The sequence below is a fragment of the Kitasatospora sp. NPDC006697 genome (genome assembly GCF_042869935.1).
Taxonomy (GTDB): Bacteria; Actinomycetota; Actinomycetes; order Streptomycetales; family Streptomycetaceae; genus Kitasatospora.
The window spans coordinates 111,964-154,289 of record NZ_JBIAGU010000022.1 but is presented as its reverse complement, the minus strand read 5'-3'; the positions used below and the strand labels follow the sequence as shown (position 1 = coordinate 154,289).

The window sequence follows — 42,326 nt, the reverse complement described above, 5'->3', positions numbered from 1 at the left end:
CGCGCCGGCCGCGCCGCGGGGGGGGGGCCCCCCGCCGCCCCCCCCCCCCCCCCCCCCCCCCCCCCCCCCCCCCCCCCCCCCCCCCCCCCCCCCCCCCCCCCCCCCCCGCTTCTCTATCCGGTGGCTGGTGCAGGGTTCGAACCTGCGTAGCTTGCGCGACAGATTTACAGTCTGCTCCCTTTGGCCGCTCGGGCAACCAGCCAGGATGTTTGCCTCCCGGGGCCCTGCCCCGTTCGACTGGGTAAACGATACCTGATGACGGGGGGTGCTCCGCCACTCGATTGGTCACGTGATGATCAAGGGGGCTGGTGGGGCGGCGCTGGATAGGCTGGGGGGCTGTGAAGGCCCCGCGCCGGCGGGGACAAGGCGCCGAGTCTGCAAGGAGACACAGGACAGATGGCCGACTCCAGTTTCGACATCGTCTCGAAGGTCGAGAGGATGGAGGTCGACAACGCGATCAACCAGACCTCCCGCGAGATCGCGACCCGCTACGACTTCAAGAACGTCGGGGCCACCATCGGCTGGACGGGCGACAAGATCGAGATGAAGGCGGACGGCGAGGAGCGGGTGAAGGCCATCCTCGACGTGCTGCAGGGCAAGCTGGTGGCGCGGAAGATCTCGCTCAAGGCGCTGGAGGCGGGCGAGCCCCAGCTGTCCGGCAAGGAGTACAAGATCTTCGCCACCATCAAGGAGGGCATCTCCCAGGAGAACGCCAAGAAGATCTCGAAGATCATCCGCGATGAGGGCCCCAAGGGTGTGAAGGCCCAGATCCAGGGCGAGGAGCTGCGCGTCTCCTCGAAGAGCCGGGACGACCTGCAGGCCGTGCAGGCCCTGCTCAAGGGCAAGGACCTCGACTTCGCGGTGCAGTACGTCAACTACCGCTGAGTCGGATGGGCGGGCGCGTCGGGGTGATCCCCGGCGCGCCCGCCCGTTTTGGTCGTGGCGCGATCGGTTTGGGTCGTGACCGGAGGTTTACGTTCCAGTCGAGGGCGGATTCCGAGGCGGCCGAGGGATCGGTATCGAAGGATGCGGTCCAGGGACGCCAAGCGCCGAGCCATGGAACGCCGAAGCCGCTGCTCAGCCGCAGCGAGGGACGCCACGCAGCGCCCACCGGGCGGATACGGACGGTCCGCGCCGCACCGCCCGCGGCGGGGCGCCACGCCCGGCGGGCGAACGCATGCTGGGAGTTTTCTGTGGACCTCTGGTGCAGGGTCCGCCGGGAGTGAGCGGGCTGCGGGCCACCGGGAAGTAGCTGTTGGGCGGAAGCGGGCCGACGGGCTCAGTAATTCTTAAAAATCGAGCACTAGGTTGACCCGGCTTGCCCCACCAGACAACGAAGGGGACGCCACCGGTGACCAGCCTGCTCCACTCCGTACGCGCCACCACCGACCACCCGCGCACCGCAGCCAGACCGCGGGGCCGGCTCGTGGCGGCGCTCCGCATGGGCCGGCACCTGCGCTGGCTGGCCTGGCCGACGTACTTCCTGCTGCTCTGGCACTTCACCGACGAGTACGGGCTGCCGTACGCCAACGATCTGGTGTTCTGCTGGCTGATGGGAGCGCTGGCGGCGGCCTGCCTGCACAGCGGGAGCTGGTTCGGCTGGCTGCGGGTGCTGCGCGACTGGGTGCCCGTGATGGCGGCGGTCTGGGCGTACTCGCTGCTGCGCGGGTACGGCGCGCACACGCCCTGGGCGGTGCACTGGGCGCCGCAGCTCGCCTTCGACAAGGCGGCCGGCTTCGGCCAGGTCTGGACCGTCCGGCTGCAGCACTGGCTCTACACCCCGGGCCACCCGCACTGGTACGACTACCTGTGCACGGTGGTCTACATGTCGCACTTCTTCGCGGTCTTCGTCGTCATGGCCGTGCTCTGGAAGCGGCGGCACGACCGGTTCACCCGGCTGGTGGCGCTCTACTTCGCGCTGACCATAGCCGCGTTCGCCACCTACCTGCTCTACCCGGCCGACCCGCCGTGGCTGACCGCGCAGAACGGGCACCTTCCGCAGCTCACCCGGGTGGTCTCCGACGTGCTGACCAACTCCGGGATGCCGCGAGCCGGTTCGATCTTCGAGAACGGCAGCCGGTTCGACAACGACGTGGCCGCGATGCCCTCGCTGCACGCCTCCTACCCGATGCTGCTGGCGCTCTTCTTCTGGCCGACGGCGGGCCGGCGGACCCGGGTGCTGTTGGCGCTCTATCCGCTGGCGATGGCCTTCACCCTGGTCTACGGCGCCGAGCACTTCGTGATCGACATCCTGATGGGCTGGCTCTACACGGCCGCCGTCTACTTCGGGGTGACCCGGCTGCTGGAGCGCCGGGCCGAGCGCCGGGCGGGGCGCCGGGCGACGGGGGTGGCGCGGCTGCGGCCGCTGACGGAGTAGCAGACTGGGGCCCGTGACCACTCCCGCGCGCCCCACGGCGGCCCAGCTGGCCGCCGCCCAGGACACCACCATCCCCGACGTGACCGGCCCCGGACTGCGGGTGCTGTTCTGCGGGATCAACCCGGGCCTGTGGTCCGGCGCCACCGGGCACCACTTCGCCCGGCCCGGCAACCGGTTCTGGCCGGCCCTGCACCGCTCCGGCTTCACCGACCGGCAGCTGGCCCCGCACGAGCAGGACCTGCTGCCGGGGCTGGGCCTGGGCATCACCAACGTGGTCGCCCGGGCCTCGGCCAAGGCGGACGAGCTGACCCGCGAGGAGCTGCTGGCCGGCGCGGCCGCGCTGCGCGAACGGGTGGCCAGGCTGCGGCCGCGGGCCCTGGCGGTGCTGGGGATCGGCGCCTACCGGGCCGGCTTCGGGCGGCCCAAGGCGGTGATCGGGCGGCAACCGGAGCCGCTGGGCGGCACCGAGGTCTGGGTGCTGCCGAACCCGAGCGGGCTGAACGCGCACTACTCGCTGGACGCGCTGGCCGACCGGTTCCGCGAACTGCGACTGGCCACCGAGGACTGACGCCCCGTCACTCCGCCTGCGGACGCGGCCCGGTGTACGTCGCCCGGGCCCGCATCCGCAGCGGCTCCTCGCCGTACTCCTCGACGGCGTGGGCCAGCCAGCCGGGCGTGCGGGCCACCGCGAAGACGACCTCGCCGGCGTCGGCCGGCAGCCCGGCGGTGTGCGCCAGGGCGGCCAGCGCCAGGTCGACGTTCGGCCGCGCGCCCGGCTGCCCGCCGGCCACCCGGGCCACCTCCTCGACGGCCGCGACCACCCGCTCCCCGCCGTCCAGCCGGCGCACCGCCGCCAGCAGCGCGGCGGCCCGCGGGTCCCCGTCCGGGTAGAGCCGGTGGCCCAGGCCCGGCACCGGCCGCCCGGTGCGCAGGTGCTCGCCGATCACCGGCACCGCCCCGCCGGCCAGTACCTCCCCGAGCATCCGGTGCGCCAGCGAGCTGGCGGCGCCGTGCAGCGGGCCGTCGGTGGCGCCCAGTCCGGCGGAGACCACGGCGTACGGGTGCGCCCGGGCCGAGGCCGCCACCCGGACGGCCACCGTGGAGACCGCCAGCTCGTGGTCGAGCAGCAGCACCAGCGCCCGGTCCAGGCAGGCCACTGACCCGGGGCCGGGCGCGCCGGACGCCAGCCGGCTCCACAGCCGGGCGGCCAGCGTGGCCTCGGGGCCGGGGTCGGGCGCGGTCCGCGGCAGCCCCTCGACCAGCCCGGCGACCAGCCCGGCGCCGGTGGCCAGCACCGCCTGCTCGCGCAGGTCGAAGCGGAGCGGGTCGGTGGCGGCCGCCACCGCGACGGCGACCCGCAGCCGGTCGGGCAGCCGGATGCCGGCGGGCAGCGCCTCGGCCGCGCGGTGCAGTGCGACGGCGGCCTCCGGCGGCAGCCGGAACCGCGCGCCGGGGTCGGTGCCGATCCCCCACAACCAGCCGACGGCGGCCTCGAAGCCGTACCGCTCGGCGAGCGCGACCGCGTCCCGCCCGCGGTAGTGCAGCCGGCCGCCCTCGATCAGGGTCAGCCCGGTGCGCACCTCGACCGGGTCGCCGGCCGCCGGGCGGGCGGCCGGGCGGCGGCCGCGGCGGGCGAGCTCGGCCACCTCCCGGGCGTCGAAGGTGCTGCCCTTGCCGTCCGGCGCGCGCTCGCTGCTGAGCTGGCCACGGCTGGCGTAGGCGTAGACCGTCTCGACCTTGACGCCCAGTCGGTCGGCGACCTGCTGGGTGGTCAGTCGCCCGGGGCGCTCCTCGGCCATGGGACGAGTCCTCTCGATCGCGTCGGGTGGATGCTGGCGCCAGTATTACACATTGATTTCAATCAACGTTGACAATATGGATCAATGCTCGGAGAGTTGCCCCGAGAGCACGGACGAACACCTGACCGGAGCGCCCACGAGGTGCTTCCCGAGACGGCCTCCCGAGAGGAACCACCGCCATGACCACCACCGAGATCGAGGTCCCGCGCGGCCTCAAGGGCGTCGTCGTCACCGAGACCGCGCTGAGCGACGTCCGCGGGCTGGAGGGCTTCTACCACTACCGCCAGTACTCGGCGATCGAGCTGGCCGAGCGCCGCAGCCTGGAGGACGTGTGGCACCTGATGCTGCTCGGCGAACTGCCGGACGCCGCCGCCCGCGCCGCCTTCCTGGCCCGCACCGCCCCGCTGCGCCGGCTGCCCGACGCGCTGCGCGCCGCGCTGCCCGCGCTGGCCGCCGGCACCGCCAAGGGCGGCCCGCTGGCCGCGCTCGGCGCCGCGCTCACCGTGGCCGCCGCCGACCGCGGCATCCGGCCGCTCTACGACACCGCGCCGGAGCAGCGGATCGAGGACGCGCTCTTCGCCACCGCCCTCGTGCCCACCGTGCTGACGGCGCTGCACCGGCTGCAGCACGGCGAGCAGCCGGTGGAGCCGCGCGACGACCTGGGCTACGCCGCCAACTACCTGTGGATGCTCACCGGGGAGGAGCCGGAGCCGGCGAAGGCCCGGGCCGTCGAGCAGTACCTGATCTCCACGGTGGACCACGGCTTCAACGCCTCCACCTTCACCGCCCGGGTGATCGCCTCCACCGGCGCCGACCTGGTGGCCTGCCTGGTCGGCGGCCTGGGCGCGCTCTCCGGCCCGCTGCACGGCGGCGCGCCGAGCCGGGCGCTGGACACCCTGGACGAGATCGGCACCCCGGACCGGATCGACGGCTGGATCCGGGAGCACGTGCTCTCCGGCGACCGGATCATGGGCTTCGGCCACCCGGTCTACCGCACCGAGGACCCGCGCTCGCGGATGCTGCGCGGGGTGGCCGAGTCCTTCGGCGGCGAGCTGGTGGACTTCGCCGTCGCCGTGGAGTCCCGGGTGGTGTCGCTGCTGGCCGAGCTGAAGCCGGGCCGCGAGCTGCACACCAACGTCGAGTTCTACGCCGGCGTGGTGATGCACCTGTGCGGCCTGCCGCGGGAGATGTTCACCCCCACCTTCGCGGCGGCCCGGGCGATCGGCTGGAGCGCCAACATCCTGGAGCAGGCGGCCGACTCGAAGATCATCCGTCCGGCCGCCCGCTACACCGGCCCCGCCGCCCCCCAGCCGGTGCCCGCGCCCTGAGGACCGCCAGGACTACCGCCGGCGGGCGAGGCGCTTCTCGACCCTGAGCAGTGCGGGCATCAGCCCGTAGACGACGACCGGGACGACCAGGCCGGTCATCACCAGGGTGCGCACCGCCACCGGCAGGTGTCCGAGGTAGGGGCCGAGCAGCAGGAAGGCCGCGGTGATCGTCGGGTAGACGGCGACCCAGGTGAGCAGCGCCCGGCGGTGCACGGACGGGGCTGCGGCAACGGTGGTGGCGGCGGCGGTGGTGGTCTCGAGCGTGGTCATGGCGCAGTCCTCCCGATGGCGAGCGGCTGGAGCCTCAGATCTCCAACCCGACGGTTGGATTCTGGCAGATGGCCGCGACAAAGTCCAACCGTTTGTTTGGGGATTCGGCTATCCTTGGCCCATGGCCTGGGACACCGCACGCACGCAGCAGCTCCTCCTCGACGCCGCGGTCGAGGAGTTCGCCGAATTCGGCCCCGACGGCGCCCGGATCGCCCGGATCGCCACCCGGGCGGGCGTGAACAAGGAGCGGATCTACCAGTACTTCGGCAACAAGGAGCAGTTGTTCGCCGCGGTGCTCACCTCGGAGCTGGGCAAGCTGGCGGCAGCCGTGCCGCTGGCCCCGGCACCCGGCGAGCGGCTGGACCTGGGCGACTACGCCGGCCGGGTCTTCGACTACCACTCGGCCAATCCGCACTTCTCCCGCCTGCTGGCCTGGGAGGGCCTGCAGTGCGGCAGCGGCTCCGAGGAGCCGGCCGCCGGCCCCGAGCGCACCGCGCACTACGGCGAGAAGGTCGCGGCCGTCGCCGCCGCCCAGCGGACCGGCGAGGTGGCCGGCGAGGTGGATCCGGCGCGGCTGATGTTCTCGGTGATCAGCCTGGTGAACGCGTGGTTCACCCTCCCGCAGATGGCCCGGCTGCTGCTGGCCGGCGCCACCGACCCGCGCCCGGCCGCCGACCGCGAGGCAGTGGTCACCCTGGTCGGCCGCCTGACCGCTCCCGCCTGACGGCCCCCTCAGCCCTCGGGGGAACGCAGAAGCGGCCCCGGGGTGACCCCGGGGCCGCTCACTCGCAGCCGACTCCGCTCAGCGCCCGCCGAACCGCTCGTCGGTGGAAACCACCTCGCGGCCCAGAGGCATCAGCGAGATCGGGATCATCTTCAGGTTCGCCCACCCGAACGGGATGCCGATGATCGACACGAAGAGCGGGATGCTGGTCGCGATGTGCGCCAGCGCCAGCCACCAGCCGGCGAAGACGAACCAGATCACATTTCCGACGCAGGAGGCCGCCCCGGCGTCCGGCCGCTCCACCGTGGTCCGCCCGAACGGCCAGAGCACGTAGCCGGCGATCCGGAACGACGCGATACCAAATGGGATCGTGACGATGAGGACGCAGCAGATGATTCCGGCGATCAGGTATCCGAGGGCCATCCAGATGCCGCAGAAGATCAGCCAGAGCACGTTGAGGACGAATCCGATCACCTTCATGCTTTCAGCCTGCCACGGTCCGGCCCCGGTGACCCGGTGCTCGCCGAAGTGTCAGTGCGGGGCCAGGTCGGGGACCCGGCAGCCGGTGCGGGTGATCAGGCGCCTGATCGCGCGGGCCTCGCGGTCCTCCAGCGCGGACCTGAAGGCGCCCGTCACCGGCAGGAACTGCGGGACGCCCAGCTCGGCGAGTTCGACCACGCCGGCCAGGGTCGGCAGCGGTTCGAGGCGGCGGTGGCCGAGGGCACCCGGATGGGTTCGCCGCCGTCCTCCCGGCGGGCCGCTGCCCCGCCAGGAGGGGGGCGCCGAGCTGATCGCCCAGCGCCTGACGAACGGCGAGACCGCGCACCGCCTGGTCATCTCGACCCGGACCGCCCAGGCCCATGTCGCGCGCATCCTGATCACACTGGCCGCCGGCTCCCGGACCCAGGTGGCCCTGTGGGCCGTCGGGCACCGGGAGCCGGAAGGCGGGCCCTAAGCCTGATCGAAGGTCAGCCCCCGCAGGGTGCCCGCCTCGTAGGCGGCGACGATGGCGCGGCGCTGGAGCTTGCCGCTGCTGGTGCGCTGCAGCTGGTTGGGGCGCAGGTAGTGGATGTCCCGGGGGTGGACGGTGACGCCGATGCTCTGGGCGAGGTGGTCGGCGATCCGGGCGCGGCTGCCGGGGATGTCGTCGCGGGCCTCGCGGTCCACCTCGGTGAGCACGATGATCCGGCCGTCGGTCAGCTGGGCCACCGCGCTGCGGCCCTCGCGGACGAACGGCAGCCGCTCGACGGCCTGCTCGAAGTCGGCGGCGAACAGGCTCTGCCCGTTGACCTTGATCCGGTCGCTGATCCGGCCGGTGATGAACAGCTCGCCGCCGTTGACGAAGCCGATGTCGCCGGTGGCGTAGTAGCCGTCGGGGCCGGCCAGCGGCTCGCCGCGGTCCAGGTAGCCGTCGGCCAGGCTGCCGCCGGCGAGCTCGATCTCGCCCAGCTCGTCCTCGCCGCAGATCCGGCCGTCCTCGTCGCGCAGCCGCAGGTCGAACTCCGGCAGCACCCGGCCGACCGAGATGGCGGGCAGGCCGGACGGGCCGGTGGCCTCGCGGACGCCGCCGCCGACCTCCCGGGTGGAGACCAGCAGCACCGCCTCGGCCATGCCGTAGCAGGGCATGAAGACGCCCGGGGCCAGGCCGGCCGGGGCCATCAGCTCGACGAAGGCCCGCAGGTTGGGCAGGTTGATCGGCTCGCTGCCGAGGTAGACGGAGCGGATGCCGGAGAGGTCCATGGCGGCCACCTCGTCCGGGTCCAGGTCCTGCATCATCCGCAGCGAGTAGTCGATCGCGAAGTTCGGGATCACCGTGCCGATCGCCCGCTCCCGGGCCATGTGCTCCCACCAGCCGCGGGCGTCGAACAGGAAGCTGACCGGCTCGGCCAGCATCAGGTCGCAGCCGACCGCGAAGCAGGAGAGCATCCCGCCGACCAGGCCCATGTCGTGGTAGAGCGGCAGCCAGCTGCTGACCCGCTCGTGCGGGGCCCGGCCGTCGGCCCTGGTGATCATCTCCAGGTTGGCCCGCAGCCGGTCCTGGCGGACCGGGATGCCCTTGGGGAAGGAGGTGGAGCCGGAGGAGAACTGGACGAAGGCCAGCTCCTCGCCGGCCGGCACCCGCAGCACCACGCCGGGGACCCGGGCGCCGGCCGGCGGCAGCGGCAGGCCGGGGACCGGCGGTTCGGTGGTCGCCAGGCTGGGCGTCATCAGCACCCGGGCGGCGTCGAAGTCCCGCGCGACCTTCTCCAGGAACTCCTGGTAGGGCTCGCGCTGGGTGCTCATGATCATCGGCTTGACCGAGAGCGGCACCGCGCCGATCTCCATCAGCGCCAGGAAGGCGATCACCACCTGGCTGGAGGTCTCGAACGGGAAGACCACCCGGGTGCCCGCCGCCACCCCCTCGGCGCGGAAGAACTCGGCCGCGCCGGCGACCAGTTCGGGGAAGTCCCGGTAGCCGAGGAACTCCGGCTGCTCGCCGAACTTCTCGTACAGGTACAGGCCCCGCTGCTGCGGCGACTGCTGATTGCGCTGGATGAGTTCGAGCACCGCGCCCCTCCGGTCCGTCCGTGTCGTCGTGTTCAGCTCGGGCGCGAGGCCGCGATGAAGTCCTGCAGGGTGGCCAGTGCGCGCTTCTCGGCGTCCAGGAAGGCCACCGTGACCAGGGCGTCCACCGCCAGCTTGTCCGTGCCGGGCAGCAGCACCCGCTGCCGGAACCGGGCCCGGTAGCTGATGCCGTCCTCCTCGAACTCGTCCTCGGCCGGGGATTCCAGCACGGTGGTGACCGCGACCTCGCCGCGCGGGATCTCGGCCCGGTAGTCGATCTCGATCCGGGCGACCACGGCGATCACCGAGTCGCGGGAGAGCAGACCCTGCTGCTCCAGCCAGTGCCAGCGGCCGCTCTCCAGGTACTCCAGGGCGACCGAGTTGTTCACGTGCCCCAGGACGTCGAGGTCGTTGGGACGGACCGGCAGGGTGAGCCGGGTCTCGCCGTAGTGCATGACGGATCCCCCGTGGGAAGGTGCCGGGCGGGCGCCGGGCGCCGCCGCCCCGGCCGAGCTGACCAGGACGGTGGCGGAGGCGAAGCCGCCGCTGTGCGAGATCGAGAGGTGCACGGACAGGTCCTGACGGGCCAGCAGCTCCGCCAGCGCGCCGTGCGCGCGGAACGAGGGCGCGCCGTGGCGGTCGTGGACCAGTTCGGCATCCGTCCAGAACCAGGTCCCGGCCGCACGCGGCAGCGCCTTGAAGAGAGCCTCCTTGGCGGCGAAGGCGCCGGCCAGGCTCTGCGACGGCTGCCGCGCCGAGTCGATCCGGCGCAGCTCCGCCGCGGTGAAGAAGACCCCGGGCTCGCGCAGCCCGGTGGCGGCCTCGACCTCGCGGACCTGCTGGAGGTCGTGGCCCAGTCCGATCATCGGTCCGGCCCGGTCACGAGTCGAAGCCCGGTCACGAGTCGGGGCCCGGTCACGAGTCGAGGAGGTCCATCCACATGTCCTCGACCTCGTCCCGGCTCTTCACCTCGATGCCGGTGATCTTCTTGAGCGCGCTGCAGACCAGCTGCTCCTTCTTCTCCATCATCCCGACCTGGAAGCCGGTCTCCCCGGTCTCCAGGTGGTCCCACCAGTTGACGTGGGTGCCGCGGTCCTCGCGCTGGTCGCGGTTGCTGCCGCCGAGCTCGCCGTCCTCCCGCAGGAAGAGGTGGGCCACCGCGAAGGCGTCCTTGGCGTGGTACTCGCCGCTGTCGATCAGCGCCTTGGCGAAGGCGATGAAGTAGTTGCGGTGCTGGATCTCGTCGGCCGCGACCTGCTTGAAGATCTTCCTCAGGCCCTCGTCCTTGATCGCGTGCTGGCACTCGCCGTAGTTGACGGCGGCGGTGATCTCGGAGATCGCCAGCAGCATCAGGGTGCGCAGCATGTCGTCGTCGGGGAAGACCTGGCGGAACTCGATGAAGGTCTCGTCCGTGATCGGCTCCATTCCGGTGACCTCGGCCAGCCGGTTGAAGACGGTCTCGTGGTGGGCCTCTTCCTCGTTCCAGTACCGGCTCCAGGTACCGCAGGCCTGCATCACCGAGGCGAGCGCCGGGTTGGTCTCCTGCCAGCGGCGGCACTCGGCCTCGGCCTGCCGCTCCAGCCGGTCGGCGCCGGGCTTGGTGGTCAGCTCGGCCCGGCCGGCGTTCCAGACCAGCACCCGGTCCAGCTCGGTGAGGCTCTCCAGGTCGACCGCGGAGAGCATCTCGACGACGCTCCAGCGGCGCGACTCGTGCAGCCGGTGCTGCTCCCAGGTGACGTCCACCAGGGACATCCCGCGCTCGGTCAGCGCGTCCCAGAGGTCGGTCAGGATGGCCGGCTGGCCCTCGCCCGCGAGGGCGGCCGGGCGCTCGGTCTCGGCGATGGTCATGCCGCGGCCTCCTGCTTCTCGAATTCCTCCAGGAATGCCTTCAGCACGATCGAGACCGGCGTGTCCAGCGGGAGGGCGGGCAGCCGGACCCGGACGCCGTACTCCTTGCGCACGGAGTTCGCGGTGCGCGCGAACGCCTCCATCAAGTCGATGCTGTTGGTCATTTGCGGACTGCGGCTGATCACCACCGCCATAGTCACGTCTTCGACGAATACTTGCTCATCAGACAGTCCCGCGAACTCGACGAACTTCTGCCGAATGTAGGACTCCACCCCAGGCGTCACCATGGCGAGAAGCGTACATGCCCACTCTCGCCGCGCCAAGTATCCATTGTCACACGCATCTTGACGGAGCAACCGATTCCAGGCGAGTTCATGGCGAGTTTACTCGAATCCCGGATCCGAGGGGCGTCGCATGTGCTAGTGACTCGCCCGCCACGGCTCCCGGGAAAATATCTGTGAGGAACCCGGCTATTTCGCGGGACGGCCTTCTTCGGTATCCGGTGTCCGGTATTCAGGGAGTGGATGATGCGGCACCACCGCGGCCGGGCAGTGCCACCGAGACCAGAACGGCCACCGCCGCCGCGAAGCAGATCGCCAGCACCCAGGTGTCCCGGGCACCGTGCAGCAGGTTCCGGCCGGCCGAGCTCACGATGGAGACCGCCAGCGCCGTGCCCAGCACCGCGCCGAGCTGCCGGAAGGCGGCGTTGGCGGCGCTCGCGGTGGCCAGCCGCTCCGGCTCCACCCCCGCCATCGCCACGTTGCCGAGCACCGGCCAGACCAGCCCCGCCCCGAGCCCCATCACCGCGGCCCCGGGCAGCCAGTGCGCCAGGAAGTCCGGTGGTCGCCCGCCGCCCCAGGAGAGCAGCAGGGTGCCCGCGCAGTAGACCAGGCAGCCGGCCACCACCGTCACCCGGTCGCCCAGCCGCTCGGCCACCCGGACCGCCGGGCGGGCCACCAGCGCGGTGGCGATCGGCGGCGGGGTGGTGGCCAGGCCCGCGGTGAGCAGGCTCCAGTGCCAGGCGTTGTTCAGGAAGAGGATGTTGTTGAGGATCACCGCGTAGAAGGTGACCGCGAAGAGCATCGAGCCCAGGTTGCCGGCCAGCGCGCTGCGCGAGCGCAGCAGGTCCAGCGCCACCACGGGCGCCGGGTGCTTGGCGCTCAGCCGCAGCACCACCGCGACCAGCAGCGCCCCGGCGGCCAGGCAGCCCACCGTGCGGCCGCTGCTCCAGGCCCAGTCGTGGCCCTTGACCAGGCCGAGCGCCAGCAGGCCCAGCCCGGCGGCCAGCAGCGCCGTGCCCAGCAGGTCGGGGCGCGGTCCGCCGCGGTCGCGCTGCTCGCTCAGCCGGCGGGAGGCCCGGACGGCCAGCGCGCCGATCGGCAGGTTGACCCAGAAGACGGCCCGCCAGCTCCAGTGCTCGGTGAGCAGCCCGCCCAGGCCCGGGCCGATGCCGGCGGCCAGCGCGGCCGCCGCGCCCCAGATGGTGATCGCCACCATCCGCCGGGCCATCGGGAACATCGGCATCAGCAGCGCCAGCGAGGTGGGCACCAGGACGGCCGCGCCGACCGCCTGCACCAGCCGGGCGGCGATCAGCAGCTCCACCGAGCCGGCCGCCCCGCAGACCGCCGAGGCGGCGGTGAAGACCACCAGGCCCAGCACGAAGGAGCGCCGGCAGCCCAGCCGGTCGGCGGCTCGCCCGGCCGGCATCAGCAGCGCGGCGATCACCACGTTGTAGCCGTTCAGCACCCAGGACAGGGTGGGCAGGTCGGAGCCGTGGAACCGGCGCTCGATGCCGGGGAAGGCGACGTTCACGATGGTGCTGTCCAGGAAGGCCATGAAGGCGCCCAGGCAGCAGAGCAGCACCAGCGCCGTCGAGGGGCCGGCGCTCCGCTCGGCCCGGTCCGCGGCCGGGCGCTCGGCGTCGGCGACCGGTAACTCGGCCATCCGCTTCCCTTCACTGAGTGGGCCGCGATCGCGGGATATCCGGAGAAGCCCTCCCCCACCGCCGGCGAACTGTGCGGCGCAGGCGAACCAACCCGCTCCGGCCCGTTTGCCACGGCCGCCGGCCAAGGCAGCTCCGGTGACCCCGTGCGCCCCCTCGGCAGCCGTCAACTCGCCCAACAATGGCTGTGGTTACCCGTGAGTGTCAATGGCACCAGGGGCCCGTTGACGGTGGCGCAGAGTTGCTGCAGGATTGCACCCGGTGCTCGCCGTGCGGGGTGAATCCACCGGCCGTGCGCGAATGGTCCGGGCTGATCCGGCGGGCCCGCCGCTCCGCAGCGCCGTCACTCGTGCAGCGGACATAGGCTGGGCCCTGTCCCACCGCCTGCCCGCCGTCCGGAGGGCCGAATGACCCGCCGCCGCCCCGTGTACCACCCGACCGCGGACGAACTGCTGACCGAGCTCGGCCGGCTCACCGCGCAGGCGCTGGAGCAGGCCGAGCTGCAGCAGGCCCGGGTGGAGCTGGCCGAGGCGCTGCAGCGCGAGCTGCTGCCCTCCGCGCTGCCGCAGCTGCCCGGACTGCGCACCGCCGCCCGGTACGCGCCGGCCCGGCACGGCCTGAGCGTGGGCGGCGACTGGTACGACGGGTTCCCGCTGCCGGACGGCTCGCTCGCCTTCTCGCTCGGCGACGTGCAGGGGCACGACGTGGAGGCGGCCGCCTTCATGGGCCAGGTGCGGGTGGGCCTGCGGGCGGTGGCCACCAGCACGGCCGATCCCGGCGAGGTGCTGAGCCGGGCCAACGAGCTGCTGCTCTCGCTGGACAGCCGGCTCTTCGCCACCTGCAGCTTCCTGCGCTACGACCCGGCCACCAGGGAGCTGGCGCACGCCCGGGCCGGCCACGTGCCGCCGGTCTGGGCCACCGCCGACGGCTGCTGGGGCCACTGCGCGGACGACGGCGGGCTGCCGCTCGGCGTGCTGGCCGGCGAGCGCTACCCGGTCACCCGCCGCCGGCTCTCCGGCACCGGCGCCTTCGTGCTGGTCACCGACGGGGTGATCGAGGGTCCGGCGTTCCCGATCGAGGCCGGCCTGGCGCAGGTGGCGGCCGTGGTGCGGGAGCGGGTCACGGCCGATCCGGGCGAGCTGGCCGGCGAGGTGCTGCGGGTCGCCGACCTGACCGGGCACACCGATGACGCGGCCGTCCTGGTGCTGCGGCACGACGAGTGAGCGGCCGGTGCTGCGTGTCTCCCCCTGGTCGGCGGCCCGGACGTAGTGTGATGGCGGGGTGCCGCCCAACGCAGTGCCGCCAGCCCCCGTACCACCGGCCACCTCCCCGTTCCGGGATCCCCGCCGCCTGGCCGCGACCGCGCTGCGCCTGCTGGCGATCACCGCGGCCTACTACGCCTCCGGCCGACTGGGGCTGTTGGAGCAGTTGGTCATCGGCGGCGCCAAGGTCACCCCGCTCTGGCCGCCCACCGGGGTGGCGCTGACCGGGCTGCTGCTCTTCGGGCTGGGCGTCTGGCCGGCCGTGGCGCTGGGCGCGCTGCTGGTGATCGGCTCGCTCGGGCCGATCCACCTGGCCTCGCTGGGCATCGTCGCGGGCAACACGCTGGCCCCGGTGGCGGCCTGCCTGATACTGCGCCGGGTGGGCTTCCGGGTGGAGCTGGACCGGCTGCGGGACGGGCTGGCGCTGGTCTTCCTGGGCGCGCTGGCCGGGATGCTGATCAGCTCCACCATCGGCACCGCGGTGCTGGCGCTGGACGGATCGCTGCCCTGGGGCGGGTTCTGGTCCACCTGGTCGGCCTGGTGGGCCGGGGACGCGATGGGCGTGCTGGTGATCACCCCGCTGCTGCTGGCGCTGCGCACCATCCGGTTCCCGCTGGAGGCCGGGCCGCTCGACTGGATCGAGCCGGCCCTGCTGCTGCTCGGCACGGTGGCCGTCACCCTGCTGGCCACCTCGACCACGCTGAGCCTGCTCTTCCTGGTCTTCCCGCTGCTGATCTGGGCCGCGCTGCGCTACCAGCTGCTGGGCGCGGCGCCCTGCGCCTTCGTGATCTCGGTGATCAGCGTCGCCGCGGCCACCCACCGGTCCGGGCCGTTCTCCCGGCACGGTGTGGTGGCCGACATGGTGCTGCTGCAGGCGCTGAACGGCTGCGCGGCGCTGACCGGGCTGCTGCTGGCCGCGCTGATCGCCGAGCAGCGCAACACCTACCAGCGGATCGAGCAGGCCTGCGTGCAGCTCAGCGAGGTGGTGGCCCGGCTGGCTCCGGGCCAGGCCGCCACCCGCTGGCTGCCGCCGGACGAGGACGGCCGGCCCTGAGGGTCAGTCCCGGTCGCCGCCGCCGAGCAGGATCGGGTTGGTGAGCGCCGCCATCGGGCCCCAGGGCAGCGCGGCTCCCATGGTGTTGCCCTTGCCGGGGGTGCCGTCGGCCAGCGGGTGGCGGACTTCCGCCCGCACGTAGGTCGCCAGCGAGGCGGTGGTCCGCCAGACCACGGTGCCGGCGCCGCTCGCGGGCAGCGACTCCTGGTGCAGCTGCCCCTCGTCGGTGAGGAACCGGACGGTGCCGTTCGGCACCCCGGCGACGGTCAGGCTGACGTCCACCGGCGCGTCCTGCGCCACCGCCAGCCGCTCGCCGATGCCCGCCCGCCGGCCCTGGCCGGTGGCGCTGAGGTCCAGCTGTACCGCGGCGGACTCGGCCAGCCAGCTGCGGCCGGCCTTCAGCGCGGCGAGCACGGCGTCCCGGGTCAGGTCGTCGGCCAGCACCACGTTGTGCGGCGAGCCGATCACCTGCGGGACGCTGTGCGCGTCGCTGTTGCCCATCGCGGGCAGCCAGGGGCGGCCGGCCCGCAGGTCCTCGGCCAGGTGCGAGTCCCAGGCGTCCACCGCCGACTCGTCGTCATAGGTCCACGGGCCGTTCCACACCTCGACCAGGTCGGCGCCCTGGTAGCCGTACTTCCACTGGCAGGCGACGTAGGGGCAGTAGGGGTGGGCCGGCACCACCAGGCCGCCGGAGTGGTGCACCTGGCGGGCGAAGCCGGGGTAGGCGTTGTCCCGGGCCCGGTAGCGCCAGTCCACCCACTCGCCGGGGTGCAGGCCGAGCGCCAGCCAGTGGCCGTTGCGGGTGGTGACCTCCTCGCCGGTGATGATCAGCAGGTCGGGGCCGGCCAGCGGGCCCCAGACGCCGTGCGAGGCGGAGGTGTTGTGGTCGGTGGTCACCATGAAGTCCAGCCCGGCGGCCCGGGCGCCGGCCGCCACCTCCTCGGGCAGCCGACGGCCGTCCGAGTAGACGGTGTGCAGGTGGCAGTCGCCGCGGTACCAGGCCCGGCCGCGGCCGGCGGCGCGCAGCGGCGGGTACTGCGGGACGAAGGCCGGCAGGTCCTCGCCGAAGGTCAGGGTCACCTCGACCTGGTAGTCCAGCCCCTGCGGGGCGACCTGGTAGGGGCCCAGCACCACGTGCCAGGTGCCCGCGTTCACCGGCCCTGGCAGGTAGCCGGGGGTGGCCTGGTCGGTGCTGATCGCGAAGGAGGTCCGGAAGCCGCCGGACCAGCCGCGGAAGCCCTTGCCGCCCAGGTCGGTGCCGCGCTCGTCGAAGACGCCGATGTCGCAGGAGTTGCCGGGGGTGCCGGCCGGCACGGCGGGCCGGTCGTAGCTGTAGGAGACGGCGATCTCCCGCACACCCCGGGGCACCTCGACCGGCAGGTAGACGAAATCGGCGGCGCCGGTGTCCAGGTGGCCGGTGACGGTCCGCGTGGTGCTGCCGCCGGCCGGGGTGCCGGCCGCGGCGGCGAAGCTCAGCGGCGCCAGGCTCAGTGCCGTGGCCGCGCCGGCCACCAGCCCGGTGCGCAGCAGGGTCCGGCGGTCCGGCTGGGCGTGCTCACAGGTCTCGCTCGCGCACACGGTGGTTCCTCCGCAGCTACTGACGACGGTCGGTCAGAGCTGTGCCTTCCCCCGGTGGTGAACGAACCGGGTGCGGCGGGCGGACGGGACGGGGCCGCCGGGTGAGGGTTCAGCGGGCCGGCTCGATCAGCGCCTCCAGGCCGGCGGCGGCCTTGCTCGGGACGAACTCGGCCACCTCGTACTCGGCCGCGCCCGCCCGTCCGAACGGGTCGCCGGCCAGCACCGCGTCCAGCGCGGCCCGGTCGGCGGCGCGGGCCAGCACCACCCCGCCGGTGCGCGGCACCAGCCGGCCGGATGCCAGCAGGGTGCCGTCGGCGTAGTGCCGCTCCAGCCACTCGACGTGGGCCGGCAGCAGCTCGTCGATGGTCTCGAGCGGAGCGGTGTAGCGGAGGGTGACGACGAACACGGGTTCTCCTGCGGCCTCTCGGAGCGGCTTCAGCGCCCGGCCATCCGCTCCAGCCGGGCGATCCGCTCCCCCATCGGCGGGTGGGTGGAGAAGAGCCGGGCGCCGGTCTCGCCCGGACGGAACGGGCTGGCGATCATCATATGACTGGCCGTCTGGATCTGGGGCTCGGGCGGCAGCGGAAGCCGCTGGGTGCCGGTCTCCAGCTTGCGCAGGGCGCTGGCCAGCGCCAGCGGGTCCCCGGTGATCCGGGCGCCGTCGGCGTCCGCCTGGTACTCGCGGGAGCGGCTGACGGCCAGTTGGATCAGGGTGGCGGCGAGCGGACCCAGGATCATGATGGCGAGCATGCCGAGGAGCCCGGGCCCGTCGTCGTCCTCGTCGCGGCCGAACGGGATCAGCCAGGCGAAGTTCACCAGGAACATGATCACCGAGGCCAGCGCTCCGGCCACCGACGAGATCAGGATGTCGCGGTTGTAGACGTGGCTGAGTTCGTGGCCGATCACCCCGCGCAGCTCGCGCTCGTCCAGCAGCCGCAGGATGCCGTCGGTGCAGCAGACCGCCGCGTTGCGCGGGTTGCGGCCGGTGGCGAAGGCGTTCGGGGCGGGGGTCGGCGAGATGTAGAGCCGGGGCATCGGCTGCCGGGCCGAGGTGGAGAGCTCCCGGACGATCCGGTAGAGCCCGGGCGCCTCGATCTCGCTCACCGGGCGGGCCCGCATCGCCCGCAGCGCCATCTTGTCGCTGTTCCAGTAGGCGTAGCCGTTGGTGGCCAGCGCCACCACCAGTCCGATCAGCAGCCCGGTGCGGCCGAAGAAGCTGCCGATCAGGATGATCAGGGCCGACAGCACGCCGAGTAGGACGGCGGTTCTCAGTCCGTTGTGCTGGCGGTGCACGGCAGCCCCTCCAAGTGGTGCGCGATAGCGGGAGGCCCAGTCGGTTCTCATCCCTCGGTCACCTGGACAACGGAGGGAGTCGGGGCCCTGGTTCCCTTCCTCGCACGTTGGAGCGGGTGGCGCAGCTCAGAACAGCGAGCCGGAGACCACTTGGAGTACCAGCTGCGGGGCCGCCGAGAGCACCACGGCGGCGCTCGCGGCCAGGCCCAGGGTGGCGGCCAGCGGGCCCGGGGCGCGGACCGGCTCACCGGCCGGCTCCCCGGCGGTCTCCTCGGCGGGCTGGAAGAGCAGCGCCGTCCAGCGCAGGTAGTAGGCCAGCGCGATCACCACGTTGACCGCCATGACCACCGCCAGCCAGCCGAGGCCCGCGTCCAGCGCCGCCCGGAAGACCACCACCTTGCCGAACAGGCCCACCACGCCCGGCGGCAGCCCGGCCAGGCAGAGCAGGAAGAAGGCCATCGCCAGGGCCGCCCAGCGGTTGCCGGCGAACAGGCCGCGGTAGTCCGCCAGCCGGTTGGCCGGCCGGCCGCGGCCGACCAGCGCGGCCACCCCGAAGGCGCCCAGGTTGACCAGGCCGTAGATCAGCGCGTAGGCGACGGTGGCGCCCAGCGGGTGGGCGCTGCCCGCGTAGCCCGCGGCGGCCAGCGGCACCAGCAGGTAGCCGGCCTGCGCCACCGAGGACCAGGCCAGCAGCCGGACCGCGCCCTGCGCCGAGTCGGCCCGCTGGCGCAGCGCCGCGGTGTTGCCGGCCGTCATGGTGACCGCCGCCAGCACCGCCAGCAGCAGGCCCCAGGTGTGGCCGTAGGGCTGCAGGCCGATGCTGGTCACCAGCGCCAGCCCGGCGAAGCCGGCCGCCTTGCCGACCACCGAGAGGTAGCCGGCCACCGGCAGCGGCGCGCCCGCGTAGGTGTCCGGCACCCAGAAGTGGAACGGCACGGCCGCCACCTTGAAGGCGAAGCCGACCAGCGCCAGCATCCCGCCCGCCTCGGCCAGCGGCTTCAGCTGCCCGGGCACGCTCTGCAGCCCGTGCGCGATCGCGCTCAGCTGCAGCGAGCCGGTGGCCGCGTAGAGGAAGCCGATGCCGAGCAGCATCACGGCGGTGGCGACCACCGAGGAGAGGAAGAACTTCAGCGCCGCCTCGCCGCCGCGCGCGTCCCGCTTCAGCGCGACCAGCGCGAAGGAGGGCAGCGAGACCACCTCCAGCGCCACCACCAGGGTGGCCAGGTCCCGGGCCGCGGGCAGCAGGGCGGCCCCGGCGGCGCTGCTGAGCAGCAGGAACCAGTACTCGCCGGCCGGCAGCCGGTCGTCCTCGACGGTGGCCAGCGAGAGCAGGGCGGCGATCAGCGCGCCGCCCAGCGCCAGCAGCTGGAAGACCAGCGCGAAGTGGTCCGCGGTGTAGGAGCAGCCGTCCGGCAGGCAGAAGGTGGACCTGGTCCGGCCGGTCAGCGGCAGCAGCGCGGCCAGCGCGCCGAGCAGGCCGAGCGCACTGAGCGGGCCGAGCAGCCGCTTGCGCGCCTCGGGCAGCAGCAGGTCGGCCAGCAGCACCACCAGCGCGGTGCACGCGGTGATCAGCGGCGGGGCGATCGCCGCCCAGTCCACCGACTGGATCAGCGAGCCGGCGTTGGGCACGGCGAGGTTCATCAGGTGAAGACCCATCAGCTGAGCGGACATCGGATCAGCCCACCGCCAGCAGCTGCTTGACCACCGGGTCGGAGAGGGTGAGCAGCAGGGCCGGCCAGAGCCCGGCGACCAGGGTGAGCGCGGCCAGCGGGGTCCAGCTGACCGCCTCGTAGCCGCGCAGTTCGGCGGGCTGGGCCACGGCGGGCTGGGCCGGGTCGCCCATGCAGACCCTGCGCACCACCACCAGCAGGTAGGCGGCGGTCAGCAGGGTGCCCAGGCCGGCCAGCGCCATGTAGGTGAGGAAGGCCGGGCGGGACAGGCCGGCGCCCGGGTGGAAGGCGCCGAACATCGCCAGCAGCTCGCCCCAGAAGCCGGCCAGGCCGGGCAGGCCCAGGCTGGCCACCGCGGCGAAGGCCAGCAGGGCGCCCAGCCGGGGGGCGCGCCCGTAGAGCGCCGCGCCGCCCGAGAAGGTGTCGGCACCGGCAAGGGTGTCCAGGTCCGCCGTCTTGTAACGGTCCTTGAGCGAGCCGACGAGGAAGAAGAGAAGGCCGGTGATCAGACCGTGGGCGATGTTGGCGAAGAGCGCGCCGTTGATGCCCACCGGGGTGAGGGAGGCGATGCCCAGCAGGACGAAGCCCATGTGGCCCACCGAGGAGTAGGCGATCAGGCGCTTGAGGTCGCCGCCGCGCCCCGGGCGGGCCAGCGAGAGGCAGGCCAGCGAGCCGTAGACGATGCCGACGGCGCCCAGCGCCCCCAGGTACGGGGCGAAGGTCGAGGTGCCGTCCGGAACGATCGGGATGAGGACCCGGACCATGCCGTAGGTGCCCATCTTCAGCAGCACACCGGCCAGCAGCACCGAGCCGACCGTCGGCGCCGAGGTGTGGGCGTCCGGCAGCCAGCTGTGCAGCGGCCAGGCGGGGGCCTTGACCGCCAGGCCCAGACCGATCGCCAGCGCGGCGAGCACCTGGGTGGAGTGCGAGAGGCCCTGGCCGTGGGCGGCGGCCAGCGCCGTCATGTCGAAGGTGCCCGCCTTCAGCCCGATCAGCAGGAACCCGAGCAGCATCACCGCGGAGCCGAGCAGCGTGTAGAGGATGAACCGGTTGGCCGAGGCCGTCCGGGCACCGCTGCCCCAGCGCGCGATCAGGAAGTACATCGGGATCAGCACGATCTCGAAGGCCAGAAAGAACAGGAGCAGGTCCAGCACCAGGAAGGTGGCCAGCATGCCCGTCTCGAGCAGCAGGAAGAGCCCGGTGAAGGAGACCGCCGAGGGGGTGCCCTCGCCGGTCGGCCGCCGCTTGGTGGAGTACACCGCGCACAGGAAGGTCAGCAGCGCGGTGAGCACCACCAGCGGCAGCGAGACGCCGTCCACCCCGAGGTGGAAGCGGACGTCGATCGCCGGGATCCAGCGCAGGTCGGTGACGCCCTGCATCCGGCCCGGGTGGGCGTGGTCGAAGGCGGCCGCCAGGGCGACGGCCAGCGCCAGCACCAGGCCGCTGACCACGGCGTTGAAGGTCAGCGCGCGGCGCTCCCGGGTCGCCTCGTCGGGCCCGAAGACGGCGGCCGGGGCCAGCGTGGCGGCGGCGCCCAGCAGCGGCAGCAGCAGGAGCGCGATGAGGAGTGCGGTCATCGGGGACTCCCCGGGTCGGAGGACGAGCGGCGCGGCGCCGGCGCGGTCATGCGCCCACCGCCACGAAGACCGCGATCAGTACCACGGCGGCCAGCAGGGCGCTCAGGTAGGTCTGGGCGTTGCCGGTCTGGCTGCGCCGGACCGCCCAGCCGAGCAGCCGGGCCGCGCCGCCGGAGCCCTGCACGTAGGTCTCCACCACCTCGCGGTCCAGGAACCGGACCAGCTCGGCGGCGGCCACCGTCGGGCGGACGAAGAGCCGGTGGTAGAGCCGGTCCACGAAGAAACCGTGCTGCGCGGCGCGGAACAGCGGGCCCAGCAGCAGCCGGCCCGGGTCGGCGACGGCCGGCGCGGGCTGCGGCCGGGGCGTGCCCAGGCTCTCGGCCGCGGGGGCGACGCCCTGCTCCGGCACCATCTCGGCCCGGGACCGCGCCGTCCGCCAGGCGGCCCAGCAGATCAGCCCGCCGGCCACGGCCAGGCCGGTGCCGACCACGGCGGTGGCGAGCGAGGGGCTGAGCGAGCCGCCGTCCAGCAGCTTGGGCAGCCACTGCGGGCGCACCCCGGCCACGCCGAAGCCGAGCGCCGGCACCGCCAGCACCCAGAGCGGCCAGCGCATCGCGGCGGGCTCGGCGTGCGCGGGGTCGGCCTCGTCCAGCTCCTTGGAGTAGGGCGCGCCGGGCTCGGGGCCGGTGGCGGCCGGGGCGGGAGCCCGGTCCGCCCGGCCGGGGAAGGCGAGCAGCCAGAGCCGGGTGGCGTAGGCGGCGGTGAGCAGCGCGGTCAGCCCGGCGGCGATCAGGACGATCCAGCCGGCCGCGCAGGGCACCGCGTCGGCCGGGCCGACGCCGTTGGTCAGCGCCTCGCCGTTGACGGCGTGCTCGGCGGCGGTGAAGACCGACTCCTTGCTGAAGAAGCCGGCGAACGGCGGCAGGCCGACCAGCGCCGCCAGGCCGATGCCGAGCGTCCAGCGGGCGTCCGGCACCCGGTCGCGCAGCCCGGGCAGCCGGGACATCGCGGAGAGCGAGTTGGTGTGGGCGGCGTGGATCAGCACGCCGGCCGAGAGGAAGAGCAGCGCCTTGAAGGCGCCGTGGCTGACCAGGTGGAAGACGGCGGCCTCGCGGTCGCCGCTGGCCAGCGCGCCGGCCATGTAGCCGAGCTGGCCGACGGTGGAGTAGGCGAGCACCCGCTTGATGTCGTCCTGGGCCAGCGCGCAGAGCGCCGAGCCGATCATGGTGACGGCCGCCAGTACCGCGAGCACCACCAGGGCCGCGCCGGACAGCAGGAAGACCGGCAGCAGCCGGGCCACCAGGTAGATGCCGGCCGCGACCATGGTGGCGGCGTGGATCAGCGCGGAGACCGGGGTCGGGCCGGCCATCGCGTCCGGCAGCCAGGTGTGCAGCGGGAACTGGGCGCTCTTGCCGGCCACGCCGGCCAGCAGCAGCAGGGCGGTCAGCGTCGGGTGCTGCAGCTGCCCGTGCGCGGCCGCGCTCAGCACGCCGGAGATCCGGAAGGTGTGCGCGTCCCCGGCCAGCAGGAAGATGCCGAACAGGAAGGGCACGTCGCCCAGCTTGGTGACCAGGAAGGCCTTGAGCGAGGCGGAGCGGGCGTCCGCGGTCTCCCAGTGGTGCCCGATCAGGAAGTAGGAGCAGAGGCCCATCACCTCCCAGCCGGCCAGCAGCACGATCAGGTCGCCCGAGTAGACCACCAGGAACATCGCGGCGGTGAAGAGCGAGACCAGGGCCGCGTAGGACGGGTAGCGCGGGTCCGCCTTGAGGTAGGCGGTGGAGTAGACCTGCACGCAGGTGGCGACCAGGCCGACCAGCACGGTCAGCACCGAGGTGTAGCCGTCCAGGTGCAGCGCGAGCGAGATGTCCGGGCCGCCGGTCGGGGTCAGCCGGGTGGCCGCGTCCAGGGACCGGCCGGTGCCCAGCTGCAGGGCGGCGACCAGCGCCAGCACCCCGGCCGCCAGCACCGGCAGCACGGCCAGCGGGCGGGTCCAGCCGGGCGCCCGGCGGCCGGTGGCGAAGGTGGCGGCGGCGCCGAGCGCGGGCAGCGCCGGGACGAGCGCGGGGAGAGCGGTGTTCACGAGACGGGCTTCCCCTTCGACACGTCCGACAGGATCGGCCCGGCGCCGTCCGCGGCCCCCGCCTGGGCCGGCACCTCGGCGGCGCGGTCGCCGAGCGCGGTCAGCCGGTCCACGTCGGAGGAGCCCCGGGTGCGGTAGACCAGCAGCACGATGGCCAGGCCCAGGCCGATCTCGGCGGCGGCCACGGTGATGGTGAAGAGGGTGAGCGCCTGCCCGGCGTGCAGCGCGTCGCGCAGCCAGGCGTCGAAGGCGATCAGGTTGAGGTTGACGGCGTTGAGCATCAGCTCGACCGACATCAGCAGCAGCACGGTGTTGCGGCGGGCGAGCACGCCGTAGACGCCGATGGCGAAGAGCAGCGCGGCGAGGACGGCCGGGTAGGCGAGGTGCATCGGGGGTCAGCGCTCCTGCCGGGTCGGGGCCGCGGGCGGCACCTTCGCGGTGCCGGTGCGGGCGGTGCGCAGCCGGCCGGCCCGCGGCTTGGCGCCGCCGCCGGTGCGGGAGATCACGATGGCGCCGACCAGGGCGGCCAGCAGCAGCACCGACAGGGCCTCGAAGGGCAGCACCCAGTAGCGGAAGAGCGAGGCGCCGACGGCCGCGGTGGAGCCGCCGCCCGCGCCCAGGTCGATCCAGGAGGTGCGGAAGGCGTCCGCCACCAGGGTCACCAGGGTGGCCGCGGTGGCCAGCGCCACCCCGAGGGCCACCCAGCGGTTGCCGGAGTCGGCGTCCGGCGAGCGGCCGATCGGCGCCTTGGTGAGCATCAGGCCGAAGAGCACCAGCACCACCACCGAGCCGAGGTAGATCAGCACCTGCACCCAGGCCACGAACTCGGCCGTGAGCAGCAGGAACTCCACGGCCAGGCCGCCGAGCGCGACCACCAGCCAGAGCGCGGCGTGCACCAGCTGGCGGGTGGTCACGGTGAGCACCGCGGCGCCGAGCACGGCCAGGCCGACCAGCACGAAGACGATCTCCACCCCGGTCGGGGAGAGGAAGCCGTGCGGCGCGGGCGCGAGCGGGCCGGCCGCCGCCAGCAGCTGACGGGCGGTCACGAGGCATCACCGGCCGCGGCGGCCGCCTTCTGCGCGGCCTTCTGGGCGGCCGCGATCTCCTTGGGCTCCTCGGCCGCCGGGTCCAGGGCGGGCGGGGCGGGCACCGTCCACATCCACTCGCGCAGCTTCTCGCGCTCGTGGGTCAGCTCGTGGATGTCCGTCTCGGCGTACTCGAACTCGGGCGACCAGAAGAGCGCGTCGAAGGGGCAGACCTCGATGCAGATCCCGCAGTACATGCAGAGCGAGAAGTCGATCGCGAACCGGTCCAGCACGTTGCGGGTGCGGGCCCGGGCGTTCGGGTCGGCCGCCGGCAGGGTCTCCTTGTGCGAGTCGATGTAGATGCACCAGTCCGGGCACTCGCGGGCGCAGAGCATGCAGACCGTGCAGTTCTCCTCCAGCAGGCCGATCACCCCGCGACTGCGCGGCGGCAGCAGCGGCTGGGTGTCCGGGTACTGCGCGGTGACTGTCTTGCGGGTCATCGTCCGCAGGGTGACGGCGAGGCCCTTGGCCAGGCCGGAGCCGGGGAGGTTCACTGGGTGATCGCCACCTTGATGATGCCGGTCAGGGCGAGCTGGAGGAGCGCGAGCGGGATCAGCACGGTCCAGGCGAACTTCATCAGCTGGTCCTCGCGCAGCCGGGGGAAGGTGACCCGGGCCCAGATCACCAGGAAGGCGAGCGCGAAGGTCTTCAGCAGGGTCCAGAGCCAGCCGAGGCTGTCCGGCAGCGGGCCGTGCCAGCCGCCCAGGAAGAGCACCGCCGTCAGCGCGGAGAGCACCAGGATGCCCGCGTACTCGGAGAGCAGGAAGAACGCGAACCGGATGCCGGTGTACTCGGTGTACGCGCCGAAGATGATCTCGGAGTCGGCCACCGGCATGTCGAACGGCGGGCGCTGCAGCTCGGCCAGTCCGGCGGTGAAGAAGACGAAGGCGCCGATCGCCTGCCACGGCACCCACCACCAGTGGAAGGCGGCCATGATGCCGGTCAGCGAGACGGTGCCGGCGGCCATCGCCACCGAGGCCCCGGCGAGCAGCATCGGCAGCTCGTAGGACATCAGCTGGGCGGCCGTGCGCAGGCCGCCGAGCAGCGAGAACTTGTTCGCCGAGGCCCAGCCGGCCATCAGCGAGCCGAGCACCCCGATGCCCATCACGGCGAGCACGAAGAACAGGCCCGCGTCGACGGCCTGGCCGACGAACCCGTGCGGGCCGACCGGGATGGCCAGCAGCACCACCAGGTAGGGCAGCAGCGCCACGGCCGGCGCGAGCTGGAAGACCCTGCGGTCGGCGCCGGCCGGGACCACGTCCTCCTTCTGCGCGAACTTGACGCCGTCGGCGACCAGCTGGGCCCAGCCGTGGAAGCCGCCGGCGTACATCGGGCCGAGCCGGCCCTGCATGTGGGCCATCACCTTGTGCTCGGTCTGGCCGATCACCAGCGGCAGCATCAGGAAGACCACCAGCGCGGCGACGCAGCGCAGCAGCGTGTCGAGCAGGTTCACGCGCCGTCTCCGTCCTCGGTGCTGCCGGGCTTCTCGGGTGCCGGGGCCGGGGGCTCGGCCGGTTCGTCGTAGGCGGGCACGGGCGAGTGCCAGGGCGCGTCCGCGCTCCGGGGCCGCGCCGCCTTGGGTTCGGCGGGCGTCTCGGGAGCGGCGGGGGCCTCGGGAGCAGCGGGCGTCTCGGGAGCGGCGGGCTCGGCAGGCGCGGCGGGAGCCGCCGGGGCCGTCTGGCTGGTCGAGCCCTCGGTGATGCTCCGGTTGCGCCGCGGCCGGTCCGCCCGCACCGGCGGCGCCTCCCCGCCGGCCGCACCGGCGGCCGCGCGCGGGGTCCGGGCCGCGCGGGCCGGGCGTTCGGCGACCGGCGGCAGGGTGCCCTTGAGCGGCCCCCACTCGTTCGGGTCCGGCACGCCGGGCGGCTGCATCTTGCGCCGCGCCGGCCCGTCGCCGTGGTCGCTCTCGCCGGGCTCCTTGGCGCCGGGCCAGGCCTTGGCCACCCGGGCCGCCAGCACGAACTCCTTACGCAGCGGGTGCCCCTCGAAGCCCTCGGGCAGCAGCAGCGGCACCAGGTGCGGGTGGCCGGTGAAGGAGATGCCGAACATCTCGTGCGTCTCCCGCTCGTGCCAGGAGGCCCCGGCGTAGACCCCGGCGGCGGTCGGCAGCTCGGCCGCCGCCCGCGGCACCCGGGTGCGCAGCAGCAGCCGCCGCACCGCGCCGGTCCCGTCCGGCTCGCCGACGGCGGCCAGGTGCGCGCAGACCGCGAAGCCGTCGGCCAGCTCGTCCACCGCGCTGAGCCAGTCGAAGAACCGCAGGCCCAGCCCGTCCCGGACCGCGGTCAGCGCCTCGATCCAGTGCTCGGCGGGCACGTCCACGGTGATCAGCTCATAGGCCCGGGCAGCGCTCGCCCAGGGCCCGATGGCGGCGGCCGCCGCCTCGGGGGTGAAGTCGGTGCTCACTGCGCACCCCCGGGACCGGGCAGCAGCGGCCGGCGCAGCGCGTCGGCGGACGGGCCGCTGTAGCGGGCCTGGAGCGACTCTGTGGCGATCTTCTCTTGGAGCTTGAGGATCCCCTGCAGCAGCGCCTCGGGCCGCGGCGGGCAGCCGGGCACGTAGACGTCGACCGGGATGATCTGGTCCACGCCCTTGGTCACCGAGTAGGAGTCCCAGTAGGGGCCGCCGGAGTTGGAGCAGGCGCCGAAGGAGATCACGTACTTGGGCTCCGGCATCTGCTCGTAGAGCCGCTTGACGGCGGGCGCCATCTTGTCCGTCACGGTGCCCGAAACGATCATCAGATCGGCCTGCCGGGGCCCGGGGGCGAACGGGATCACGCCCATCCGGATGAAGTCGTGCTTGGCCATCGAGGCGGCGATGAACTCGATCGCGCAGCAGGCCAGGCCGAAGTTGAAGCACCAGAGGCTGTAGCGGCGCCCCCAGTTGAGCACCACCTTGACCGGGTCCGGGGCCAGCCGGGAGAGCGGCCCGAGCCGGCGCTGCTCCAGCGCCCCGGGGCCGGGCCGGGCCGGGTCCGGCAGCCCGAGCGGCACCGGTCCCTCCCCGCCGTGGCCGTGGTCGTGGCTGTGGGTCACGTCCATTCCAGAACGCCCTTCTTCCAGGCGTAGAGCAGCCCCACCGCGAGGAAGCCGAGGAAGACGAACATCTCGACCAGGGTCCCCGCACCGAACCCCGCGGCGGCGAAGACCGTCGCCCACGGGAAGAGGTAGATCGCGTCCACCGCGAAGATCACATAGAGGAAGGCATAGACGTAGTAGCGCAGCTGGGTGTGCGCCCAGCCCTCACCGACCGGGTCCACTCCGCACTCGTAGCTGAGCAGCTTCTCCGGCGAGTGGATGACCGGTCGCAGCAGCCGGTTGGCGCTGAACGAGACGGCGACGAAGAGCACGCCGATCACCGCCAGCAGACCGACGGCCGCATAGGCGTCGAAGTAGCCGCTCCCCGACGCGGGGTCGGCCGCGAGGGCAGCGGCCCGGGGCCCCTCCATGCGTTCGCCTCCAGCGGTCTTTACCCGTTCCATAACCTCGGTACGGCGTGAGTCTATGGCCACCGTCCAGCTCCCCCGGTACCCCGCCCGACCCGTAAGACACCCGACGAGACGATCACCACACGAAGAACACGGCGCCTGGTGGGGATAACCCCCGGCTCGGAACGGGCACCGCCCCCCGTGCGCCGACCGCCCCGCTCTTGCCAAGCTTGGCTACCGCAGCGCCCCTTGGACGAACGGACGGAGACGATGGACAGACCGCTCTACGGTGCCCGGATGTGGCGGGAGGTCCGGCACCACCTGCTGAGCCTGCCGATCGGCATCGCCTCCTTCGTCTTCACCGTGGTCACGCTGAGCGTCGGCACCTCGCTCAGCCTCACCGTGATCGGCCTGCCGCTGCTGGCCGCCGGCCTGCGCGGCTGCCGCTCGCTGGGCGGCACCGCCCGCGCCCGGGCCCGCCGCGCCTTCGACGCCCAGGTCGCGGAGCCGCAGCCGGTGGAGGCCGCCCGGCCCGGCCGCTACGGCCGGGTGCTGGCCACCCTGACCGACGGGCTGAGCTGGCGCTCCGCGCTCTACTGCCTGCTGATGCTGCCCTGGGGGATCATCAGCTTCACGGTGACCCTGGTGCTGCTGGTGGTCGGCTGGCCGGTGCTGCCGTTCGTGGTCCGCTGGCTGGGGATGGCGCACCGGATGCTGGTCGAGCTGCTGCTCTGCCCGAGCATCGCCGAGCGCCGGGTGCGCGAGCTGGAGGAGGACCGCGGGGTGGTGGTCGACGCGGCCGCCGCCGACCTGCGCCGGATCGAGCGCGACCTGCACGACGGCGCCCAGGCCCGGCTGGTGGCCCTGGCCATGGACCTGGGCCTGGCCAAGGAGAAGCTGCTGGACACCGAGCTGTCCGCGGAGCAGGCCTCGGCCGCCAAGATGGTGGACGCCGCGCACGGCGAGGTGAAGCTGGCCCTGCAGGAGCTGCGCGACCTGGCCCGCGGCATCCACCCGGCGGTGCTCACCGACCGCGGCCTGGACGCGGCGCTCTCCTCGGTGGCCGCCCGCTGCACGGTGCCCGGCGGGGTGCGGGTCAACGTGGACCTCTCCGGCCCGGACGGCCGGGCCGAGCGCCCGGACTCGGCGGTGGAGGGCATCGCCTACTTCACCGTCAGCGAGCTGCTCACCAACACCTCGAAGCACGCGGGGGCCTCCCGCGCCACGGTGGACGTCTGGCGCTCGGCCGACCGGCTGATGCTCCAGGTCACCGACGACGGCCGGGGCGGGGCGACGGCGCCCGGCGGCGGCTTCCGGCCGGGCGGCGGGCTGGCCGGCCTGGCCGAGCGGGTCGGCTCGGTGGACGGGGTCTTCCTGGTGGAGAGCCCGGAGGGCGGCCCGACCTCGGTGACGGTGGAGCTGCCCTGGCGCACCAGGGCGGCCCGCACCGGCCGCTGACCGGCGCGGGCCGCCCGGCGGGCGGCGGTCCGGCGGCGTGCCCTTGCGCGGTGCGCCGCCGGACCTGTTCAACGGGGGATCAGGAGAGCGTCCCCAGGGTCACCTGCGCGGTGCTGCTCTGGCCGTTGCGGGTGTAGGTGACGGTGGTCTGGCTGCCGGGGGTGAGCCCAGCCAGCGCCGTGGTCAGGTCGGGGAGCGAGGTGACGGCGGTGTCGCCGACCTTGGTGATCACGTCCCCGGCCTGCATCCCGGCCGCGGCGGCCGGCCCGCCCGCCGTGGTGCTGACCACCAGCGCGCCGGCCGGCTTGAAGTCCGCGGTGTAGTAGTTGCGGGCGCTGATCCCGAGCGCGGCGCGGCCGGAGTTGGTGACCTTGCCGTCCTTGATCAGCTGGTCGGCGATGCTGGTGATGGTGGCGCTCGGGATGGCGAAGCCGATGCCGGGCGCGGCGCTGCCGTTCAGCTGCTGGTCCACCGCCGCCAGGGTGTTGATCCCGATCACCTGGCTGGAGAGGTTCACCAGCGCGCCGCCGCTGTTGCCGGGGTTGATCGCGGCCGAGGTCTGCACCATGTTGCCGATGGTGGCGCCGGGCGAGTCGGCGCTCTTCGGCTCGGTGACGGTCCGGGCCAGCCCGGAGACGATGCCCTGGGTGACGCTGCTGGACAGGCCCAGCGGGCTGCCCATGGCCAGCGTGATCTGGCCCAGCTCGACCTTGCCGCTGTCGCCGAAGGCGGCGGGCTTCAGGCCGCCGGGCGGGCTGCTCAGCTTGATCACCGCGAGGTCGGAGTCGGGGTAGCTGCCGACCAGGGTGGCGTCCAGCTGGTTGGTGCTGTTGGCCAGGCTGACCTGGAAGGTGCTGGCGCCGCCGACCACGTGGGCGTTGGTGACGATGTCGCCCTTGGTGTCGTAGATGATCCCGGAGCCGAGCCCGGAGCCGGTGGTGATCTGCACCACCGAGGGCAGCACGTTGCCGATCACCCGCTGGTAGTCGTCCTGGAGGGTGTTGCCGCTGCTGGGCGCGGCGGAGGCGGCGGTCGGGGCGGCGGAGCCGGTGGTCGAGGCCGAGGAGGAGGACTTGCTGCTGCTGGTGCAGCCGCTCAGCGCCAGCGCGGCGCAGAGAAGCACGGCGGCGGCGCCGACGGCCTTGGGTCCGGTGGGCCGGGGTCCGCTGGGGATCGGGCGGGTGTGATCCTTCGAGGGATGCACCTGGCTGCCTCCGGTTCCGTGCATGCGGGCGTGCTGAACCCGGCCCTGGGCCGGGCTTTGTCAGCATTTCACCTTTATGTCCGAATCCACGGCATGGCGCGCCGCCGCGCGCCCGCTCAACGCTGCTCGGGCACCGCCGTCCCGAAGACGGCGTCCAGCGCGTAGACGCAGCGGTCCTTGCTGCTCACGAAGACCCGCCCGTGCGCGGCCACCGGAGAACCCGTCAGCTCGCCCTTGGTGCCCAGCTCCCAGCGCAGCCGGCCGGTGGCCAGGTCCACGGTGTGCAGCGAGTGGTCCCGGCTGCCCAGGTGCACCAGCCCGTCCGCGGCGGCCGGCGCGCCGACCACCTCGCCGCGGGCCGAGTAGCGCCACAGCTCCCGGCCGTCCGCGGTGTCGAAGGCGAAGAGCGTGTCGCCGCTGGCGATCAGCGCCGTCCGCCCGGCCAGCACCACCGGCTCGGCGCCCTGCCGGCTGGCCGTCCGGGCCTGCCAGCGCACCCGCCCGGTGGCCGCGTCCAGCGCGTACAGCGTGCCCAGGTAGTCGGCCACGTAGACGGCCGGGGACGGCGAGTCGTCCAGCACCGGCGGGGTGAAGAGCGAGACCGGCGCGTCGAACCGCCAGTGCTGCGCCCCGCCGGCCGCGTCCAGCGAGTAGACCGCCGTGCCGGCCGTGACCAGCACCCGGCCGCCGCGCACCGCCGGACGGGACGGCACGTCCTCGCCGACCGGGAAGCTCCAGCGCGGCAGCCCGCCCCGGGCGTCCAGGCAGCGCAGCCGCCCGCCGCCGTAGTAGAGCGCCGCGCCGCCGACCAGGGCCGGCCCGGACTGCTGGTTCTCGTAGTCCTGCTGGGCGTCCTCGGTCCGCCACAGCTCCGCGCCGTTGGCGGTGGAACGGGCCTGCACCCCGCCGCCGCGCAGCCCGCAGAGCAGCACCCCGTCGGCCGCGTCCAGCGAGTAGACCCAGCCGTCCAGCGAGGTCCGCCAGCGCTCGGTGCCGTCGGCCACGTCCACGGTGTAGAGGTGCGGCCCGTCCGCCGCGTGCAGCCGCCCGGCGTCGACCGCCACCGCCCAGGCCACGTCCCGGGTCTTGTAGCGGCGCCGGCCGCTGGAGATGTCCAGCGCGTGCACCTCGAAGCTGGAGATGAAGAGCGTGCCGTCGGCCACCAGCGGGGTGCCCCAGACGTCGTTGGACATCCGGAACCGCCACGGGCGCCAGCGCGGCCCGCCGGCCGGCTGGGCCGGGGCGGCCGTGCCGGCGGCGCCCGGCTCGGCCCTGCGGATCCAGTCGGTGCCGGCCGGCACCGGGCCGCTCAGCTGGCCGGTGTCGGCGTGCGCCTGCGGCCCGGGCCCTATCCGCACCGAGGCGCCGGGCAACTGCACCTCGGCGGCGGGGGCGCGGCGGTGGGTGCCCAGCTTGGCGGTGCTGACCTCGGCGACCGACCCGCCCTGCGGCGGCAGCTGACCGGCGCCGGCCGGCCGCGGCTCGCCGCCCTCCGGCCGCAGCGGGGCGGCCCAGGGCTCGCCGGCCGGCGGCCCGGCGTGCGCGCCCACCGGCGCCTGCGCGAGGTAGGGCGCGGGCACGGCCGGCGGGGACTGCGGCAGCGGCGGCGCCTGCCGCACCGGCTCGGACTGCGGCTGGGGGGCCGGGCGGGCGGCGGGCGCGCTGCGCCGGCCGCGCTTGCGCTCGATCAGCTCCAGTGCGGAGGGCGGCAGCCAGTCGCCGCCCTCCTCCCCCGCGTCGTCCCGGGAGAAGAGGTGCGGGGCCAGCTCGGCCTGGATCTGCGCGGGCGTCGGCCGGTGCTCCGGGGCCGGCCGCATGCAGGCCCGCACCAGGTCCACCAGCTCCACCGGCAGCCCGGACAGGTCGGGCTGCTCGCGCAGCAGCTTGAACACCGTCTCCACCGGGTTCCCGCCGCGGAACGGCGCGTGGCCGGTGGCGCAGAAGACCAGCAGCGAGCCGAGCGAGAAGACGTCGCTGGCGCCGGTGACGCTGCGGCTGTCCTTGGCCTGCTCCGGCGACATGTAGGCGGGGGTGCCGACGGCCACGTTGGTCATCGTCAGCCGGGTGTGCGAGACGCCGGCCGCGATGCCGAAGTCGATCACCCGCGGGCCGTCCTCCACCACCAGCACGTTGGAGGGCTTGAGGTCGCGGTGCACCAGCCCGGCCGCGTGGATCGACTGCAGCGCCTCGGCGATCCCGGCGATCAGCCAGCGCACCGCGTCCACCGGCAGCGGGCCGCACTCGTCGACCAGGTCCTCCAGCGAGGGCGCGGGCACGTAGGCGGTGGCCAGCCAGGGCACCCGGGCGTCCGCGTCGGCGTCCACCACGGCCGCGGTGTAGAAGCCGCCGACCGTCTTGGCCGCCGCGATCTCCCGGGCGAAGCGGACCCGGAACAGCTCGTCCTCGGCGAGTTCGCCGCGGACCGTCTTGATCGCGACCCGGCGGCCGGAGGCGGACCGTGCCAGGTACACCAGCCCCATCCCGCCGGCGCCGAGGCGTCCGAGCACCTCGAAGGGCCCGATCCTCCTCGGATCCTGTGCCGTCAGCTGGTCCACTCGGCTGCCACCTCCCCGTCCGCACGCCACCCTCCCCCAGCCTTCGGCCGGGCGGTACCCCCGTGGGGCCGGGACCGATTCTCCAATGCCCCTGCCGTCTGAGCCAATCTCCCCCCGCCGGGGGGGGGGGGGGGGGGGGGGGCCCCCCCCCCCCCCCCCCCCCCCCCCCCCCCGCCCCCCCGCGCCCCCCCCCCCCCCCCCGGCGGCGGGGCGCACCCCGGGGGGGGCGGCAACCTTTTCCCCCCGCCCCCGCCGTTCTGACCAAAACCCCCCCCGGGGGGGGGGGGGGGCGGGGGCCCCCCCCACCGCACCGATCCGGCCACGGCGTCAGCTCGGCCGGATCCGGGCCGAACTGACGGCGGTTCGGCAAGGTCACGGCAATCGAACACCGCGCTACGCAGAGCTACCCGAGTCCCCCTCAGCCCACGCGCCGTCACTCTGTGCCGCCATCAGCACACGGGGGGGCTCCGAATATCCCTATCTCCCGACCGATTAGCACCCCGAGCGGACTAATAGTCGCATCACCGAATCGCGCCATGATCGGTGCGCGGTAAGCTGACGGCATGACAGGACAAGTTCGCACCGTCGACGGTCGCGTCGCCGGGCGACGCGGACAGGAGACGCGGCAGAAGCTGCTCGACTGCCTCCGCGAGATGCTCAGCACGTCGCCGTACCGGGACGTCAAGGTCATCGACGTCGCCCGTATGGCGGGTACCTCCCCCGCGACCTTCTACCAGTACTTCCCCGATGTCGAGGGCGCCGTCCTTGAGATCGCCGAGGAAATGGCCAAGGACTCCGTCGAGCTCAAAGAGCTGATCGACGGAAAGTCCTGGGCGGGAAAGTCCGGCACCACCACCTCCGAAGAACTGGTGGACGGATTCCTCGCCTTCTGGCGCAAGAACGATGCCATTCTGCGAGTGGTCACACTCGGTGCCGCCGAAGGGGACAAGCGGTTCTTCAAGATCCGCATGACCGTCCTCAACTCGGTGGCCAAGCCGCTCACAGATGCCATCAAGGAACTCCAGGCCAAGGGCCAGGCCGACAAGGCGCAGGACGCGGCGGCCACCGCCGGGTCGCTGATCTCGCTGCTCGCCTCGGCGGCCGAGCATCAGAAGGCCTTCACCTCCTGGGGCGTCAAGGTCAAGGACCTGAAGCCCACCCTCGCCCCCCTGGTCTACCTGGGCATCACCGGCAAGAAACCACCCAGGTAGCCCGTCCTACGACCCGCAGTACAACTGAATCGACCAGTACTCGCGCGCGGCCCCGGCCCTCCTGTCCGGTGCAACGACGGGCGGCGGCCGTGTCCTCGGGGGAGGTTCGCCGACGTACCGCAGCGCGCGGGCCAACGCCGACGGCGGTGTGCTGAGCACACCGCCGTCGGTCGTTCCGCGTCCGGGCTCAGGGGCAGCGCACCACCTGGCCGGCGTAGGCCAGACCGCCGCCGAAGCCGAAGAGCAGCACCGGGTCGCCGCTGCTCAGCTCGCCGCGCTCGACCAGCTTGCTGAACGCCAGCGGGATGGACGCCGCGGAGGTGTTGCCCGAGTCCACCACGTCGCGGGCGATCACCGCGTCCGGCGCGCCGAGCTTCCCGGCGATCGCCTCGATGATCCGCAGATTGGCCTGGTGCGCCACGAAGCCCTTGAGCTCGCTCGGGTCGATCCCGGCCCGCTCGCAGGCCTGCCGGGCCAGTGGCGCGATCCGGGTGGTGGCCCACCGGAAGACCGCCTGGCCCTGCTGGGAGATGACCGGCTTCCAGCCGCTGATCACCACCGCGTCCTGCTTCTCCGGCTCGGAGCCCCAGAGCACCGGGCCGATGCCCGGCTCGGCGTCCTCGGGCTGCGCCTCCACCACGGCGGCGCCGGCCCCGTCGGCGAAGATCACCGCGGTCGACCGGTCGGTCCAGTCCAGGGTGTCGCTCATCCGCTCCGCGCCGATCACCAGCGCCCGGGTGGCGGCGCCGGCCCGGATCGCGTGGTCGGCGGTGGCCAGCGCGTAGGAGAAGCCGGAGCAGACCGTGTTGATGTCGTAGGCGGCCGGGGTGGCGATGCCCAGCCGGGCGGCCACCGCGCAGGCGGTGTTCGGGCTGCGCTCCACGGCGGTGCAGGTGGCCACCACCACCAGGTCGATCTCGGCGGCCGTCAGGCCGCTGGCGGCGAGCGCCTTCTGGGCGGCCTCGGTCGCCAGGTCGACCAGCGTCTCGTCCTCGGCGATGTGGCGTTGGCGGATGCCGACCCGACTGCGGATCCACTCGTCGTCGGTGTCCAGCACCATGGCGAGGTCGTCGTTGGTGAGCACTTTCGGCGGCTGGTAGTGGCCGAGCGCTACGATGCGGGAACCGGTCATGGTGCCACTCAAATGGTTACTGGCGAGTCTCTTGAACGCGCCAAGTGACAATGTACGGTCGCAGAGACTGTAGGACACGCACAACAGCCCTTGCACCGCAACGCCACGCCGGGCAAACCCCGAGAATTCTCACGTGGCCAGCGAGGCCGTGTCCCCCATCACGATCACCGGGTGGGCTGCCGGGTCCAGGGTCCGCACCAGGGCCGCCATGTGGTCCTCGGAGACCGAGATGCAGGCGTGGGTCGGGCCGCCGTGGTCCACGTGCAACCAGATCCCGCCGCCCTTCTGCTCGCCCATCGGCTCCCGGGAGTCCAGCGGGGAACTGCCCACCACCCGGTTGTAGTCGATCGCCACCACGTAGTCGAAGGCGCCCGCCAGCGGCTCGCCGTCGAAGCCGTTGCCGGTGGCGACGAAGCCGCGGTCCTGGTGGTACGGCAGCTTGCTGCCCGGGTCGGCATTCAGGCCGCCGGCGTCGCTGAGCGTGAACACCCCGATCGGGCTGCGCAGGTCGCCCACCTGGTGGTCGGCGGTCCAGCCGGAGTAGCCGTTGTGGGCGGGCCAGGTCTCGCCGGGCCGCCAGCGGTTGTCCGGGGTGCGGCTCCACAGCGTCACGGTGGCGTCGGAGCTGTCCTTGCCGCCGCCGGTGGCCAGCACCACCTGGTTGGCGTCGGCCGGGATCTTGGCCAGGAAGCCCGCGCCCAGGCCGGGGATCGCGGCGTAGCTGCCGTCCGCCCGGTCCGAGCGGTCGGCCGCCGGGGTGCCGCTGTGCGCGTCCGAGGGCAGCGGCTGGGCGGGTGCGGCCTGCTGCGGGGTGGCCTGGCCGGTCGGCAGGGTGGACGGCAGCTCGGGCGCGGCCTGCGGCACCCCGGCGGCCCGGCCGTGCGCCGCGAAGGCGCCGCCGGGGCCGAGCGCGAACCACCCGGCGGCCGCGGCCAGCAGCAGCGCCGCGGTGCCGGGCAGCGCCCGCCGCCGGGGCCGCGCCTTGCGGCGCCGGCCCCGGGAGCCGCCCCGCTCCGCCGACGGCGGAGCGCCGGCGCTTCGGCGGTGTGCGGCACGATGGGATCCGGACATGCGCTCGATCCTCCCAAAGGGATAACCGATCGGTAAACCCGGGCCGCCCTAAATCCTGGTGAAGACCCCAGATCCTCTTGAATGAGGCGAGCGGTGCTGGTGAAGGCCGTGCGAGCCGGCCGGCTCAGAGGCGCATCGCCTGCGGAACGTCCCGCCGGCCGAGATCCGGGCCCGGGTACTCGCGAATCACCTCGTACCGGGTGTTCCGCTCGACCGGCCGGAAACCGGCGTCCCGGATCAGGTCCAGCAGGTCCTCGCGGCCCAGCTTGTTCGGCGTGCCGAAGTTGTCCGCGTCATGGGTGATCTTGTACTCCACGACCGAGCCGTCCATGTCGTCCGCGCCGTGGCTGAGCGCCAGCTGCGCGGTGGTGACGCCGTGCATCACCCAGAAGACCTTGACGTGCGGCACGTTGTCGAAGAGCAGCCGGGAGACCGCGAAGGTCTTCAGCGCCTCGGCGCCGGTGGCCATCTCGGTGCGGGCCATCAGCCGGTTGCGGACCACGCCGTCCTTGGAGTCGTGGAAGTCGTGCTGGTAGCGCAGCGGGATGAAGACCTGGAAGCCGCCGGTCTCGTCCTGCAGCTCGCGCAGCCGCAGCACGTGGTCCACCCGGTGCCGGGGCTCCTCGATGTGGCCGTAGAGCATGGTGCACGGGGTCTTCAGCCCCTTCTCGTGCGCCAGCCGGTGGATCCGCGACCAGTCCTCCCAGTGGGTCTCGTGGTCGACGATGTGCTGGCGGACCTCCCAGTCGAAGATCTCCGCGCCGCCGCCGGTCAGCGACTCCAGGCCGGCGTCGATCAGCTCGTCCAGGATCTCACTGGCGCTCAGACCGCTGATCTTCTCGAACCAGTGGATCTCGGTGGCGGTGAAGGCCTTCAGCGAGACGTTCGGCAGCGCCGCCTTCAGCTCCCGCAGCGAGCGCGGGTAGTAGCGCCAGGGCAGCGTCGGGTGCAGGCCGTTGACGATGTGCAGCTCGGTCAGCGACTCGCTCTCCATCGCCTTCGCCAGCCGCACCGCCTCCTCGATCCGCATCGTGTAGGCGTCCTTCTCGCCCGGCTTGCGCTGGAACGAGCAGTAGGCGCAGGAGGCGGAGCAGACGTTGGTCATGTTGAGGTGGCGGTTGACGTTGAAGTGCACCACGTCGCCGTTCTTCCGGGTGCGCACCTCGTGCGCCAGCCCGCCCAGCCAGGCCAGGTCGTCGCTCTCGTAGAGCGCGATCCCGTCCTCGCGGGTCAGCCGCTCACCCGAGTGGACCTTCGCCTCCAGCTCACGCTTCAGCCCTGCGTCCATGCGGTGACCCGCCTCCCTGTCCTTCGATTCCACAGTCCGGACACGAGACTACGCCTAGGCCGCCAGCAGCTCCGCCAGCAGTGCCGGTTCCAGGTTCCCGCCGCTCACCACGGCCGCGAACACCCGGCCGCCGAGCTCCTTCGCCCGGTAGAGGTAGGCGGCCGTGGTGACCGCGCCGGAGGGCTCGGCGACCAGCCGGCCGCGCCGGGCCAGCACCGCCACCGCGTCCCGGATCTCCTGCTCGGAGACCGTCACCACCTCGTCCACGTAGGCCTGGAAGTGCTCGAACGGCAGCACCCCGATCGAGGGCTGGCGCAGTCCGTCCGCGATCGTCCGGTAGGTGTCGGACACCGGCCAGACCACCCGGGTGCCGGCCCGCAGGCTGCCCTGCGCGTCGGCGGCCAGCTCCGGCTCCACCCCGATCACCCGCACCCCGGGGGTGGTCAGCTTGATCGCCGCGGCGGTGCCGCCGATCAGCCCGCCGCCGGAGACCGGCACCAGCACGGTGTCCAGCTGGTCCGGGGCGTCCTCGCCGATCTCCAGCCCGACCGTGCCCTGGCCGGCGATGATGTCCGGGTCGTCGTAGGGCGGCACCCAGACGTAGCCGTGCTCGCGCACCAGCTCGGCCGGCACCTCGTCACGGACCTCCGGGGCGACCATCAGCACCTCGGCGCCGTAGGAGCGGGTGGTGGCCACCTTCACCCCGGGCGAGCCGTCGGGCATCACGATCACCGCCCGGATGCCCAGCAGCCGAGCCGCGTAGGCCACCGCCTGCGCGTGGTTGCCGCTGGACTGGGCCACCACGCCGCGGGCCCGCTCCTCGGGGGTGAGCGCGGCCAGCCGGTTGTAGGCGCCGCGGATCTTGAAGGAACCGGTCGGCTGCAGGCTCTCCGGCTTCAGCCAGAGCCGCCGCCGGCCGTCGTCCGCCCACGGGCAGGGGACCAGCGGGGTGCGCACCGCCACCCCCGCGATCCGCCGCTGTGCCGCCCGCAGCTCCTCCAGCCCGACCAGTGCCATTCGCTACCTCACTCCCCAGCGTCCAAAGGCAGTTCGCTGACCCGGTTCTCCCACTTGGTGGAGAGCACCACGGTGGTCCGGGTGCGGGCCACCCCCTTGGTCCCGGAGAGCCGCTTCACCACCGACTCCAGCCCCTCCACGTCCGGGACCCGGACCTTGAGCATGTACGAGTCGTCACCCGCGATGAACCAGCAGTCCTCGACCTCGCCGAGGTCCTTCAGCCGGTGCGCCACGTCCTCGTGGTCCGCGGCGTCGGTGAGCTGAAGGCCGATCAGCGCCGTGACCCCGAAGCCGAGCGAGGCCGGGTTCACCGTGGCGCGGTAGCCGGTGATCACCCCGGCCTGCTCCAACCGGTTGATCCGGTCCGTGACGCTCGGTCCGGACAGGCCCACCAGACGGCCCAGTTCCGCATAGGAGGCACGCCCGTTCTGGCGCAGTGCCTGGATGAGCTGTCTGTCCACCGTGTCCATGTACCGTCCCGCGTCCTTCCGAGCAGATATCGCAGAGAACATACTCTCCCGGCAACTGCCTTCTTACGCCCCCCGCGCCGCTCGGTCCGCCCCCAGCTCGCCCGCCCAGCGGCGGTAGAGGCGGTGCGGCACCCCGATCGCGTCCAGCACCCGGCCGGCCACGAAGTCCACCAGCTCCTGCGCGGTGGACCCGCCCGCGTAGAAGCCGGGCGAGGCGGGCAGCACCACGGCGCCGGCCGCGTCCAGCTCCACCAGGTGACGCAGCGTCACTCCGTCGAGCGGCGTCTCGCGCAGGCAGACCACCAGCGGGCGGCGCTCCTTCAGGGTCACCGCGGCGGCCCGCTGCAGCAGGTCCTTGCTCAGGCCCAGCGCGATCCCGGCCACCGCGCCGGTGGTGGCGGGCACCACCAGCATCCCCTTGGCCGGGTAGGAGCCGCTGGACGGGCCGGCCGCGAAGTCGCCGGCCGACCAGTAGCGGACGTCCGAGAGGTCCTGCCCGGCGCCGATCCAGGCAGCCAGGTCGGCCCGCCAGTGCGCGTCCCGGAAGGAGATGCCGGTCTCGTCCAGGATGGTCAGCCGGGCCGCCCGGGAGACCACCAGGTCCACCGCCTCCCCCGCCGCCAGCAGCGCCCGCAGCACCGCGGCCGGGTACGGCGTGCCGGAGGCCCCGGAGACCGCGAGCACCCAGGGCCGGCGGATCGTTCCATGTTCGTTCTCCACGCCACCGGACCCTAGACCCTCGGACCCTCGGGCGGCGGCCGCGCGGCGCCCGGCCCCGCTCCCCCGGCCTGCGGACGGACGGCTTCTGCGTCACCCACCCCCGACGGCGGGCGGGTCTTGCGGGAGGATGACCCCGTGACTCCGGTTCTGCACGACCTCACCCATCAGGTCACCACCGGCATGCCCGTCTACCCGGGCGACCCCGAGGTGGTGCTGCGCCCGGTACTGACCACCGGCACCGCCGGGGTCAACCTGCTCGCGGTGCACCTCGGCTCGCAGTCCGGCACCCACCTGGACGCGCCCTACCACGTGGACGTCACCTGGCCCACCCTGGACGGGCTGCCGCTGGAGCGCTTCACCGGGCCCGCCGTGCTGGCCGACCTGCGCGCGCTGCCCGCCCGCAGCGCCGTGACGCCCGAGCAGCTGGCGCCCGCGCTGGCCCGGGTGGTGCCCGGCGCGGTGCTGCTGCTGGCCACCGGTTGGCCCCGCTTCTGGGGCACCGAGCGCTACCTGGCCCACCCCTACCTCACCCCCGCCGCCGCCACCGCGATCGCCGAGGCGGGCGTGCGCACTGTCGGGGTGGACGCGCTCAGCGTCGACCCCACCGCCGACCCGGGCCCGGCCGACCCGGCCGTCGCCGCCCTGCTGGCCGGCCTGGCCGACGAGCACGATCCCGGCCAGGGCGCCCCGGCCGGCCTCCCGGTGCTGGACGCCCACCGGATCCTGCTCGGCGCCGAGGGCGGCGGCGTGATCGCCGAGAACCTCACCGACCTCACCCCGCTGCTGGAGGCCCAGGCGCGGGAGAAGCCGATCACCGTCTCGCTCTTCCCGCTGCGCCTCGCGGCGGCCGACGGCGCCCCGGTCCGGGCGGTGGCCGCGGTCGGCTGAGCCGCCGGGGCCGCCGGGCGGCCTGACGGGCCGTCCGCTGAGGCACCGTCCGATTCCCCACCCTTGGTCTAGACCATCCTCCGGCCCGCCGATAAGCTGACCGGCCATGGCAGAGATCATCGGAGTCGTCGAACGGCTCTGGCGCTACCCCGTGAAGTCCACCGCCGGGGAGCGGCTGAGCGAGGTGACCCTCGATGAGCGCGGCCTGTCCGGCGACCGGCTCTACGCGGTGCGGGACGGCGGCGGCCGGATCGGCTCCGGCAAGAGCACCCGGCGGTTCCGCCGGATGGACGGCCTGCTCCGGCTCGGCTCACGGCTCGGGCACCGGCTGGACCGGCCCGAGCTGCTCGACCCGCTCGGCCGCCCGGTCACCGACCCGACCGCCTTCCTCCGCGCCTACCTGCAGCGCGCCGACGTCGAACTGGCCCGCGAGGACGGCGTCTCGCACTTCGACCAGCAGGCCGTCAGCCTGCTCTCCACCGCCACCCTGGACTGGCTGCGCGAGGCCCTGCCCGAGACCCTGGTGGACGAGCGCCGGTTCCGCCCCAACATCGTGCTGCGCACCCCGCCCGGCACCCGCCCGTTCGTCGAGGACGACTGGCTGGGCCGGGAGGGCTGCTTCGGCTCCGGCGCCCGGCTGCGCTTCACCGGCTCCAGCGAGCGCGGGCTGATGTCCGCCACCGCCCAGCCCGGCCTGCCGCACGCCCCCGAGTTGCTGCGGCTGATCGCCACCGAGCACGGCAACCGGCTGGACGCGCTGGCCGCGGTCGGCGCGCCCGGCCCGCTGCGGGTGGGCGACCGGCTGAAGCTGCTCTGAGCCCCCGTCAGGCGAACCGCAGCCCGCGCAGCACCAGGTCCAGCAGGGCGAAGAGGAAGAGCGAGATCCCGACGAAGCCGTTGATGCTGAAGAACGCCCGGTTCAGCCGGGAGATGTCGTGCGGCTTCACGATCGAGTGCTCGTAGAGGAAGGCCCCCACCACCACGGCCAGCCCGACGTAGAAGGCCGGACCGGCGTGGGTCAGCACCCCGTACCAGGCCAGCAGGCCGGTGGTGACGGCGTGGCAGGCCCGGGCCCCGTGCAGCGCGCCGGCCACCCCGAACCGGGCCGGCACCGAGCGCACCCCCTCCGCCCGGTCGGCGGCCACGTCCTGGCAGGCGTAGATCAGGTCGAAGCCGCCGATCCAGACGCCGACCGCCAGGCCCAGCACCACGGCGTCCCAGGACCAGCTGCCGGTGACCGCCAGCCAGGCCCCGATCGGCCCGATCGCCTGCGCCAGCCCGAGGATCGCCTGCGGGAAGTCGGTGAACCGCTTGCCGTACGGGTAGACCACCATCGGCACCACGGCCACCGGGGCCAGCGCCAGGCAGAGCGGGTTGAGCAGCGCGGCCGCGCCCAGGAAGACCAGCAGCGCCACCGCCGAGCCGGTGTAGGCGGTGCGCAGCGAGACCGCGCCGGT

Annotated in this window: 43 protein-coding genes and 1 tRNA gene (1 of these 44 running past the window's edge); 12 read left to right on the top strand and 32 right to left on the bottom strand. The window is 73.6% G+C overall.

Features of this window, described 5'->3' with window-relative positions:
- Positions 1-121 precede the first annotated feature (121 nt).
- Positions 122-202, bottom strand: a tRNA-Tyr gene (locus ACFYNO_RS27730).
- A gap of 194 nt (positions 203-396) precedes the next feature.
- Here ACFYNO_RS27730 and ACFYNO_RS27725 point away from each other — a divergent pair.
- The 3 genes from ACFYNO_RS27725 (at position 397) to mug (ending at position 2,945) form a co-directional block, all read left to right on the top strand.
- On the top strand, positions 397-885 hold the full coding sequence (locus ACFYNO_RS27725) for a YajQ family cyclic di-GMP-binding protein (protein ID WP_388018102.1): 489 nt from the start codon (positions 397-399) through the stop codon (positions 883-885).
- A gap of 466 nt (positions 886-1,351) precedes the next feature.
- A complete protein-coding gene (locus ACFYNO_RS27720; protein WP_388018099.1) occupies positions 1,352-2,377 on the top strand; it encodes a phosphatase PAP2 family protein in 1,026 nt (341 codons plus the stop codon).
- A gap of 13 nt (positions 2,378-2,390) precedes the next feature.
- Positions 2,391-2,945 carry a G/U mismatch-specific DNA glycosylase gene (gene mug, locus ACFYNO_RS27715; RefSeq protein ID WP_388018096.1) on the top strand — a complete coding sequence of 185 codons (555 nt, stop codon included), beginning with the start codon at positions 2,391-2,393 and terminating at the stop codon, positions 2,943-2,945.
- 7 nt (positions 2,946-2,952) lie between these two features.
- Here mug and ACFYNO_RS27710 read toward each other — a convergent pair whose 3' ends face one another.
- Complete coding sequence (locus ACFYNO_RS27710) at positions 2,953-4,176, bottom strand: citrate synthase (RefSeq protein ID WP_388018093.1); 1,224 nt, start codon at positions 4,174-4,176, stop codon at positions 2,953-2,955.
- Positions 4,177-4,355: 179 nt separating this feature from the next.
- Here ACFYNO_RS27710 and ACFYNO_RS27705 point away from each other — a divergent pair, with 179 nt between their 5' ends.
- Entirely contained in the window at positions 4,356-5,504 is a 1,149-nt protein-coding gene (locus tag ACFYNO_RS27705) for a citrate/2-methylcitrate synthase (protein ID WP_388018090.1), read from the top strand.
- A gap of 12 nt (positions 5,505-5,516) precedes the next feature.
- On the opposite strand, the gene ACFYNO_RS27700 is transcribed toward ACFYNO_RS27705, so the two are convergent.
- On the bottom strand, positions 5,517-5,774 hold the full coding sequence (locus tag ACFYNO_RS27700; RefSeq protein WP_388018087.1) for a hypothetical protein: 258 nt from the start codon (positions 5,772-5,774) through the stop codon (positions 5,517-5,519).
- A gap of 121 nt (positions 5,775-5,895) precedes the next feature.
- Here ACFYNO_RS27700 and ACFYNO_RS27695 point away from each other — a divergent pair, with 121 nt between their 5' ends.
- Positions 5,896-6,498 carry a TetR family transcriptional regulator gene (locus ACFYNO_RS27695; RefSeq protein ID WP_388018084.1) on the top strand — a complete coding sequence of 201 codons (603 nt, stop codon included), beginning with the start codon at positions 5,896-5,898 and terminating at the stop codon, positions 6,496-6,498.
- Positions 6,499-6,576: 78 nt separating this feature from the next.
- On the opposite strand, the gene ACFYNO_RS27690 is transcribed toward ACFYNO_RS27695, so the two are convergent.
- Together ACFYNO_RS27690 and ACFYNO_RS27685 are read right to left on the bottom strand one after the other, a co-directional pair.
- Positions 6,577-6,978 (bottom strand): YccF domain-containing protein, encoded by a 402-nt coding sequence (locus ACFYNO_RS27690; protein WP_388018081.1) that lies wholly within the window; start codon positions 6,976-6,978, stop codon positions 6,577-6,579.
- A 51-nt stretch (positions 6,979-7,029) separates the two neighbouring features.
- Positions 7,030-7,371: a hypothetical protein gene (locus ACFYNO_RS27685; RefSeq protein ID WP_388018139.1), complete on the bottom strand. Its 342-nt coding sequence runs from the start codon at positions 7,369-7,371 to the stop codon at positions 7,030-7,032.
- Between ACFYNO_RS27685 and ACFYNO_RS27680 the strand changes: the two genes are divergently transcribed.
- Positions 7,301-7,453, top strand: coding sequence for a LuxR C-terminal-related transcriptional regulator (locus ACFYNO_RS27680; protein WP_388018136.1), 153 nt, complete (start codon positions 7,301-7,303; stop codon positions 7,451-7,453). The genes ACFYNO_RS27685 and ACFYNO_RS27680 overlap by 71 nt on opposite strands.
- Here the strand turns inward: ACFYNO_RS27680 and ACFYNO_RS27675 are convergent.
- From ACFYNO_RS27675 to ACFYNO_RS27655, 5 genes are all read right to left on the bottom strand, one after another.
- Complete coding sequence (locus tag ACFYNO_RS27675; RefSeq protein ID WP_388018078.1) at positions 7,450-9,045, bottom strand: AMP-binding protein; 1,596 nt, start codon at positions 9,043-9,045, stop codon at positions 7,450-7,452. The two genes, ACFYNO_RS27680 and ACFYNO_RS27675, sit on opposite strands and share 4 nt — an antisense overlap.
- 32 nt (positions 9,046-9,077) lie before the next feature.
- On the bottom strand, positions 9,078-9,908 hold the full coding sequence (locus ACFYNO_RS27670; RefSeq protein WP_388018075.1) for a thioesterase family protein: 831 nt from the start codon (positions 9,906-9,908) through the stop codon (positions 9,078-9,080).
- A gap of 49 nt (positions 9,909-9,957) precedes the next feature.
- Positions 9,958-10,890: a ferritin-like domain-containing protein gene (locus ACFYNO_RS27665; RefSeq protein WP_388018072.1), complete on the bottom strand. Its 933-nt coding sequence runs from the start codon at positions 10,888-10,890 to the stop codon at positions 9,958-9,960.
- On the bottom strand, positions 10,887-11,177 hold the full coding sequence (locus ACFYNO_RS27660) for a hypothetical protein (RefSeq protein WP_388018069.1): 291 nt from the start codon (positions 11,175-11,177) through the stop codon (positions 10,887-10,889). The genes ACFYNO_RS27665 and ACFYNO_RS27660 overlap by 4 nt, the downstream gene beginning before the upstream one ends.
- A gap of 226 nt (positions 11,178-11,403) precedes the next feature.
- Entirely contained in the window at positions 11,404-12,834 is a 1,431-nt protein-coding gene (locus tag ACFYNO_RS27655) for an MFS transporter (protein ID WP_388018066.1), read from the bottom strand.
- Positions 12,835-13,239: 405 nt separating this feature from the next.
- On the opposite strand from ACFYNO_RS27655, the gene ACFYNO_RS27650 reads away from it, so the two are divergent.
- Together ACFYNO_RS27650 and ACFYNO_RS27645 are read left to right on the top strand one after the other, a co-directional pair.
- Positions 13,240-14,055 carry a PP2C family protein-serine/threonine phosphatase gene (locus tag ACFYNO_RS27650; protein WP_388018063.1) on the top strand — a complete coding sequence of 272 codons (816 nt, stop codon included), beginning with the start codon at positions 13,240-13,242 and terminating at the stop codon, positions 14,053-14,055.
- Positions 14,056-14,128: 73 nt separating this feature from the next.
- Entirely contained in the window at positions 14,129-15,148 is a 1,020-nt protein-coding gene (locus ACFYNO_RS27645; RefSeq protein ID WP_388018133.1) for an MASE1 domain-containing protein, read from the top strand.
- Positions 15,149-15,151: 3 nt separating this feature from the next.
- On the opposite strand, the gene ACFYNO_RS27640 is transcribed toward ACFYNO_RS27645, so the two are convergent.
- From ACFYNO_RS27640 to ACFYNO_RS27580, 13 genes are all read right to left on the bottom strand, one after another.
- Positions 15,152-16,639: a CehA/McbA family metallohydrolase gene (locus ACFYNO_RS27640; RefSeq protein ID WP_388018130.1), complete on the bottom strand. Its 1,488-nt coding sequence runs from the start codon at positions 16,637-16,639 to the stop codon at positions 15,152-15,154.
- Positions 16,640-16,835: 196 nt separating this feature from the next.
- Positions 16,836-17,132 (bottom strand): YciI family protein, encoded by a 297-nt coding sequence (locus tag ACFYNO_RS27635; RefSeq protein WP_388018060.1) that lies wholly within the window; start codon positions 17,130-17,132, stop codon positions 16,836-16,838.
- A gap of 29 nt (positions 17,133-17,161) precedes the next feature.
- A complete protein-coding gene (gene htpX / locus ACFYNO_RS27630; protein WP_388018057.1) occupies positions 17,162-18,019 on the bottom strand; it encodes a zinc metalloprotease HtpX in 858 nt (285 codons plus the stop codon).
- 126 nt (positions 18,020-18,145) lie between these two features.
- Positions 18,146-19,675: an NADH-quinone oxidoreductase subunit N gene (locus ACFYNO_RS27625; protein ID WP_388018054.1), complete on the bottom strand. Its 1,530-nt coding sequence runs from the start codon at positions 19,673-19,675 to the stop codon at positions 18,146-18,148.
- Positions 19,676-19,694: 19 nt separating this feature from the next.
- A complete protein-coding gene (locus ACFYNO_RS27620; RefSeq protein ID WP_388018051.1) occupies positions 19,695-21,266 on the bottom strand; it encodes a NuoM family protein in 1,572 nt (523 codons plus the stop codon).
- Positions 21,267-21,312: 46 nt separating this feature from the next.
- On the bottom strand, positions 21,313-23,346 hold the full coding sequence (locus tag ACFYNO_RS27615) for an NADH-quinone oxidoreductase subunit L (protein WP_388018048.1): 2,034 nt from the start codon (positions 23,344-23,346) through the stop codon (positions 21,313-21,315).
- Positions 23,343-23,735: an NADH-quinone oxidoreductase subunit NuoK gene (gene nuoK / locus ACFYNO_RS27610; RefSeq protein ID WP_388018045.1), complete on the bottom strand. Its 393-nt coding sequence runs from the start codon at positions 23,733-23,735 to the stop codon at positions 23,343-23,345. Before nuoK ends, ACFYNO_RS27615 begins: the two co-directional genes overlap by 4 nt.
- 6 nt (positions 23,736-23,741) lie before the next feature.
- Positions 23,742-24,392: an NADH-quinone oxidoreductase subunit J gene (locus ACFYNO_RS27605; RefSeq protein ID WP_388018042.1), complete on the bottom strand. Its 651-nt coding sequence runs from the start codon at positions 24,390-24,392 to the stop codon at positions 23,742-23,744.
- Complete coding sequence (locus ACFYNO_RS27600; protein ID WP_388018127.1) at positions 24,389-24,871, bottom strand: 4Fe-4S binding protein; 483 nt, start codon at positions 24,869-24,871, stop codon at positions 24,389-24,391. The genes ACFYNO_RS27605 and ACFYNO_RS27600 overlap by 4 nt, the downstream gene beginning before the upstream one ends.
- A 50-nt stretch (positions 24,872-24,921) precedes the next feature.
- Complete coding sequence (locus tag ACFYNO_RS27595) at positions 24,922-25,830, bottom strand: NADH-quinone oxidoreductase subunit H (RefSeq protein ID WP_388018124.1); 909 nt, start codon at positions 25,828-25,830, stop codon at positions 24,922-24,924.
- Positions 25,831-25,880: 50 nt separating this feature from the next.
- Positions 25,881-26,834: an NADH-quinone oxidoreductase subunit C gene (locus ACFYNO_RS27590; protein WP_388018039.1), complete on the bottom strand. Its 954-nt coding sequence runs from the start codon at positions 26,832-26,834 to the stop codon at positions 25,881-25,883.
- The gene (locus ACFYNO_RS27585) at positions 26,831-27,469 is read right to left on the bottom strand and encodes an NADH-quinone oxidoreductase subunit B (protein ID WP_388018036.1); all 639 of its coding nucleotides are present in this window, start codon (positions 27,467-27,469) and stop codon (positions 26,831-26,833) included. Before ACFYNO_RS27585 ends, ACFYNO_RS27590 begins: the two co-directional genes overlap by 4 nt.
- Positions 27,460-27,876: an NADH-quinone oxidoreductase subunit A gene (locus ACFYNO_RS27580; RefSeq protein ID WP_388018033.1), complete on the bottom strand. Its 417-nt coding sequence runs from the start codon at positions 27,874-27,876 to the stop codon at positions 27,460-27,462. Before ACFYNO_RS27580 ends, ACFYNO_RS27585 begins: the two co-directional genes overlap by 10 nt.
- A 249-nt stretch (positions 27,877-28,125) precedes the next feature.
- Here ACFYNO_RS27580 and ACFYNO_RS27575 point away from each other — a divergent pair, with 249 nt between their 5' ends.
- Positions 28,126-29,313: a sensor histidine kinase gene (locus tag ACFYNO_RS27575; RefSeq protein ID WP_388018030.1), complete on the top strand. Its 1,188-nt coding sequence runs from the start codon at positions 28,126-28,128 to the stop codon at positions 29,311-29,313.
- A gap of 79 nt (positions 29,314-29,392) precedes the next feature.
- On the opposite strand, the gene ACFYNO_RS27570 is transcribed toward ACFYNO_RS27575, so the two are convergent.
- Entirely contained in the window at positions 29,393-30,541 is a 1,149-nt protein-coding gene (locus ACFYNO_RS27570) for a S1C family serine protease (protein ID WP_388018027.1), read from the bottom strand.
- A gap of 92 nt (positions 30,542-30,633) precedes the next feature.
- Positions 30,634-33,072, bottom strand: a complete 2,439-nt coding sequence (locus ACFYNO_RS27565; RefSeq protein WP_388018024.1) for a PQQ-binding-like beta-propeller repeat protein — start codon at positions 33,070-33,072, stop codon at positions 30,634-30,636.
- A 563-nt stretch (positions 33,073-33,635) separates the two neighbouring features.
- Between ACFYNO_RS27565 and ACFYNO_RS27560 the strand changes: the two genes are divergently transcribed.
- Positions 33,636-34,283 (top strand): TetR family transcriptional regulator, encoded by a 648-nt coding sequence (locus tag ACFYNO_RS27560; protein WP_388018021.1) that lies wholly within the window; start codon positions 33,636-33,638, stop codon positions 34,281-34,283.
- A 187-nt stretch (positions 34,284-34,470) separates the two neighbouring features.
- Here ACFYNO_RS27560 and ACFYNO_RS27555 read toward each other — a convergent pair whose 3' ends face one another.
- The 6 genes from ACFYNO_RS27555 to ACFYNO_RS27530 all read right to left on the bottom strand — a co-directional run bounded on the left by ACFYNO_RS27555 (position 34,471) and on the right by ACFYNO_RS27530 (position 39,981).
- Complete coding sequence (locus tag ACFYNO_RS27555) at positions 34,471-35,415, bottom strand: beta-ketoacyl-ACP synthase III (RefSeq protein WP_388018019.1); 945 nt, start codon at positions 35,413-35,415, stop codon at positions 34,471-34,473.
- A 129-nt stretch (positions 35,416-35,544) separates the two neighbouring features.
- Positions 35,545-36,486, bottom strand: coding sequence for a L,D-transpeptidase family protein (locus tag ACFYNO_RS27550; protein ID WP_388018016.1), 942 nt, complete (start codon positions 36,484-36,486; stop codon positions 35,545-35,547).
- Between the two features lie 124 nt (positions 36,487-36,610).
- Positions 36,611-37,774 (bottom strand): aminofutalosine synthase MqnE, encoded by a 1,164-nt coding sequence (gene mqnE / locus ACFYNO_RS27545; RefSeq protein WP_388018013.1) that lies wholly within the window; start codon positions 37,772-37,774, stop codon positions 36,611-36,613.
- A 54-nt stretch (positions 37,775-37,828) separates the two neighbouring features.
- A complete protein-coding gene (locus tag ACFYNO_RS27540) occupies positions 37,829-38,791 on the bottom strand; it encodes a threonine/serine dehydratase (RefSeq protein WP_388018010.1) in 963 nt (320 codons plus the stop codon).
- Between the two features lie 8 nt (positions 38,792-38,799).
- Positions 38,800-39,261: an Lrp/AsnC family transcriptional regulator gene (locus tag ACFYNO_RS27535; RefSeq protein ID WP_388018007.1), complete on the bottom strand. Its 462-nt coding sequence runs from the start codon at positions 39,259-39,261 to the stop codon at positions 38,800-38,802.
- A gap of 63 nt (positions 39,262-39,324) precedes the next feature.
- Positions 39,325-39,981, bottom strand: a complete 657-nt coding sequence (locus ACFYNO_RS27530; protein WP_388018004.1) for a UbiX family flavin prenyltransferase — start codon at positions 39,979-39,981, stop codon at positions 39,325-39,327.
- A 135-nt stretch (positions 39,982-40,116) separates the two neighbouring features.
- Here ACFYNO_RS27530 and ACFYNO_RS27525 point away from each other — a divergent pair, with 135 nt between their 5' ends.
- Positions 40,117-40,869, top strand: coding sequence for a cyclase family protein (locus ACFYNO_RS27525; protein WP_388018001.1), 753 nt, complete (start codon positions 40,117-40,119; stop codon positions 40,867-40,869).
- Positions 40,870-40,975: 106 nt separating this feature from the next.
- Positions 40,976-41,686 (top strand): MOSC domain-containing protein, encoded by a 711-nt coding sequence (locus ACFYNO_RS27520; protein ID WP_388017998.1) that lies wholly within the window; start codon positions 40,976-40,978, stop codon positions 41,684-41,686.
- A gap of 7 nt (positions 41,687-41,693) precedes the next feature.
- On the opposite strand, the gene mqnP is transcribed toward ACFYNO_RS27520, so the two are convergent.
- Positions 41,694-42,326 carry the 3' portion of a menaquinone biosynthesis prenyltransferase MqnP gene (mqnP, locus tag ACFYNO_RS27515; protein WP_388018120.1) on the bottom strand. It continues 279 nt past the right edge of the window, so the window shows 633 of its 912 coding nt (coding positions 280-912); its start codon lies beyond the right edge, outside the window; it ends in the stop codon at positions 41,694-41,696.

Coding starts and splice junctions, on each gene's coding strand:
- ACFYNO_RS27560 (WP_388018021.1), top strand. CDS start 33,636: ATGACAGGACAAGTTCGCACCGTCGACGGTCGCGTCGCCGGGCGACGC.
- ACFYNO_RS27690 (WP_388018081.1), bottom strand. CDS start 6,978: ATGAAGGTGATCGGATTCGTCCTCAACGTGCTCTGGCTGATCTTCTGC.
- nuoK (WP_388018045.1), bottom strand. CDS start 23,735: ATGCACCTCGCCTACCCGGCCGTCCTCGCCGCGCTGCTCTTCGCCATC.
- ACFYNO_RS27705 (WP_388018090.1), top strand. CDS start 4,356: ATGACCACCACCGAGATCGAGGTCCCGCGCGGCCTCAAGGGCGTCGTC.
- ACFYNO_RS27620 (WP_388018051.1), bottom strand. CDS start 21,266: ATGACCGCACTCCTCATCGCGCTCCTGCTGCTGCCGCTGCTGGGCGCC.
- ACFYNO_RS27575 (WP_388018030.1), top strand. CDS start 28,126: ATGGACAGACCGCTCTACGGTGCCCGGATGTGGCGGGAGGTCCGGCAC.
- ACFYNO_RS27725 (WP_388018102.1), top strand. CDS start 397: ATGGCCGACTCCAGTTTCGACATCGTCTCGAAGGTCGAGAGGATGGAG.
- ACFYNO_RS27595 (WP_388018124.1), bottom strand. CDS start 25,830: ATGCTGCCGCTGGTGATCGGCCAGACCGAGCACAAGGTGATGGCCCAC.
- ACFYNO_RS27670 (WP_388018075.1), bottom strand. CDS start 9,908: ATGATCGGACTGGGCCACGACCTCCAGCAGGTCCGCGAGGTCGAGGCC.
- ACFYNO_RS27535 (WP_388018007.1), bottom strand. CDS start 39,261: ATGGACACGGTGGACAGACAGCTCATCCAGGCACTGCGCCAGAACGGG.
- ACFYNO_RS27580 (WP_388018033.1), bottom strand. CDS start 27,876: ATGGAGGGGCCCCGGGCCGCTGCCCTCGCGGCCGACCCCGCGTCGGGG.
- ACFYNO_RS27710 (WP_388018093.1), bottom strand. CDS start 4,176: ATGGCCGAGGAGCGCCCCGGGCGACTGACCACCCAGCAGGTCGCCGAC.
- ACFYNO_RS27665 (WP_388018072.1), bottom strand. CDS start 10,890: ATGACCATCGCCGAGACCGAGCGCCCGGCCGCCCTCGCGGGCGAGGGC.
- ACFYNO_RS27550 (WP_388018016.1), bottom strand. CDS start 36,486: ATGTCCGGATCCCATCGTGCCGCACACCGCCGAAGCGCCGGCGCTCCG.
- ACFYNO_RS27540 (WP_388018010.1), bottom strand. CDS start 38,791: ATGGCACTGGTCGGGCTGGAGGAGCTGCGGGCGGCACAGCGGCGGATC.
- ACFYNO_RS27660 (WP_388018069.1), bottom strand. CDS start 11,177: ATGGTGACGCCTGGGGTGGAGTCCTACATTCGGCAGAAGTTCGTCGAG.
- ACFYNO_RS27650 (WP_388018063.1), top strand. CDS start 13,240: ATGACCCGCCGCCGCCCCGTGTACCACCCGACCGCGGACGAACTGCTG.
- ACFYNO_RS27520 (WP_388017998.1), top strand. CDS start 40,976: ATGGCAGAGATCATCGGAGTCGTCGAACGGCTCTGGCGCTACCCCGTG.
- ACFYNO_RS27685 (WP_388018139.1), bottom strand. CDS start 7,371: ATGCGCGCGACATGGGCCTGGGCGGTCCGGGTCGAGATGACCAGGCGG.
- ACFYNO_RS27700 (WP_388018087.1), bottom strand. CDS start 5,774: ATGACCACGCTCGAGACCACCACCGCCGCCGCCACCACCGTTGCCGCA.
- ACFYNO_RS27600 (WP_388018127.1), bottom strand. CDS start 24,871: ATGACCCGCAAGACAGTCACCGCGCAGTACCCGGACACCCAGCCGCTG.
- mqnE (WP_388018013.1), bottom strand. CDS start 37,774: ATGGACGCAGGGCTGAAGCGTGAGCTGGAGGCGAAGGTCCACTCGGGT.
- ACFYNO_RS27625 (WP_388018054.1), bottom strand. CDS start 19,675: ATGGGTCTTCACCTGATGAACCTCGCCGTGCCCAACGCCGGCTCGCTG.
- ACFYNO_RS27585 (WP_388018036.1), bottom strand. CDS start 27,469: ATGGACGTGACCCACAGCCACGACCACGGCCACGGCGGGGAGGGACCG.
- ACFYNO_RS27570 (WP_388018027.1), bottom strand. CDS start 30,541: ATGCACGGAACCGGAGGCAGCCAGGTGCATCCCTCGAAGGATCACACC.
- ACFYNO_RS27555 (WP_388018019.1), bottom strand. CDS start 35,415: ATGACCGGTTCCCGCATCGTAGCGCTCGGCCACTACCAGCCGCCGAAA.
- ACFYNO_RS27655 (WP_388018066.1), bottom strand. CDS start 12,834: ATGGCCGAGTTACCGGTCGCCGACGCCGAGCGCCCGGCCGCGGACCGG.
- ACFYNO_RS27695 (WP_388018084.1), top strand. CDS start 5,896: ATGGCCTGGGACACCGCACGCACGCAGCAGCTCCTCCTCGACGCCGCG.